A 57671-nucleotide genomic window follows, 5' to 3' on the forward strand; every position below is an offset into this window, starting at 1 on the left:
AACAACTACTACAGTGGATACTCTATCATCGAGACATCAGACGGCGGTTGCGTAATAACTGGTGACATACTCTACTCAGGAAGGCCAGACTGGGACTTGTGGGTTACTAAGCTGATGCCACCAGCCGGTTAACGATTTGCCCTGCCCACAATAGTCAATTTACTTTCGAATCATCTAATAATTAGCATTTCATACAAGCGCCACAATACAAAATTTTGCATTTTCTTCACAAGGCTGGGTAAAAGTCTAGGTTTGAAAGGTTAAGCTGGTTAGCTAGAAATAGTATATATGTATTTTGCCTAACCCCTTTAACCCGTCTAACCCAAAAATAATTCCAAAGCGCTAGTATACAAAATACGCGTATTCTCAGCACATTGGTGGATTTTGCTACTTTCATTGTGCGGAATTGCATTACAGCGTAAGTTTGCATGATTATAGAAAATTATATAGCATTCATAACACTGGCATAGTATTGTCTATGGAGGGGAATTATGGAGGTTTCTCTTAAAGCAAAAATGATTGAATTGATGAAACAAGACCGCAAAAGGGAATATCTTAACCTATGTATTCAAGACTATGCACAAGCTGTGTCCATCATCCAGGGACTATATCCAGAATTGTATCGGTCAAAGGATCCTTTTGATAGTCTGTACGATAAGGCTATGGAAAAGAAAAAGCAAGGGAATACAGATGATGAAATTCGAATACTAGAGACCGCGGTTGCTGATAATTCTAGAATGCCATATTGCTACGAACGATTGGCAATATTGTATTCCAAAGCTAAAGATTATAAGCAAGCATATGAAGTTTGTATAAAGTGGTTCAATTCTGATTTTTGGAAAATTCCTAATTCATCCACTACTAGTCTGCGTCTGCTCGATCGTCTGGAGAAACTGAAAGCTAAGATATAAATGCTAGACTTCCAGTTCTAGACTGGGCAAGTTAGCAGTAGTAACTAGCCAATATTACAGTATTTGGGGAAAGTAGTAGCGAATTTCCCAGCCATTTCTACCATCCATTTGTAAGCTTCTCTCCATTCCCCTCGTGATTTTAGCTTTATATTATTGTTTCGTATATGAGCACCTGAAGCTTTGGCTTTAGGATTTTCCTGCCATGCTAATTTAAGGTCTAGTTCTTCTTCAATTGCTGACCTATTTTGAAATACACTATGGTACAAGTCTTTGTTATTCGGTATGTAAAATTCGCATCGTATAAAGTTCTGCCCAAAGGATACGGTTAATGATAAATATGCTTGCGTACTAGGGATATCCTTCAATGTTATATCATACCAATGCTGAGGTTGTGGCTTTTTACTTCGTAAATTAACATGATTGTTCTGAAGATAGGCATTAAAATCGGTCCAGAATTCTAATTGAAGCTTATTGGTTTCAGTTAATTCATTAATGCCAAATTCCTTAACCGTTTTTGACCAGTTATTTGGGGAGCATATTATCTGAAACTTTGGGGCAGGTCGAGAGTCCCCAATTTTCCAAACCTCCATCTTCACAAGGAAGATATTTACACTATTGTCCGTTTTTTCATTAAGCCAATCAATTGCCTTGCGATGCTCCTCTCTTACATCACTACATATCCAAACTAATATGCCTGCATCATAACCAGAACCGTAAGTAAATAACTTGCCAAAATGGTCGTGGTCTGTTTGTCCTAACTGGTTTTCAATAATAACCATCCGTTCCGTCTTGTCTTCTTTTGCTAGGATATCTGCTGAGAACCTGCCCACATTCGCTTCAATACGCTCTAGCTGCATACTTATGCCGATTTCGGTAGCGAGTATAGATAAATTTTCTTCTTTGCTCAACCAGTGGGTAAAGTCAGTGGCTTCGCGTTTCCAGATCTCACGTAAATTGACCTTTTCTAATTTACCAAGCTGCATTTCCATGGCCATATAAACCTCCGTTGCATCCTATTTACCTTTTAAGTTAAATAAGTAATGCTAAACGTAACTATCAAACTTGGCGCGAATATGTTTCGCTTTAAGTAAATCTCGGAATTCATCGAAAGCGCAAATATTACCGCCGTAGATCTGTTTGAGGAGTTCTAAAACTGCGTCGCCTTTGTTGAGGGGTAAGGATGTTATACATATCCCAATTTGATCACAGTGTTCGCTAAGTGCTTTGAGAACTTCTTCTTGATATTTCGGCTTTACCACTAGCCAATATTCATAGTCATCATCGCCCCAGACTTTGCGAGGGAGTTCGCCGACATCTTGTCCGGAAATGATCAGGTTACCACTGTAATCGATTGTGGCTTCGATGTGGATAGTTGTCCCCTTTTCCCTTTTTGAATAGAGTTCCATAGGCTACATATTGGGTTTTGCTATTAGCCTTTAGCAGTTTTACATTCTAGTGCAAGTATGCAACATGATATTTCAATAAGAGTTCTTAAAATATATGCTAGTAATCATACCTTTCTTTAACGTATTTACTCCACTCTCTAATGTAGGTACTACGGCTGCGTGATATCCACGAAACAAAGTCCTGATGTGTGAATGAGTGAAATCTTACCTTAGAATTATCGTTGAACAGCTTGGGCCAATCGGTCGTGAAATCGCTCCTCCCCAAATCACTCAGACATTGAACCAGCTCAGTATTCCTTTCATCAAATGTAACTCCAGAGTATACATATTCAAACAATCCCGATTCAGCAATACCCTGAGCTAACGCCTGTTGGCGCAGTAGCTGATAGCCGTCTCTGAATGCGGGACAATATGGTAGACTTCGCCAAGCGTCTTTTTCAATGGAGTCAGCGAGTATTGACCAGTATTTTCGGCCCCAGGCTATCTGATGACAATAGCCACTGGGGTTGTCGACTAATCCTTTAACATTTCTGCAACGCGTAGAATCTGGGTTAGGCTTCAATCCCTGTTGTAGGTGCTCCTTACTGATGGTCTTCTTAGCTGCCGAACAACCATAGAAGTGGTGTTCAGTATACTTGTTCTCGATAAGATAGATTCCAGATGAGCCGTCTACGCAGCTGAAAAGTATAGCTATGTCGGGTGATGTCTGACCGCTACCACGCTTACCGCGCTCATTTAGAAGATGCTTGGGCGCTAGTCTACCCGGGGCTGCATATTCTAGTTCAACAGCGTCGATAGTTGATATATCAAGATTAAGTTCCCTTTTAAGGAAACTTCTTAACATATATCTCATGTGTGGGTCGTATCGGAAAGGGAAGAAGAGGTTAGCACATTGGACCCATGAGCTTTTGAGATTGTGCTTTCCTTCATTAGCCTGTACTTCGTCAGAGACTAAATAGTCGTCTAATGAGTCTCGTACAGGTTCCCAGATTCCAAGAAGCCACTGGTTGGCTGGTAGAATATAGTCTTTCTCCACGCCATTTTGTGTTCCGTTTTGCCCTATAAGTACCTCTTTATTTTCACGCCAGTTAGTCTGATGAATACCAGCCGTGTTGCTCCAGGATAGTCCTCTTGCCATAATACCTCCGATACTATAGATAGATTTAGATACATCTTGTTATACATTGGCGTTGTTTAATAGCAGTATGTTCTCCAGTATTCGGCAATCATTCATACATCAATATCATGAACCCCAATCCATCTTTCCCACCAATTTCCCTTTTCCGCATCTAGGACAAACGATTTCTTCATTTTCCAGCGGCTTAAGTATCAAATCTGTGTTACCGCAAATAGGACACTTAACTGCGTCCTCTTGATTGTACTTATCCGTCGACTCGCATCTGCCAAGCCACATATCTATTTTATTGAAAGTAGGTTTTTTATACTCATCCAGAACGAGGTCGAATACCTTGTCGCATTTAGGGCAGTATAGATTTCCGAAGAGACCTTGAATACCACTTTGCCTTGCCTCTTCAGAATTTGGGCTTGGGTGTCCGAAAAACTTGCGATTACCTTCGCTATCGCGGTAAAACTCCCAAGGGCCCGAGGTGGAGACGGAGTACCCGCATTTATTGCATTTGTGAGTGTATTTGGCTCCCATCTGTTATCCCCCTCCGTTGTTTAATAGCAGTATGTTCTCTAGGATTCTGCAATCGTTACATCCCGGGCATCCGTCTGGAGGACTGTCCATATCGTGGATTTCCCTCACTCTGGCTAATAGCGGGTAGATGGACGGCAGGTCAACAGGTATCTCAAGTATGTTTGCCTTGAAGCCCATCAGAAAGCCGTCATCCCTGTAGTGCAGATTGAAGTCTAGGATATCTCTGTCGGTAACCGGCTCCATGTAGATCAGTGCCAGGTTCGATACCGGCTTGAATCCATGCTGCTCGCCTATCAAGGCGTAGGAATTAAGCTGGACCTGATACATGGGAAGCAGCTTGTCTTGACCTCCCGTGTATTTGGACGTTTTGTAGTCGGCTATGACGTAGTTGCAGTCTGATTTTATGAATATGGCGTCGGGACCGCCGCGTAAGAGGATATTGCTCTCTTCGTCGACGATGCCATACTTGCTCCAATGAGGCGGGTTCACGTATCCGGTCAGCTCACCGATGCCATTCAACCATATGGGCGATTTCCGATGCTCATCAAACCAACTGTGGACTATGGTCTTCGTGTATGAATCTATCGAGCTGAATATGCCGGGGAAGATCTGAAAGGGGAGCTTGTTGTGGAGGCGCAGCTTTAACCAGAAGCACCTTGGGCAGAAGGAAGGCAGTGCTAACTCCCCGAGGTTCTTAGCCGATATTGTGACTTGTTGCGAATGCATACCTTTGGCACATACTTTAACTGTGAAATGTGATTCTGTCAATACTTGAGACAGCAGTTATATTGAAGCTGAACATTCCCGAACATTGTGCAATTTTGAGCATTTTCCGGAACAATTCCTACTCGAGAAGAAAAGTCTGATTCCAATCATGCATCAGCTTCGGCTAATCATAATCGCTAGCGTATCAAGTCCTTCAGCATTACGGCTCTCCCAGTCTGGATAGCACCAAAACCGTACCTGTTCCGGATGCGGTCTATCGCTTTATTCAACTCCTCTAGTTTTCGACCGGAAGGAGTAAAAAGTGCTGTCTGCCGGCTTGGTTCTGCCAGGTGGGATACACCAATTCCGATAAGCCGTACCCCTTGTTTTTCAACCGCCAGCGCTTTATGGAGCAGGATGATCCCTATATCGAATATCTCTTTATCAGCACACAGACTTTGAGGAAGCGTGTGGCTCCGGGTGATGGTCGTAAAGTCTCCATATCTCAGTTTCAGCGTCACGCACTTTGCATCCCGCCCTTGTTTCCGGAGGTCAGCTCCAACCTTTTCACTTTGTGTCCATAAAGTTGCTTCCAGAAATGCCCTGTCGCAAGTATCTTCTCCGAAGGTGGTCTCCCTACTGATTGACTTGGCTTCTCCGGGAGGCATTACCTGGCTATCATCAATACCATTGGCATGCCGGTGCATCGTTTCCCCTGCAACCCCGAAGCGAACCCTGAGAGCATGAGATGGCATTCGAGCCAGATCACCTATCGTTCGTACCCCAAGACCGTTCAGGACTTTCACCGTTTGCTTTCCTACTCCGGGTAACTTATCTACCGCCAGCGGCGCAAGGAAATCCCGCTCGCCTCCACTGGGAACCTCTACCAGCCCGTCCGGTTTGGAGAAGTCTGACGCGACCTTGGCCACTATCTTGCAACTGGCGATCCCTATTGAGGCAGGAAGTCCCAATTCGGCCCTGATTCGCTGTTTCATGGCAATTGCCATTTCCATTATTGACCCGTGTAACGATTCGAACCCGGTCACGTCCAGGTATGCCTCGTCGAGACCGCCTGGTTCGATGAATGGAGAGAAGTCATTCAGAATCGTCATGAACCTGCGTGAGAAGTCCCGATACCTGGCAAAGTTCCCTTCGATGAAAATAGCGTGTGGACAGAGCCGAGCAGCTGTCACCAGCGGCATGGCCGAGTGCAGACCGAACTTTCTCGCTTCGTAAGAGGCTGTGGCAACAACTCCTCTCCGGTCAGGACTGCCTCCCACGACGACAGGTTTCCCGTTGAGTTCGGGATTGAGTACCCGTTCCACCGATACAAAGAAGGCATCGAGGTCAATATGAATAATGGTTCTTTCTGACATGACTAGCGGTAATTACGCTACTCTTTCAATCGATACTTTCTCCCCGTCGGATACGCGGCCAGGGATATTGCAGTCGCTCGTAACTTTCCCGAAAACATTAACCTTGCTGGCCGCCCTGATCTCATTGCCGCGGCTGCCCGGCGTCGGTCCAAAAAATATGCAAAATGCTTTCCCAGGTGGCCAGTATGCAATATCGCCCGCATTTACCACTTCCTGGCCGTTCTCTAGTCCGATACTCACCGGAATGTTGAAGTAGATCTCCTGGCCCCAAGTATTCACCATGCTTTCAAGAGGTAATGCCTTCCATATTGCGTCTGATGTCGCACAATCAATGAGTTCAGCTTCGATTTCTATCGAACTGGTTCGAATGATAATTCTTCTGCTCGTACCTGAATTCACCTCCATCTTCTAAAGCTAGGTCCATCGTTCATGGACTTGCCTCAGCAGGTACTCTACCAGTTCGCCATCAAATGAAATATCATCGAGACAGTATTTCTGAGGCTTAGGGAGAGGGTCTACGAGTACCGGCAGCCTCGCAATACTTGTGTTATACACTATATCAGAAAGATATTGCAGATTGACCACATCCTCCAGGTTATAGCGAATAAGCGTGCTTAATGCTGCCCGGTTGCCTCTCTCGTGTTCTCGCCAGAGTAGCACCGCCATAAAACCATCTATCTGTCGCAGGACTCCTTCACGCCCGATTCCCAGCTGCTCCTCTACCGACTTGAGCCCTCCCCGATATCCGAGACGTCTTAAAGGATACATCAGATCAAGATGCGCCTGGTTTGCTGGTAAATCACCTAGTACACAACGTATGAATGGTACATCGAACCGCTTGCCATTGAAGGTGACAATAAGCTGATATTTCTTGATTTCATCATTGAACTGTTCGAGGTTGATGCCCTGGATAAAGACCTTGGTCTCAAGGCCATCGAAAAGACCAATCAATGTGATGGCGTTAGGTCCCGCGCACAACCCGGTGGTCTCGATATCGAGAAACGCTGTCTTCGCCCTGAGCTCACCGTAGAGCCTCCACATTTCCCCGGATGGCATAAGGGATTCAAAATAACGGTAATTCGTATCATCTACAGCCAGTATCGAGTGTTCGAGGTACAACGAAATCCTGTCCCGCGTGATTGGAGATAATGTGCACTCGTGGCACCTTTCGAGATAGTCTTCCCACTTTTGGAAGCCCGTTGTCCAGAGCCAGTTTTCTCTGGAAGGTCCAATGCCCGGAATATGGATGAAGGTATTCTTTAGCATGCTTGTTGTCCGCTTGGAGCCTGTTTACGAACCACCTCGTTCAAATTTTACCAATTCCAGGGTAGTGGAGAGAAGCTTACAAATGGATGGTCGAAATGGCCGGGAAATTCGCCACTACTTTTCCCAAATACTGTAACCTTGTCTAGTTATAACTGCTAAATTCCCCGCCCAGAATTATAAGCCTAGCATCCATATCTTAGCTTTCAGTTTCTCAAGACGATCAAGCAGACTCAGACTAGTAGTGGATGAATTAGGAATCTTCCATGACGCATCTGCTTCATTTACTTCTTAATTACTATTGCCGCTCCAAAATGGCCTGTATATCCTTTCGAGAGCGGACTATCACTTCCCTAATCTCCTCCAGCTTTTCACGGTTAAGCCCTCGGGCTCTCCTAATCTGCCTTAGACGCTCGATAAGACCAACGTCGCTAATTGCCTTACTGCGACGGCTTGCGAAGCAACTAACGCTGTGCCATCATAATATCAAACGCTTCGGTAAAAGGATAGACTTTGGAAACACAGTATGAACCGCAGCATTACTTGATACTCTCACCAGCGGTCCCGCTTATGCCTTACAACCTCGGCAATCGCCATATTCTCAGAGCGACCGTCCCGTCTGAATATATGTTCCAAGGTTTCGCGCCTTGCATACCACACGGATACCTGGCAATACTAGGACTCCCCTATGTCAATTTGAACTCGTATAGTATATATAGAGACCTAATAATGTTCCATTCTTTTGTATGCGACGACCCAGAGACTTACGAGTTTGGTGAGCGGGCGTGGACAAAGACAATTGTGAACACTAAACTGGAATTCATATGTAGCCCCGAGTACTTCCATAGAAATGCGATTCCGGCCGTAGACTTTGATAAGTTCCCGATAACTGTTTACCCGACAAGCAAGGAGACATCTGAAGAACCTCTGACCGTAGAACAGGAGCGGAGACTCAGAGAAACAGGAATGTGCTGGGGGCAAATAGCGCCTGAATTCTCGAGAGTAGTGAACTATAAGAAGGCGTTTCGCTTGTTCAGGGCACTTAGGTCCAAGAAGACAAGCCTTTTCAACCAAATATGCCTCTACGTCTTCAGTGCTAGCATTGCGGAATTCCGAGAGTTGTATAGGAACGACCATGGCACCATAGCTTTCCTGATGGCAATCCTTGAGGCGCTAGCCGGCGCCCCGCCTGTCTGCAAATCCGTGGCGAAATGTGACGAGTGCGGTAGGAAGATACCACATGGTACTTCGATAGAGAATCACCTACTAAACAAGTATGGAGCCTCTTTCATGCATCTACGCAAAATACGTCACAAGTTCTTCCATCAAGGTGACTACTTCAACATCGCCGACGTCCTATTCGATATTTATGACCGTAGGAGAATTGGCGGGAAGTCCCTTGAAGCCGGGCTCAGAACAGAGGAAAAGATAATCTCTGACCTTACTGATGAAATCGAATTACTTCAGAAGGTAGTGAGAAGAAGCCTGTTGGAAGCTTTCCTCGCCGAATATGACTTGACTCACTAGCCAATGACCGGACCTGCGCAACTGTTGGAGATAAAGTATAGTCTTAAGATAACTCTCTTGAAGGATTTGGGAGAAGAACTATGAAGCGCTTACGTGCGTCTACGGATTAAGGAGCTAATTCAGCTAAGCCCGACGCGATGTCCCCCATCCAGTGTCACCCCACCCCTGAATCGAGCGAACGCAGTCATCTGGAGCGAGGGAGGGATGAAGTTACAGTCAGTAATACGAACCGAGCGAACTCACTGACCAAATGTCAGTAATGAGTGCGGTATTCACTATATCGGTTAAGAAAGGGCTTCCTGTCTTTATCCTACTACCCATTCCGAGAATATTCAACTGATTATGGTAGCAACGGTTTTTTATTCACATTATTCGCTCAAGCGTTCAACGAGTTAACATTTCTGAGAATCGGCTTCACTGAACAAATTTACAGATTTTTGTAGCGATGGCGACTGTTCACCCAAAACGTTAATCTGAGTAATCCAATACGGTATAGAAAAGATTAACAAGAAGCTGTCAAGGTGATTCGTATACTCACTTCTTGACATTGGTATAATATTTGGGAGTAGGTCACAGTTACTTGACTACCAATTAAAGCATTATAGCAATGATGATCGAGGGGAAAAATTAGACTCACTGGGAGATTTTGGAATACAGGCTATGCTCATAGAACCAGTGCATTTTTGAGAGGATGTGAACTGCCGTTTCAGGGTCATCATACACCGGGAAACCTAGTTCCTCCAGTTTAATCACGGAGGGCATAACAAAGTCTCGGGCAGGAATACTGATTAACAAAGGTTTACCGCAAAGGCTCAGTTCCCCAATTTTCTCGATATAAAGATCGGTCAATTCAGCTTGTAGAATGATTACAAAAGCGCTGACATCATCGTCTTTTGCACAGGTATTAATTACTTCGGCTACCTGAGCTGGTGTCTGATCAAAGGTTAAGTCGACCGGGTTTTTTACTGTAACATAAGGCGGTATAATCTGGCTGAGACATTTTATTGAGGCCGATGATAACTCTGCCAGACGGAGACCTTTCTCGTAACAGGTATCAGTGCTGGTAACGCCCATAGCCCCGGTATAGCTAATGATCAATAAACCCGGGCCCTTAGGCAAGGGTTGTTTAGAAAAGGCCTTGGAAAGGTTGAACATATCCCGGTAGCTTTCCGCCTGAATAACCCGGCTCTGCCTAAACACAGCGTTATAGATGTCGTTGTTACCGGCGATAGAGGCAGTGTGGGAAGCCGCTGTTCTAAGACCAACAGTAGTTCGCCCCCCCTTAAGGGCAATGATTGGCTTATGGCAGGTCACCTCCTTGGCTACATCAATGAACCGTCGCCCAGCTTTGATATCTTCTAGGTACATGGAAATTACTCTAATGTTATCGTCTGTACCTAGATATTCCAGCATGTCCGTTTCGTTAATATCCAGCTTGTTGCCGATGGTAGCGATGACGCCGAATTCCATGGTTTGGCTAAAGCCCCACAGTAACCCCGCCGCGTAAACGCCGGCTTGGGCAACCACACCCAGATTTCCTTTTCTCAATAGCCCCACAATACCGAGCGACTGCACCATATTGTGATGAGTATTGATCAATCCCGAGCAGTTCGGGCCGACCATCCGGGTGCTGGAATTCCTTAAAGCCTGAACGATTTCCTGCTCAATGGCAAACCCTTCCTGCCCGATCTCCGAAAAACCGGCGGCTTCGTTGATAACAAACTTTACCCCTTTTCGACAGCATTTTTTGATAACCCCGGGGGTACTTTTAGCCGGAACGATGATGATGGCCGTATCAATCTCATCGTCAATATCACCGATGTCTTTATAGGCTTTGATGCCCTGTACGTATTCCACACCAGGATTAACAGCATATAGCCTACCCTGATAATTATGAATGATTAGATTCTTAAAGACATTGTAGCCCAGTTTACCTACCGTGTTCGAGGCACCTATAACAGCGATGTTTCTTGGATAAAAAAGTAGTTTCAGGGAATTGTCAGGTTGTACTGGTAACATCTCGCAACTCCTGTTTAAATATGGCATACTACCGAACCTGCCGATAGTTCGATACCAGCTGCTCTGTATCAGACTATTTAAGCGATCAAGGGCGTATCTTCAAGTAATACCCGTGCGTCTACTGCCACGGCACCATTGGGGTATACGAAAACCGGGTTAATGTCCAGTTCCTTTATGCTTGGGTTTAGCATAACCAGTTCTGACACTTTTAGCAGCCAATCTTCAATGATTTCGGTGTCCGCTGCAGGCTGTCCCCTATATCCCTGAAGTAACTTGAATCCTTTAAGCTCATGGATCATCTCAGAGGCGTCTTCCTCATAAAGGGGTGCAATCCTCAACGAAAAATCCTTGAGCAGCTCAACCCAGACGCCGCCCAGCCCGAACATGATTGCCGGACCAAACTGGATGTCTCTTATCATACCAATTATTACTTCTACCCCACGGGGAGCCTGTGACTGCACCGATATGCCATCTATTGCAACTTCGGGATAATTTTGCCGAAGATTGCTCATCATGTTGTTATAGGCATGTCTGACTCCCTCCGGATCAGTTAATCTGGTGATTACGCACCCGGCGTCGCTCTTGTGAATGATGTCGGGTGAGACTACCTTGAGTACTACGGGATAGCCAAGGCTACAGGCAATGGCTACGGCTTCTGAATCAGAATTGGCTAAGAATGGTTCCGTAACCGTTAACCCTGCCTGCTTGAGAAGTTGTTTAGATTCTATTTCATTAAGAAACTTGCCTGGTTTTTGACAAGATCCATTCGGCGTTCGTGTCATTTTACCCACCCACGCGTTACTTTATAAATGATAAGATTGTCGATTGCGTTTATTCTTCCGCTTGGTCCCCCTCTCTTTTCTTACCCTTGTTAATAACTTGCACGTTTACCGTCGTTGTTAAAATACTGGTTGTGACGGCCTGCCTAGCACGTTTCTTGGCCTTCTTTGGTTCTCTTCGGACGTAGTCGCGTCTGCCCATATTAACACCTATTTGTGCCGTGAAGTTTCTTTATTCAACCCTTATCTGTATTTATTGGTATGTCAGCCATCAGGAAAGCATGTTCATCATTAGTAAGATATCACTAGTAATTAGGTTGTTACTTCACCTTTCTTCCGGGCATTTTCCCCCGCTTTTTCCTCGCTTGTTTAAGAACTTTCTTGTGGTTCCTGCGTTCCTCCTCTCTTTCTGCAACTGATTTCCTCTTCATAATCGCTTATGCCTCCTTAATATGTTACATATTCTTTGCCGCTTTGTACGGAGGCTGCATCTTTGGTCGATAATGATGGCAATTCTGTTGCGCTTGCGCCACAGTCCCGTTTGGCTTAGTAATTCCCCATAGGGAAAACCAGCGTGGGTTCCTCCTATCAAAGCGCCCATATTGGCAACGATACTCTTCGGGCTCCGTTCTTTTCAGTAACCATTGGCAACGGGCGCATTCCGGTTGCTCCAATTCATTAATCACTCCTTAAGTTAGGCCATCCTGTTATCAATAAGGAATCATTTATGACAGGAATAGACATCCTTATAAGGTTAGTTACTCTTTGGTTACACTATCTTTTCTTCCCTCTCCTTGTTTTAAGGCTGGTATCTGCATGCTTGTCTTCCTTTGCCTTTCTGATGTGCCTCTTTACTCTTCCCGTTTCGGCCCCCTTAGCCTCGTTTATCAGCCGTTTAAAATTACGCTTCCTGCCGCAGTATTTACAGATCCCCTGACAGTCTGAATTAATGATCCAGTAATGCACGCACTGGTCAATAGTAAATACTATCGTGTTGTCGATGGTCTGATCATATGTAAAATTCCCTTGGTCGCTGAGATATTCTTTAATAACCCGATTCGTTCCTGGCTTATTGTAATTGCTCATAACTACCCTCGCATCATGAGATAGATGGCTTTCCCAGCATCTTAGTATTCTCTTTAGGTCCTTATAATCGCCAGGAGTATTAAGCCATAATAGGCCTATCTTATCCTTCCATCTCCTGGCGGAATCCTCATTCGATTCATGCCGTAACACCAGGATATTCTGTATATTATCCCAGTCCAAGTCGCTGGTGAACTCCGGACTTTCTCGCGATGTGAAGCTAAACACCCTATTTTGCTTGCCTTCTTGCGAACCTCTAACCAAACACTGGGTTACCATATCTCTTTTTATCCCCACCGCAACGATAACCTGGCCTTCGGGTGCATCTCTAGCCAGCTCGTAAAGCAGTCCACATACAGCATTGGGTATTTCACCTTCATTATTCGTCGTAGTGTGCCCATAAGTTTCGATGTCAACACCTGTTAAGCCAATCGCTTCGCCTTTATATTTGGCCTTTTCCTTAGATAGGACTCTAGTTTTTTGACGGACCTTCGTTCTATTTGCTTTTCTTTTCCTTCCTTTCCCAACTTTCTGCCTCCTATTCTATTCCTCGTCTTTCCTACCCTGACGGCGACGGATTTGAAGAAGCGTATCAACGAACCTCTGGATTTCCTTAAGTTGTGACCCATTCAAAGCGATGATTAGCTTCATTGTCTGGGACACTGTATCAGCACTCTGTTTTTCCGATTGTTCAACTGCTTGACCGTTGCTCATATTAAATAATCGTCTGTACACTGTTGACCCACGTTCTTTATTTGTTTCATCAAATACTCTGTTGGCAGTACAGGCACTTATTCAAACGTAAAATGCGATACGCATTCACTGCAAGCCCGTATTCACCGTAGCGAAACATATCTGTTTTAGCTTGGTATACCCGTCGTCGAAGGGACTAACCAGTTGTTAACCTTAAGGTGTCCTCTATTATCTTCCTTGTAGCCGGATCAGAATGCTTGCTCCCCATCTATCGCTAGTGACTCCCCCTGCTATAACTGATAGGTTTTCTGATGAAGCTACAGTCTATACGGCGAACGGCTTGCGGTAATATTCCGATCCACACCGGATCGATAGACTGCCCCCAATCTTGACAGATACCATAAGCCGCCATCGTCGATTATACGTGGACCTCGCTCCACATGTTGCTCTTTATCAGGGTTCTTGACGCCGATTTAGTCTAGTTCTTTGATCAATTTATTACGCTCCTGCTCCAGATTAGAGCGAATTGTACTTAGTTCAATTACCATTGTGCTCCTGCCTCCTAGCCTCATAGGCTCTCACGCTGTCGTATCTACTGAAACGGCTTATCACTCTGTTAGGTAATTTAACCTCGCTTTTTGAAAGCGGTAGCGCCTCAATAATCTTGATCACTTTGCCTTTGATTATTTTATTCGAAAGATTTCTAATCGCGGTCTTCGCCTCCGTGCCCGAAACCATTTCAACATAACCATACCTATTACTGTAATTACTGCCAATATAATTACTGCGCATAATGATGATTGATAGTACATCTCCAAAAGTCGTAAATTCTTGCCGCAATTCGTCTTCTGTAAGTTCATTTGGTAGGTTTCCTACGAAGATATTCATAGTGACTTTCTCCCTAATCATCTGTGCATAACTTACAAGCGAGGTATTCTAAGTCACTAGCCAACAAATACGTGAGTATACGGTAGTATTTCCTAGCATCCTGCTTGAATATACTTACCATTTCCGGTAACCTTATTCTGGATACCGGCGATCCCAAATAACTTCTGGTCTTAATGTGGTATAACCCGTCCGGTGTTTGCTATGCCACATCGTAGTAGATGAGTATGCACATGATACCAACAACGTAGATTCCTTTTACCTGCCGGTGTATTTATTAATTACTCACCGCCGGTAAGGCATTGCTTTCATAACAGCCTACCGACTGTCCTATACCAACACATAATACCCATCTCTCGATGCCAGGAATGCTGGCTATCTTTGAGGTGACGATATCGCCTATTTCGATCAACCCTTTAGCCTCAACCATGGCTATAATCTCGTAAGAGCCAGTAACGGCTTGGGCCAATAGTACCCCGTCTACCTTGCCAATCGCCTCTAGGATCCTGTTTCTGGCCATTGCCCCAGAAAGAGATTTGGATTTTCCTGAAATTGTCTTGATCAGCATAAAGGCCCTCTTCACCATTTCCAATCATCTCCGATATGTAATACAAGTACTCACCCTGCATGCTAGAGTGTGCGACAGCACGAAGCGTTATAGAGTTGGGTAGAATGTAACGGATATGCGAGATAACCGGGTATGGCTACGTAAAGTAGATAAGTCTATACTGCTAATGGTATAACAGTCATACGAAACTCTACGTAGCCAAAAGTCTGCTTCACTGTAACTTTGGCAATATAATTTAGTATACTCATGGGCACCTCCTGTTAATTGTCAAAGATACGCTACCACGAGAAAATGAAAGCTGAGTAGAGTTTGAACAAAATAAGGGAGTATAAAATTGCTACCAACGTTATTCTACCAAGCTGAGCAACCGTGAGCAAGCTCACAATAAGAGGTTTGCGCATGTTTGTAGCGGTTTGTGTGATACGCTAGTATGTGCCGGCTACTTTATCTCTGTTTTACTCGTGGATTCAAGGCATTTTGACCACACAAAGACTTGAATGTACTTCGGAGACACACTGGTATCGTTTTCGGTGGTATGTAATACCAATGTTAGAGTCAAATCAAAATGAAACGTCGCACCGCATTATTCAACGGGAAAATGACAGTTGAGCTTCTTAATCGGGAACTATTTGTGACTCTGTAAGAAGTCAGGGTGCTGATAGAACAGTGGCGAATAAAATACAATTAGGTGCGTCCTGATAGCGCCAGGAATAACCGACCACCGGATCTCGAAACTATCTTAACATTGGCTACGACTTAAGTGGTATCACTACTGGTGGCAGGTCATAGCCCCGTCTGAGGTCAGGGTCATCGTTCCTAACCCGTTCCTCTTGCTTAATCACTTAGCACTGAAGCTTGAACGCCTTCTACGAATGGGTGTTTGTATTTAAGCCTTTCCCCCACGTTGGATTCCTTTGCCAGATACAGTATGTCTTCGATGAAACTGTTGTAAGTAATCCCCATGGCTTCTATAAGAAACCGGGCTCCACCGCCGATAGAGATATCAGTGTTAGGATTTACATCGATAACCATGAGCCCTCCATCGCGGTTCTGTCTCATGTCAATGCTGGCATATCCTCGGCAACCCAGTGCTTTAAAAGAATCCTTTAGCAGTTCCTCTATCTCGTTCTTGAGAGAAGCATCAATATCTGCAGGGCACTGTTCTCTTGTCCCGGCGAAATATTCATCCGCCTGAACCCATTTTGCGGAATAAGTTAACAGCCTTGGCTTATCGGGAGGCAGATTGTAGATTATCTCTTCAATAGGAAAAACCATCAAAAGCGAGTTTCCAGTGACCAGTCCGCGGAACTCCCTGCCGGGTAAAAAATCCTCGATGAGCGATTGCTGCTGATATGACTGCCAGATGAATTCTACCTGATTCCGCAATGATTGAAAATCATTGACCACGCTCTTTGCCGAAAGACCATGACTGGCATGTTCGCCCAGAGGCTTGACGATGCAGGGAAATTCCAGACTAAACTCCTCGGCACAACCTGGATAGAGAACCTGCCAATCTGGGGTAGGAACGCCGTACGCCCTCAAGCATTTGTTCACCGTAGCTTTGTTTTCACATATCCTGAGGTTCTTGCTGGAACAACCGGTAAAAGATAAGCCCAACTTCTCGAGGTACAGGACAATCGCCGCCTCGCTTTCCGGCCAGCCGTCAAAACCCTCAAACAGGTTGAAAACAATGTCCACATCCAGATCATTTAACTCTTCTTCTACCAGAGAAAGCGGTGGAATCAGAGCTAAGGTAAAGGCATCGTACCCTAGTTCATGCAGTGCCCGATTCACCGCAATTACTGAATCGGTTACGCCTTCAACGGCACTGCCCTCTCCCAAGCTATGATATTTGCTGATATCAGGCTTGTTATATATAATCGCGACTCTTTCTGACACTGGTCTTACCCCCCTTTTTGATACGTTACCTGAGACCAACATCACTTTTAGTACTAACCAGTCCGCTTAAACTGATTTGCTGAGAGCTTAAGTTAATCCGTAACACGCTGTAGCCTTATTCAGTCCGGTTCATCCTGTTCTACAATTTGCATGATGTGAATCTGCCTCCGCCGAAATACCACGCGGTAAATTCCGAATCGAGTTGTCAGTAACTTTGTAACCGCTACTAATTTCAATCGTAGCCAGTACCAGGTAGGCATTCTTACCATTCTGATTCTGAGTTAGAGGTACTATCGAAACACCTAGTCTCAGCTATTGCCAATACGCTATGTTTAACCACTTGTGTATCCAGAGAGGTCATTACTCTGGCACTGAGTACCGTTTTCAAACCCAGCTACCTTGATAGTGATTCTATCTGTGCCATATCTTCTATGTCCTCTAACGAATCAGCCATCATTGCCTTCTTATCGGCAAGGAATGGACACACTGCTCTAAGTCCCGGTCTAGCTTCCACAGATTCCTTTACAGCTTTATCTTTGCCCTTGTCTTTCATATTCTCGAGCACCCAGAACCAGATATAGCCATCCACCAGGGCTACAGCGGTCTAGCCAACCAACGAAGCTATTCCAGTAGAGTAGTTGCCCTGGCCAAAACTGTAGCCGGTGAACATACTCCACGGTATGCTTACCGCCCCAAGGACAATGGTTGTTGCTTTCAGCGTAAGGTATTTATTTCGTATCTTCATCTCTGCAACCTCCACTTTAATTCGGTCAGTAGGGTGATCTACCTTATCATCACAAAGTATTCCCCTCATACTTACATCCCGTTTAGTTATGACCGCTGCCATTCAGTGAAAGCATATGGTTATATATACTTATTACTAACTAGTTACTATCTATTTACATTTTATATTACAGGGCAAGATAAGCCGTGTTTAATTTCGGGGATGATAGAATGTGTGGATCCGCTTGTCTTTCGTTGGCGGACTTCCTAATAAATTCATTGCCCTGGCACCCTTTTGTCATCTTACAAGCTCGTACCAGTAACACCGGCGTCCTCCCGGCATGCAAAACCTTGTTGGTGACGCTGCCGAAAGCCCATCTCATGACACCGCTCCAGCCATGGCTGGACATAGCGATGAGATCTATATCGTTTGCTTCAGCATAGCTGATAATCTGATCAGGCGGATAACCTGATATGATATCAATAGAACTTATCAAGCCCTTTTCTTTAAGCGACATACTCACGTTTCCCAGGTATTCAGTGGCATCAACTATTCTTTCCTCATTCCCCTTTGCTGCCTGGTCAACCAGCCCCGCTATTTCCTCAGTGATGAAGCCATGAAAACTATCGAACTGGAGCGAGGATGGTACCACTACATGAAGCAATACCAGCTCTGCATCCAATAACCGCCCCAGCATTTCAGCGGTTGGAATAGCTGCTTCTCCGGTCCTTGAACCATCTAGTGGTAACAGGATCCTTTTTATCAGCTTTTTCCTTTGTAAAGCCCTATCGTTGGCCGGAGACTTGACCAGCAACACCGATTGATGCGCGGCACGAAGGACTTTCTCTGCAATACCATTGATGATACAGGGCCCATCATCGTAGCAGCCCCGACCCGACATGATTATTAGCTCAACGTTGTTATCATCGGAATAGCGTAGGATTTCAAGAGACGGGTTTCCTGTTAAAACCTGTCCCTGAACCGCTGCTGTTTTTTCACCAAACCGGTAATTAATAATTTGTCTCACTTGTTCTGTTACTACAGCCAAGTAGTTGTGATGAAATTGCCCGGCGCATCTTGAAGTTGGTGGGGAAACTTTGACCAAAATCAATTGGCCTCCAAGTCTACCAACAACCTCTACCGCATATGGCAGGACAGTTTCCGCAGTTCTAGACCCATCCAGAGGAACCAGTATTTTTTTATACATCTAACTTCCTCCTATCATATTGAATCCACTTCTTTTTGAGATTGCTACGGGCTCTTTAACCAGTGAAGTCAGCCGGCAGGGTACTTCACATGATGCATCAGGTATTTTGCCCTGGTCTGTAAGATGCCCTGTGGTTTCAATCCCACAAGCTGTAAAGCGTGTCACCTTGACTTTCCTTTTGGTCCTTTTTTCAGATATGATGCTGTTTTTTTCAGTGCCTTCCGCTCTGCTTGCTTTTCTTTTCCTTCCTTTCCCATCTTCCTGCCTCCTATTCTATTCCTCGTCATTCCTGCCCTGACGGTGACGGATTTGAAGAAGCGTATCGACGAATCTCCGGATTTCCTTAAGTTGTGATCCGTTTAAAACGATGATTAGCTTCATTGTCTGAGACACTGCTTCAGCACTCTGTTTTTCCGATGGTTCAACCGCTTGACCGTTGCTCATATATGCGTAACCTCTTCCACTAGTGAAACATGTTCCCGGTTAACCGCTACATAAGGACTGCCGTGCTTAACCCCAGATATCTGAGAACTGATCTCAACATCTGTGACCGGGGAAAAGCGGGGGACCAAACCCAGTGAATTCCTCCGGTACCTGATCATGTGGTATTGCTCCAATCCCGTTAACGTGTAGGACGGTAAATACAACCTTATTCTTCTGAGTTGTTTTTCGATGAGAGGGATACCCGTATGATCAATTGGCCGTATGAACGAGATATCGTCTTTGTTAATACTAGCTACCTCGGCTGTCTCACGCCTTTTGAGACAATAAATATTAACTTCCTTGATACGCAGGTATTCCTCGTTGCTATCTTGTGTCGTCATGGGTAATGTATTATTGATCACATCCAGTAACCGGTAATACGGACAATTTATATATCCACTGCAAACACCGCCACCTTTCAGGTAGATCATGATCCGTAGCCAGGTTCTTTTACTCTTCTCCAGTGACGACATTCCTATCACTCTTCATTCCTCGTTTTTTCCATCAAAAACCTTTTTGCCAGTACAGGCAGTTAGTCAAGCACAAATTCTCGGATACTTTTTACAGCACCCCTTCTTTTAGCCAGCTCGTAACGCGACGCGCATTCGCTGCAGAGCCTTTATTTCCCATAGCGAACCGCCTCTGCTATCGGCCGGGCATACCCACAGTTATGGCATATCACTCTGCTAGCAGCAGGTTTACCCAATATCAGGCCGAATTTTACCGGCTGCCGAAGTTCCCGTGACATCTTCACTTTTATTGAATCAAAAGTATTGCTCATCTTGGAGACTTTTCTCCTTTCACCGAACAAACCTTTGCCCCACACTACAATCTGTACACTCTATTCAGTTTTGCAGTGCTACAGTCTATACAGTGAACAGCGTGCGGTACTACTTCCATCCGTACTGGGTTGATAGGCTTCCCGCAATCTTCACAGATGCCGTATGTCCCCACACTGATTTTGCTCAGAGCGTGCTCTACAGCAGCCAGGCTATCTTTTATATGAACCTCCAGAACAAATCGTCTCTCCATATTTATTACTGCGTCCGCCGCTTCTCCTGTTTTGTTAAAAGAACTGGCTCTTTGCTGATCTTGATCATCGCTGTCATTAGATCTTAACTGGTCTAACTCCTCCATTAATCTTTTACACTCCTGCTCAAGGTCGGATTGAATTACGCTTAATTCTGCTGCCATTTTTCTCCCCCCTGATGATTTCTTGGTTTCTCATCCTGCCATTACCGCTAGAATGGGCTACCTCTTTAGCAAATAGATTTACTTAATTATCATTTATGCTTTGTATACAGGGCTTTTTTAACTCGCACCGCCTACACGTAGGAGTATACGGTAGTATTTCCAGGCGGCCTGTCTCGATATGCTTTCCGCACCTATCGCAGATACCATATGTTCCGTCATCTACTTTCTTTAGAGTATGCTCTATATCAGATAGAATGCCTCTTTTTTCATTCTTGATGGACTCCAGTTTTTCTGAGACAGAGCTAGAGTAACCTTTTAGCATTTCCAGTTCATCGATTAAGTGTTGTCGCGCTCGTTCTAGATTCAGGCGTAGGAATGCTAATTCGATTGTCATTTTCACCCCTCCCTTGATTCATAATTATTGGCTCTGCCTCATCGACTGATCGTTTTTCTCTTGTCCGATATCGAGGTGAAGAATACTCGGCTTCATCGTAATATCTATCCTTCCCCACATGTTAAAGTCCGGATCTAACAATAACCGACTGAGATACCCAGATTCGTTGATTACAGTCAGATATCTGCAGTGAGTTAGCATCCGCATAATCCAAGTAATTCTCATAAGAGAGATTACTTGATATAAGCTGTTAACCAGTTACTTTCAAAGGTGATAGGTCGCCTTCACGATGGGCTACCACCTGTCCAGTTCCAAAACATACCGTACATCGATCAATGCAGGAAATACTGGCTATCTTTAAGATAATGGTATCTACTATCTCAGTAAATCTCTCAGCTTCAATCACGGCTATTATTTCGTAAGGTCCGGTTACGGCCTGAGCAAATATCACCCCTTCTATCTTGCCAATTACGGCAAGGAGACTATTTCTGTCCATTGCCACAAAGAAGCCCTTGGTCTTTCTTGAAGCCACATTAATCAGTACAAAAACTCTCTTCGTCATTCCCAATCGCCTTAACTGTTGTCGTAGAAATACTTCTCAGAGATAATAGGGTGCGTGGCAGCACGAAGCATAAATGAGTAGATGGGATTTAACGGCTACGCTAAACGGTGAAAGTCTCTAAATGAATGAGAAAAGAAAACTCACCAAGCGTAGCCTAAGACATGCTTTAGCGTAACTTTGGCAACATAATTCAGTACACTCATGGGCACCTCCTACTAATTGTCAAAGACACGCCAACACACAAAAGGAGTTGGGTGGATAATGAATAAAAACGTTTGGAAGGGTAGTATCACTACTGGTAATAGCATACCAGAATGAGTGGCTCTGAGCAACTTCAGAACAAGAGGTTTGCGCGTGTTTGCAGCGGTTTGTGTAGTGCGATAGTATGTGCCGATTGCTTTATCTCTGTTTTGCTCATGAATTCAGGGTGTTTAGGTCACACGAAGACTCGGGCATCTTTCAGGGGCACGCTGGTATTCTACTATGGTGGCGACCTGCCCTCCGAAAACGATACCAGTTATAATCTCATAAAAAGGGAGCATCTCTATTAACATTGGCTGTGACTTAAGAATGTGAAATCAGGAAATGCTGTAAAGCTGGAAGCAATTGTTTCTTCTCAAACAGGAGTTCGAGAACTGTCCCGAAAGGATATCCTTCATAAACATCAACATAATGAAGTCCCACCACCTAATTTAACAACCTCAACATCATTACCGCAGACTTTATATTAGTAAATTTAGCATAATTACTTAGTAGCCATGGCACATATACTGACTTGCTCTTGGCGATACATAAAATAGTCTTTTTTGTATCGGAGGGGTAAATCATTACACTTTAGTCAGGAAAGTGCAGTGGTATCTGGCATATGCCGTTGGGGAATCGGGCCAGGCCAAGGTGGATTTACTATGACTACACGAATACAAACTTTACTTAGAAACAACCTTAGTAATGAAGCTCTCTAGCGGCACATCAATCATCTTTTTCTTCAGAAACTGCTGGATTTTATCTTCTGGCATACGTGTCAGCTCGTGGGTAAACCCAGTTCTATTGTTCAATTCTAAAGCTACCTGCTTCGGCCAATACGCCATACTCATTTGAATAATTGTGCCCTGGATTGCTTTAGCAAGCTCTACTATTCTACTTCTCTTGCCTATCGTGTCTACCAATATGATTGTGCCCATGAACCATTTGGTACTTCCAAGTTCAATTTCCCTCTCAAATCTCGAAACCTTGTCTAAAGATATTTCTGGATTACCTCTACCGATGAATCCGATATCAAAACGGATTCCTTTGCCTGCTTGGTATAGAAGAGTGGCATCGCTTTCACGCTTATCGCCTATAGAAGAAAGCCAGAATACGCCTTTTGGAGTGGTTATGTTGTTCTTTGGCACAAGTTTGAAGCCAAATATGCTGAGTAATGAACCTAGAATGAGGCGCTCGAATAATTTGCCATAAGTTGATTTCTCAGAGCCACGTATTGCTAGGGTCTGAGCGCCGATGGTCTGTAGGAGCTCAATCATGAAGTTCCAGTCTACGCCCGTTTTTCCATGAGAGCCAAGTTGGAGTTCGCCTCGGAGTTTACCATAATCAGTTTCACATGTCGAGATCACATCTTCGCAAGTCTTTAAGTATTCGTCCCTGTATTTGCTTAACGAGTCAGTGCTGTCTCGCAGGACGTTCTGGGTGGCCTTATTCGTTAGTCCTAAGAACCATTGGAGGATCTGCCGTTCCTCTCCATTGAGTTTACGCTGCAATTCTTCTGAGGCAATCACAGGTAAGTGCTGAGCAAACCCTTTTGATTGCGCCTCGCCACGTATGAACATTACCAGGGTTGCAGCGTTTATTGTGGCCAGTTTCTTTCGAGTGAGGACCTCCGTTGAATCTCGGAGGTTTTTGCCGCATAAGACGTCGCATACTATGTCGCGTATGACATCCAAGCCGACCTGACGAACTACTTCTTTGCCTTTGCCAGAAACAAGTGCCCTAGCTTTCGGGGGCATCAGATTTATTACTTTACCGTTGGCATCCTTCACTGCTCACTTCTCCATAAGATATCAAGTCACTACAGTAATATATTCGACTTTGGCTCTTCGCAATTTACAAACATTACCTCCTTGACTGCCTTACCTAGCCATGAAGAAATGTTATCTGTGATAACGCTGACATATTTAGGGTCGTTTTCGATCAATACAAACCTACGTTTCAGCGAAGCTGCTACTCTACCCACAGTACCAATCCCGGCAAAAGGGTCAAGAACAACATCGTTCTTGAAAGAATAGTACTTAACAACCCTTTTGACTAGGTCATCCGGGAAAATGGCGGGGTGATTAGGATCAGAAGCCGGTTTAATATACCAGACGTTAGTTTTCTCATAGTCGTCGTCTATTTTGGATTGTCTCACTAATTCCTGATTGGGATGACATCGGATATTCCAATCGATGAGTTTGTCTGTATGTTTACGATATACTAAAACATATTCCGTGACGGGGACAGTTTTGTATTGCAGAGGATTTCTATCTGCTGCGAAGCGACGTCCCCTTCCTGTCGCCCAACCTGCACCATCCGGCTTAACCCAGATAATGTCATCAATGAAATCGAAAGACTCTTCAACGAACAGTCTATGTATGTCAAATGGGACTGCCAGTCTTTTTGATGACTCGCTTCTGGTGCTCCGGCGTATTAAAATTGGAGCAATATTGATGACAAAAAACCTACCTTCGTTTAATACTCTGTGTATACTCTGAATGACTTTCCGTAGTTTTAGAAGGTATTCCTCGTAGCTTATATAGTCGGAGTATTCTGGTCTGGCGTTGAAATATGGGGGTGAAGTAAAAACTAGGTCAACAGATTCCGCAGGTAGATCCTGTAAGACCTCTTCGCTATCACCCGAAGCAACCATGTTTCTGAGAGATGACACTTTACAATAACCATTCGTGATCCTTTTCTTGGTGGTTGTGGGTTCTATCTTTCGCAGAAGCCTAGCCTCGAGGGTATTTTGCTTTGTTGACTTATCTTCCCTGATTAACGAGGTCTTTGCATCTATAACTACCTCTCCAATCTTATCAGTAGCATTACTTGAGATTAGAGGTACTCGCCAAATGTGATAGCGGTCGTCGACTTCAGGTAGACCAAATGAAATAGCTTTTTCCAGCCCCATGTTTTGAGTCCATAACAATGCTATCTTACGGGCTTCTTCGACATTACGAACCGCGTATCTTCTTAATTCGCTGGTAGTAGAGATTCTCATAGAAATAGCCTCCTCCCTCACCATTGCAACAATTATAACACCCATCTTGATGACTGTCAGCAACTACTGTGAAGTCGGTGCCCGTCACACGAAACGTCACAATGTTTGGGCAATATCGTGGCACAGCAAGCTACCAGTACAATCAGGTCAAGAACTTGATGCCGAAGATATCGTCCAGATCTCTAGTTAGATTGCTGACTTTTTCCTGCAAGAGCAGGTTTTTCTTAAAGAATTGGTTGAATTGACCTACCAGGAAGAACAATACGTTAGCGCAGACCTGGTTAGCTAGATTTAAGGAGGAATGAATACCCTCCTCACGTAATTCATCACCTAGCAATGTAGAGGACCCTGGCTTCGCGAGAGCAGAGTAAGACCGTGCGGTGGCTAGTGGATGTGCCCCTCCTTTACTCAGACGGTCAAGCAATCTTATAAGCTCTTGAACCGGTGGAGCCAAAGTGAAATTATGAGGTTTCCTGTAATTGCCATTTCGAAGCCATTCCCGAGCAACCTCAGCGCTATAAGCAGCGGTGTTTGCCCAACGCAGAGCTTCAGCTACATTACGTAAACATGAATTTACAACGGACAGGTATCCATGGAGCAGGTTTAATCGCATTGCTTGCAGGTTATCTAGGGCTTGAAACATCAAGAAAGCTGGTACCATAAAACGTATAAGTTCTTCGTTCTGGCTATTCTTTAGTTCCTTAATCGTCAGGCCGGTTCCCTTTCTAGCTTTACCCAAATCATTTACATAAACCGATATAACGTTTATTTGTCGCTCGAGTAGGCTAATCTCATTTTTGAAATTGCTGCGTATGCCCCAACTGCATCCTTCTTCTAACTGGTCTAACCAACGTAAAGGTAGATCTTCTGGCATTTCTACTAGCTCCTGGGTTACACCCAACTAAATTGCTTCCGGTTGGTCAGAATTATATATCATAATCAAATTTTTATCTAAAACAGCCAGCCATTTTATTTTATTGCGTAATCTATTCTATCCACCCTTGCTTTTCGTTCATGTTGAAGACTAATATCGTGAGAAGATATGACATGTTACTGGAGGCATGTGATATGATCAAAGTGGTTTTATTCGACTGGATGAATACTTTCACTTGAAAGAGGAAATCATGCCGTGGATAGCCAAATTCAATGAGACGGGAACACACGCAAAGGGTATCTTCAAGAGAAGGCCAACCGAGGAAGAATGGAAAGACCCTATAAAGCTAATATCTGTTCCTAGAGACCACTATATAAAAGTACGGGTTGATCTATATCCAGCCGAAGGAACTAAAACATATACCCAGCAGTACATAGATGAGACCGTTTGGGATGAAGATAGGCAAGAGGTCATCCTGACTGGCAAAAAGAAACTCAACCCTTGCCTTTGCCATTTCATCAAGATAGACCCGGAGACCACTAGGGCGGAACTCGAAGCTTATGTGCGTAGTATCTTCGATAGTAGCACAAGAGCTAGTCTTGACATCGCCCTAGCGTCAGGTAATTCTAACGCAGTCTCAAGTATCATGAAGTCTAGAGCCGGCTTTGGGAGGCTGCAGACCGAGTACAGAGATTACTTAATCGGCGAGTTCCTGACTCCCGACGATGCAATTGTTTTAGATGAAGCTAGGCATGGTAGAGCCGCTCCTCAAGATGCACAGGTGGTAATTCAGCGAGCTGAACAACGACTTAAGACTACTCGCCAGCCCGTAGTCTACAAAGCCCTTAACGATCGCTTTCTAGGTTTGGAAATTGAGCTATCGGATATAGAGACTGCTATAGCGCAAAAAGATAACAAACCGATTACATATATATGGCGTGTTGCTGTCGTTATAAATTTTCCTAGACATCTTCCGGCAACATCACCACCGTATCCTGGACAGGTGATCAAAGCTGTAAGTAGAATTCCACAAGGATCCTATCTAAACGCTGGCGGCGTTTTTGTAACAATAACTCCTTGGCCGAATGTAAAAATATCTTCACTTCCCTACGGACCTTCCGGGCTACAAGATGAACCAGCAGCTTTGGTATTCTACGTTACTGGTGAGTACGTTGAGGCGATGAACAGAACGAGGGGTCTCATTGAACCATTGTTGGATAGTCTATCTTTTCAATTACAGACTGCCATACATGCCTATGAAATGCAAGTGCTTGACATGACACCACCTGTATCAATTGGGATGGAACGAGATTTGTTTGTTAGCAAGTATGCCTCAGGTAAATTCATACCAGCGTTTCCTCCTACTAACGTTAACACATTAATACAGCCACAGCTTGACCTAAGTTTAGAAAAAGCGAGTGCCAGGACACGGTCAGCGTTACGTTGGTATATAAAGGGATTAGCAGCAATTTATGAAGTGGACAAGTTCGTGTTCTTTTGGGCATCGTTAGAGATCCTACGTGCACAAAGTGGCGTATCTGTTATTGCGCCTTATCAAGCTCCGTGCAGACACGAGATACCTAATTGCCCTACCTGTGGGATAGCTACATTCAAGGAAGTACTTGGGCAGAGTATGAAGAAATTCCTTGTAGAAAAAGCGAATATTTCGCCGGAGACAGCTAATAAGCTATGGCAATTCAGACAGATAGTCCATGGCACCAAAGATCTCACTTATGAAGACATGCGTGATTTACCAATGATGGCTAATTCATTGAGGAGGGCACTTTTAATTCTGCTCAAATCGGCACTTGGCTGGCCTCTTGATCAACCACCGGTAATGTCGACTGGCGGTTCTGGTATTATCACAAGTCACGTCATCAACAGCAGGCATACATTAGACACCTACGATATTGAATTGGCTATCCATGCAGGCGATTTATTCCGTAATAAGCCTTCAGGTTAATTCCGACTGAGGAGATACAGCTACCCTTGCCACAACCATAGTTAGCCTTGGGCACTTATCTAGCCGCTTAATCCATTTTTCAGGCGAAATCCGACTCTGTTATTTTATTCGTCACAATGTCGAATTGGCCTGACTTGAGCAGGTGTTCTGTGCGTCCGTAAATAATGTCTGGTAGTCTTCATCGTCAAGCAACTAGAGGTTTATGATGCTTGTCTTTTATGTAGATGTGGGTCCTGCGGCTCTCTTTCGAGACGGCTAACAGTATGCCTTTGTAGCCTTCGAAAGGGACGAATTTATCTCTCTGCACAATTGACACTTCATTCGAAAGGTCATAAGGACCCCTGACAAAACTACGCATTGCGGTGTAGGCCAAAAAGTCGGCAAGTTGGACGCCGTAGGAAGCGGAGGAATCGATTTCATTAACTGTATTTCCTAAATGCCAATCAGGTTGGTTTCTCGCTGGCCACCCCGGGAAAAAGAACCGCGATTTCGCGATAGGCCAAGCGGCCGCCAGTATCCGAAATAAGACTTGCCAAGCCTTGGTTCCCTTTACAAACTGCTTATCCACCACTAGTTGATTGTCATCTTTCAAACCTACCCAATGCATCAATCCAGTCGTCAATCCAAAGAGGACACCTGTTAGGCTAGCGAGTTGTCCGGGGCCCTTCCTTTTGATCAAGCTACTTGCAAGAGCTATGAAGGCATTTTTCTCTTTCTCCGAAAGTAATGTCAGAACTTCGTCTTTATATTTTACGATGTCTTTGGAGAACCGCTGGACACTCTCCAAACCACCATTGTTTTTGTCTATCAGCACAAGAGCAAAGTGGACGTGCGGTATAATTCGTGTTCGACCACCCCTCTTACAAGTTACGATTCGGCTAATCCTGTGCAATAGGTCTCTTTTCTGCGATTCGCTGATCCCTCGCCACTCCCGATCAGTATTGAAAACTCTCCCTGTGTGGAATTCGAAGTCATTACGATTGACATCAATGCCCCAATCTGCAACATAATTCCTTATGCGGTTATAGCGTGGTACCACTCGCAGTGCCAGTTCTTCCTCAGAGACTATTAGAGCTGCCAAGACAACCACAGGTTGAGAGTTGTCCTTTATGTCTCCTGCATAGTCAGCAAAGATAATATTCATACTTCCATTATACCTTTACATCTTGAGCTAAGCGGTAGAGTGCTGCGTTTAACTACCTAGCTTAAGAATTGGCTCGAGGGTTTAGAGCTCACCAACTTTTAGTAGGTCACACATTCCTTCATAGTGAGAGTGCTGAAAAAGTCTAAAAAATCAAGAATTCTGACATTTTGTAGGCACGATTTTTAAGACAAAACCAGATAAAAGTGGGATTTTTCAGCACTCTCATAGTGTTACTAGGACAACTCATACCCTTGTTTGATCGTTACTTTGTTGGCTGCGTTCTCAATAGTATCTCTGTCCTCGATAAGCGCTTCGAACTCTTGGGGAGTTAACACCCGCGGGATGTCTTTTGATAGCCAATAGCGCCGATCCATGCTCGGTATGAACTCAACAAAAGGGCTCACGGCTACAGGCACGATGTACTTGTATTTGCTTATGTCGTAGTTCGTGCCCACAGGGTTATTTGCCAACCATTCTGCCTTTTCGTCGATTTGGGTCAAGGCCAATTCCACCATATTTTCGACATGATGCTTGATAGCTTGTGGCTCGCCACGCTCAAAGGCAATTGACCGGGCAACAGCTTTGCACTCGGCAATTATCAAGTAGTCACCCATAGCTGCTGCATAATCGATTTGATGCTTGTCGCCATGGTCTGCCTTGCAGGGTCCTGTGGGAAGCATAGATGCCTTGCTGCGAAGGGCGTTTTCCAAAGCGACACCCTTGAAATTCTGGTCGGGTATAGACACACCGATGAATAGATCATGCAGCCTTCGGAGGATCCAAGCATAATCTACGAAGAGCGCATTATTTTTGATGGGTAGGAACAAATAGTGAGGTCCCGGATAAGCCAAGCTAATATCCCGTCGGTTCGATGCGTTCAGAGTCCAAAAATTGATGGCCAGGTCGATTTCTTTGGAATCGATGGTCGTCTTCTCAATGGCCAGCACCTCATGAGCATCAGATAGAAAAGTCATTATTTCGTTGCGAAGGAATTCTTTCCGACACGGGCCTTCGTATGCCCTTTGCCAGTACCTAAATACCGACATACCCCGAGTCTCATTCCAAGAGTGGAATACTCTAGAACACAGAGCAGCAACCACGACGATTACTGCGTCAAAAGATGAGCCATATCGCTCGCGAAACGCGCTTGAGAAAGGAAGATGGGCCTGCCGATACTCCCTCAGGTTGAATGGTACCCAGACGAAGTTCGGAACGAAATCAGGGCTCAGTCTTATCCGGTAGAGCTTGCTGAATAGCTTTTGGAGGTCCTTGCCAGTCACGTCACCGAGGTTGTATACCGGTAAAAAAACGCAACCTGATGCCGAATTCTCCGTCACGTCAGGAAAAACAACGCCTGTCGCTGAGTGTGAAGCTCCGAATTTGCTAGCGCGTTTGTCGAAGTTGCTGACTAGGAAGTCGAGTTCCTCGGAGCGATCATCGATGAAACACTCTGGTGGTTCACACACAATTAGGTTGGCTCCTTTTCCAGTTGTTCTAAGTGCGGCGCCAACGCGCCAAATCTCATAGGCTAACTTTTCAAGGTTATAGCACGCTTCGAGGTCAAACCCTGAGAAATCGGTGAGGACAAGCTGATTACCCTGGGCAAGGATTTCTCTCTCTACCTCAAACTCTGGAGCCATCAGAAGGCCACCAAGAACTCTCTCGATAGGTATTGTTTGACTTTCCGCGATCTTGGTGCACAATGCAAAGCCCGCGTATTTCTGAAAGGCAGCTTCGAGGATAGCCCTTGTTAAGCCGATAGTTGCCCCTTGTTTATCTTGTCCAATTGCCCCAGGCGATAAACGCCGGTAGAGGTGCAGACAGTAGGCAAGTGACAAGTCACTTATTGACTTTCGTAACTCGGCCTCCACGCTTTGAAGGTAGCTGTTCAGTAATACCTTCGCTTGATTCCACTGGTATTCACCAGATTGAATGAGTTGCCAGAACCGATTTCGAATAGGGTGGGGTGTTGTAATATCTGACGAGGCGCGGGCTTTCTCTGCGTGTAGCAGTAAGAACGGCCTCTGATAGTAGTCGGTAATAAGTATAGACTCGCTTTCGCCTCCACTACTTGACTGCATTGGTAGTGAGTCTTCCCTGTCAGCGTACTTCATATCGACATCCGTATCCTTCAAACACGTACATCATACGCCACGACGGGGACTTAGACAACGCAACAGACTAGAGAGGTCAGCCCCATGCCTCTTGCCACGTCAACACTAGGTCTGGTATGATGCCAGGATCTCCTGCAAATCTGGAATCAGAGTTTTCTTTTCAAACAGAAGTTCGGGAATTGTTCCGAAAGGCCCACCAAGGGGTACGATAGGCAGAACTTCGGTTACCTCTCGACCACTGCCATGTCCCGCAGTTTCCTTGAAGCATTAACTCACCTTCCGGACCGCGGTGGCGCTGCCATTGGCATGGACCGGCTGGTAATGATCCTGTGCGATCTTGACTCGATAGACGAAGCCATCGCTTTTACAGCAGACACGGCATGAAAGAAATAATACTAGCCTCAGCATCACCAAGAAGAAAGGAATTACTGGGGAAAATAGGCCTCAGATTTGAGGTCGAACCAAGCAACTACACAGAAGATATAACTTCGGGGTTACAGCCGCACGCTCTTGCCCGGAAAATATCCCTTGAAAAAGCCAGGGCGGTTGCGGATAGACATAGAAATGCCATAGTCATTGCCGCTGATACTTTTATTGTTTTCGGTAGCCAAATATTGGGTAAGCCACACACAGAAATAGAGGCACGGAAAATGCTGGAGGCGATAAGCGGCAAGTCCCATTCTGTAATCACGGGTTTTAGTATAATAGACACCGGTAAAAACAAAACACTCTCCAGATCAGTAGAAACAAAAGTTTATTTCAGAAGATTGACATTGTCCGAGATTGATAACTATATCAAATCGAAGGAGCCATTAGATAAAGCAGGTGCCTACGCCATCCATGGGTTGGGTGCTGTTTTCGTTGATAAGATTGAGGGTGATTATTTCAATGTAGTTGGGCTCCCATTGAGTGCTCTAACGGAAGCCTTAAAAGAATTCGGCATCAACATACTGTAGAGATTGGCGCTGTATGACATGGGACAGTGATAGGATTGATAAAAGTCTAATGGTGTGCAGCACCGAGAGCAAAGTTAGTCGCATTCTCACCAGCGACATAGCCGGTAGAAAAAGCAGCCTGCAGATTATAACCACCAGTCTCAGCATCAATGTCCATCACCTCACCACAAAAATAAAGCCCTGCGACTAGGCGTGAGGCCATAGTGCGAGGGTCAATCTCTTTCAAGGAGACACCACCAGCAGTCACCATAGCCGAAGTTAATGGCAATGGAACCCTAATGTTAAAACGGAGCGACTTAATCAGTATCAACAGCTGCTCTCGTTCTTCAGCATTAATCTGGTAGCCACATTTTTTAGACGGTATACCAGTCATCTCAACAAATGGCTCAACCAGTTTTTGTGGTAAGAGTCCCTTGAGGATGTTGCGATAGTTTCGTTTCCCATAGTTGTCAAAATCTCGTTGTAGTCGCTTGCGTAGCTCCTTATCGCTGAGTGCTGGTTTGAGGTCAATGGATACGCTGACCGGCCCGCGTCTAAGGGCATCGACTATGGCTAGGCTCATTTGTAGTGTGATTGGCCCGCCTATGCCAAAATGGGTCATCATCATCTCACCCATACGACTTTCTATAACAGGCAGCCGCGGGTGTGTGCCAATTATACCCCGTCCTGAGTCTCTGGCTGGTATCATTGAAGTATTGATCTCGTCAGCCGTGCACTGATATGCCGTCAAGCGTACATTACGTAAACTGACGCCCTGCATACTTCTGGCGCGCTCTACCTCAAATACAACCAGAGGCACCAGAGCAGGACGTAACTCGGTAATGGTATGGCCAATATCAGCAGCCATACGATACCCGTCACCAGTAGAACCAGTACCTGGAAAAGAAGCGCCACCAGTGCCCAGGATAACTGCCGCGGCAGGATATGTCTGTGAGCCAGTTTGTACACCTACTACCCGCCCTTTATCCACCATTATGTTAGTTACGCGGGCACCAGTCTGTATCTGGACCCGATGATCGGCCAAGTAGTGTTTAAAGGCTTCGACGATGTCCCGAGCATCATCAGACGCAGGAAAGACTCGCCCACCACGTTCAGTCTTGGTTTCCACAGCGTAATACCTTAAAAAATCCAATAAGTCATTTCGAAAGTAACGCTTGAAGGCACTATAAAGAAAGCGACCATTAGCACCATACATGGCAATAAAGTCATCCCACTCTTTCGCATTGGTCAGGTTACAGCGTTTCTTGCCGCTGATACTAACTTTTCTACCGAGACGTTCGGTCTTTTCCAGGAGAAGCACATGGGCACCCGATTCGGCAGCTCGCCCGGCAGCCATCATGCCACTGGCTCCACCACCGACAACAACGACCCGTTTAGTAGTCATATCTACCATTCCTAATTCACTTCCGTCCAATGCTAGCTCCTATCGACAAATTGTGCTTTAGCAGCCTGAGCTTGTCAAGAGGAAGGGGATAAATCCTTGATTGATCGGGTTATCACACAAAACTCGGTAACGTGCAGCCCTGTATAAAACCTGCCTGGCTATGATATTATTCTCGTTGGAACCATTTTCTTTGGACATAAGACGGGTGTGATTGAAGAAAAAGCAAATGCGGAAGCTTACTATTTGCCTCGTAGTCTTCTTAGTTATAGTCTCGGCTGTATCCAGCTGTAGCGGGCTTGGCGGATCCCAGGTAAACCTGAATGAGGAGTTTGCCTTATCTCCGGGCCAGCTTGCCTTCGTTGAGGGAGAGAACCTGTCAGTCAAGTTTTTGGAGGTAGTGGAAGATAGCCGTTGTCCGAGAGGTGTGACCTGTATCTGGACAGGTAGGATTGCTGTCATAGTCGAACTTACACACGCAGGCTCGTCCGACCGGCTAACATTGACCGAGCCCGGCCTGACCGACGAATATTCCAAAGAAAGTCACCAGGGGTATGAACTTGCCTTTCAGGTGACTCCATATCCTCAGGCTGCCGAGGAAATACCCACCAGTGCCTACCGTTTACACTTGATTATCAGAAAGCTACCCGAGCTGACAAGTATATCCAGTGATGTATCGCTATATACTGAGAGTAAAGGTTATGCCGTACATTAATCGATAACCTCATTCAGTCCTTCCACAATCTTTATTAATTCTTCCTGCGATACATTGCCAATGAGATTACCTATTCTTTCCGTAGAAAGTGTTCTTATCTGGCTGATTTTGGCCCAGGAGCGCTTGGGCAAATTACCGGTTTTTAATTCCAGCGTCAAGGGAAAACCTGCCTTTTGCGGTTGGCTGGTTATTGCTACTGCAACCACAGTCCCGGAATTCTCATTGAAGACATCGTGACTGAGAATTATCACCGGACGTAGTCCGGTTTGTTCTCGTCCCCGGCCTGGATTTAAATCCGCCCAACGAATCTCACCCCTTAATATTCCGGCCATTCTTTCACGTCCCCGGCAATTCCTTCCTCGGATAACTTTCTCTCAAATACCGCATCGAGTTTAGAACTTTCAGCAATTAATCTGGTCTTTTTCAGGCGCAGCAGTTTTTCACTTATTGCTTCTTGAATAGCCTGACTGCGATTCCGGAAAACATCTTCTTGAATCAGCCTATCAAGTTCACCAATTGACTGCTTGTCTAACGTGATTGCTATCTTTTCCTTACCCATACCGACCTCCTTGGTATTACATATTATCATACCATATACGGGATATCAAAATGGAAATTCCAAAAATTAAATACATTAACCAAGGCAAGGCCCGGGCGAATGAATCTATTCACCCGGGCCTTTTGATTTGCCCGAATCTACGATACTATTTCTTTACCCCGGTAATAATCTACACCGGAGAGCTAGAAGCCGCTGCCATCGGGAATGCCGTCGCCGGAGTTGGGGGCAGGACCGACCGGCCCGGAACCGGAACCGACCTCGCCATTAGCTCCGTTAGGGCCGTCAAATCCGCTGCCATCGGAAATACCATCTCCGGCATTAGGAGCGGGCCCCATCGGTCCGGAACTGGCGGAGGCAATACCCGCAAAAGCAATTGTCATGATTGCGGCTAATGCCATTGTCAACCCCACTATTTTCAGCGTTCTCCTCATCAACTAGACTCCTTTCTTTCTATTTATTATATTCGGTATTTTCATTTTAGCGATGCTTATCAACGAGCTAACCGGTTAAGATTGTTGCCCCTTCTGAGCGCCGCCCTGCCCACCGGGTGTTGTGTTTGGCCCGTTGGCATCGTCGGATTGACCCGACTGGCCGGACTGCTGATGCGACTGCTGTGCACCCGCACCTTGATGCTGCGCGTTCCGGATAGTCTGGCGAATCTGTTCCATTTTCTGATCGCAATGGCCGATCGCCGCCTGGATAGCAGCTTGGGCTACCTCCGGAGCCTTGGCCATAACCTGCTCCAGCACGCCCCTTTTTCTCAACATCAAGCCTTCCAGCTTCTCGCCCAATCGAGCCATCTTTTGCTCTCTCGCCTGCACCTCAGCCTGGGTGGCGACCTGCTCATCGGCCAGTGCATTCAACCGGGTCTGGAGCCGGGCTTGAACCTCGGCTGCGGTCTGAGTACCGCTGGCTACGAAATTTCCCTTCCCGCCGGATTGGCGCACCGCTACTGAAATAAAATCCCCCACCACGCCGCCTTTTACTCCCTCGGGGAGCTCGATTGTCATCGTCTCGCCGGCGGCGTTGATGATAGTCATCACCCCGTCTTCCACGGAGACAACCACTCCGCTGAGGTGCTGTCGCGTGGCTACGGCGGGGACAATCATAACCCGGGTTGCCGTATAGCTCCCGTCCCCGGCTATCGCCGCCAGTACTGCCAGGCGGTCTCCTACCTCAATATCATCCTTTACGGCTGCTTCCTGGCCCGGTACCCGGTAAATCGTATCTTCGGTCAGAAGAACCGATACTGCGCCGAGGTTGTTGGTCTCGAGTACGATAATACCGTTAGCAATATCGCTGTCAGCGCTAACGACGCCGACAACCCCCTGATAAGGCTGGGTAGCCTGAGCCACTGCGACATTATGGGCCGTTGCAGCTTCGCCGGCAGCCAGAACAATACCTCCGCTGCCGACCAGCGTCGCGGCGGCGACCATTACACCTACGATAACCCCTGTCTTTTTCATCTCTATTTCCTCCCTATTCTTTTTGGTAGTAAAAATTCAATATGATTACCGGTTTTAAGGATTGTATATTACCGTGATAAGTACCGATGCTGAATTGCCGTAGAAATCACTGGCCAGTACCTCGATGAGATTGGGCCCCGGATCCAGAGCAACGGGCCCACTGAAATCGCCGGTTTCATCGACGGAAACGATGTTACCGTTGACACTGACCACGGCATCCGTATTCGTGATACCCTTCACTGTCACCGTCGGCGAGGTTACAACGGAGTCATTTACCGGCTCGACAACAGTAACCGGTAGTGCGGCAGCATATATCACGGTGAGAACCGCTGATTTTTCGTTGCCGTAGAAGTCGCTGGCAACAACTTCTATCACATTGGGCCCGGCTTCCAGATTGATTTCGCCGTTAAAGATTCCCTCGGCATCAACGTCAGCAACTATGCCATTAATGCTGACCACCGCATCCGCCGCGGTCTTTCCGGAGACCGTAATGCGGGATACGCTAACGACGGCCTCGTCGGCCGGTTCGTTTATCTCCAGGGATAGCTCTTCCGTTGCCGCCGGTGCTACCAGCGGGCTACCGGCACAGCCTGTCGCAAGTAGAATAGATAGCGTCAGGATAGCGATCACCACCGGACTTTTCTGCATCACTCCCCCCGTCTTTCTTTGCCCAACAAACCACGCCGTGCTGTTTTACTATATCTAACGGAAGCAAGGCGCTATTCGTTACAGGTGCAGGCCATTTGGGGGAGAATAATTCGGGAAAGCAGGAGGCTGCTAAACGTCAGGAGAACCGCTGACTATGCGAATGCAAAGACGGGTCCAGTCATAACTGCCGTATATCGTCGCCGCTTCCGCCGCGGGTATCGCCCGGCTGCCGGGTGGCAGCAGCGGCTCCGCCGGCGGCTGCGCCCGGTTTCGGAGCCTCACTGGATTGGCTACCCGGTCCACCTTGCTGCTGATTTCCGGCATCCTGTCCATCACCCGATGGTTTGGTACTCTCGCCGGAGTTTGGGGGGGTTTTTCCATTATTAGAATTCGATCCGGAAGACCCCTCCTGCTCTGATGGAGAAGAAGCTCCGGATCCCTGATCGGCTTCTTGACCGCTCTCTTCTCCACCACTCCGGTCCGGCACGGCGTTGCCAAAACGGCGCATCTTCTCCGAATCCTGTAAAGCGTCCTGGGCGCCCTTCCCGTTGCCTCTGGCAGCCTGGGCTTCGGCTCTCTCCAGTCTACCCTGTACTGCCTGCTGATTTATCTGGTTGGCCCGGGACGGGTTTAACGCCGCCAGGTTCCGCACCGCATGCATATGGCCGTTGATCGCGATTTCCCGGGAACCGACCACCGCCGTATGATTAACCCCGGGAGTTTTATCTTCAATGCCATCAATTCTATCCAGGTGGCCTAATATGGCCAGGGCGACTGTTTCCAGCAGCGCTTCGTTATCTTTCAACTGCTCCGATTTTGAAATCGCCAGGTTCAGGTTTTTCTGATAGCCGGCTACGGCCTGAGAGATCCGTTCTGCCTGCGTAGCGGAGACCGCGGCCCATCGGTCGGATAAAGAGCCGGCTACCGACAGAGCGTAAATCTTGCCTGTGCCGTCGTTAATGGCAGCCTGGTCTACCGGCATAGTTACCAGTTCTTCCAACTCATCAAGGCGAATACCGGCAAAGCTAAGCTCCAACTCCACCTCGGCGGCGGCATCGAGGGTGAACACCCTTTGAACCTGCTCTTTACCCAGTTTGACAGAGTATAAGGTCTCACCGGGCAAACTGGATTGTGAAGCGTAGGCGGCGCCGGTAAACACCGCGGCAACCGTCACTACCACCGCAGCGGTAACCGCTGCCGCCCTCACCCTCCCGGTAAACCAACCGCAGCCGATGCCGGGTCGTGGTGAAGCAGCGCTAGCGCTCTTAGCGGACTGGCTGATGCGGATCTGCTCCATCAGGCTGGCCCTGGCCTGTAATTTGAACGATTCGGCAGGCTTGATATCCGGGTCCGCCTTTATGCTGAGCGCCACTCTGAGCAAAGGCTCCAGCTCGGTGCGGGCGTCAGGATAGCGCTTGAGGCACTCGGGAAGGGTGGCTCTACCCGCCCTGATATCCTCGATACACCGGACCAGTATTTCCGCTCTATTTTTCACTGCCGCGCCTTCTCCAGAATCGTTCTTAGTTTCGCCAACCCGCGGTGTTGAATCACCCTGATCGCCCCCTCGCTCTTCCCCAGGGCAGCGGCGATTTCCGGATAAGAGAAATCCTCGATAAACCGCAGCAGGATAACCTGCTGCTGGTCGCCTTTAAGCTGGCGGATAGCCTTCCTCAGGTATTCCCGGTTAAATTCAGCCTCCGCGATATTGGCGGGGTCTTTTTCCGGTTCGGCGGCAATGGCATCAAAATCAATGCGCGACTCCGATTTCTTGGACCGGTAAAAATCGATGACCAGATTATGGCCGATCTTTATCAACCAGGCCAGAAACGGACTGGCGGTCTTCTTATACCGGCCGATTGCCTGCCATGCCTTGATAAAGACCTGCTGGGTGAGGTCTTCGGCATCGGCATTACTGCTGACGCGGTAAAAGATATGCCGGTAAACCCGATCGACATGCATATCATAGAGTATCCCGAAGGCGCCGCTATCTCCAGCCATAGCCCTCTCTACCAGCTTTTCAAGGTCGGTTGATACGTCAGGAGTCTTATCTTCCGGCAAATTACTTTCCCTCTGTTAAACGAAATCGGAGGAGTTATTGTTACAGAATTCAGAAGTTGCAGGAGCGGTAGTAAAACTATATTGTAGGCTAACGACCCGCCTGATGTCCATGAAAAAACCCTCATCGCCAAGGGACCCGCTGTCTAAAACACCGGTAATCTGCTATAATCCAGCTACTTAAGGTCGTCCCGGCCGGTTATTGAGGACTCCGAAAGAAATCGTCAGCCGTAGCACTGTGCGGCTACGGCTCTGGCGTCACGCCGGCATCAATAATGAGCCGGGGAAAACAACCGCTCAACCGGCATAAGCTGTAGGAATAGCTTACCCTGGCAACATATGATATCGATAGTAATCCTCATCGTCGTCTTCGTCCTGATTGCGGTCAGGCAGATCGGCCGGGTCAGATTCCAAATCTGGCAGATAATGCTGTTCGGGGCCATCGGCGTGCTGGTCTCAGGGCAGATCTCTCTCGCCCAGGCAGCAAGGTCGATCAATCTCGACGTGATACTGTTCCTCTTCGGGGTTTTCGTGGTCGGCGAGGCCCTGGAGCAGAGCGGCTACCTCTCCGAGCTGTCGAACCGGCTGTTCCGTAGAGCGAGGTCCTTCGACAGCCTGCTCCTGGCCATCCTCTTCGGGGCCGGGATCATGTCGACCTTCCTGATGAACGACACGCTGGCCATTATCGGCACTCCGGTGGTTCTGCTCATGGCAAGGAGGAACAACCTGCCGGTCAAGCCGTTGCTGCTGACGCTGGCCTTTGCCGTGACCATCGGCAGCGTGATGAGCCCCATCGGCAATCCCCAGAATCTGCTGATCGCCCTCGAGGGCGAAATGGCCAACCCCTTTGTTACCTTTGCCGGCTATCTCTTTTTGCCCACAATGGTCAACCTGCTGGCGGCCTATCTTCTCTTACGGCTGTTTTTCCGCAAGCACCTTCACCTCCGGGTCTGTCCCGACGGCGGGGAGCTGATCACCGACCCCAAGCTGGCCCGGCTGACTAAGGGATCTCTCATCATACTGCTTGCCCTGATCGCGGCCCGGGTGGCAATGGTCTTTCTGGGGGTAAGTTTCGATTTCCGGCTGACCTACATCGCCCTGGCCGCCGCGGCGCCGGTAATACTGGGCAGCCCGAAGCGGGCGGCAGTCTTAAAGAGCATCGACTGGCACACGCTGGTATTCTTCGCCGCCATGTTTGTCCTGACCGCCAGTGCCTGGAATTCGGGTTTCTTCCAGTCGATACTGGATAACGGCTACTACAGCCTGACCTCGGTAGTCCCGATACTGGGGATCAGCACGGCACTGAGCCAGCTCATCTCGAACGTTCCCATGGTGGCGCTGTACCTGCCCACGCTGATGCAGCTGGGCGGGGGGACCGGGGAGATGATGGCGCTGGCGGCGGGCAGCACCATCGCCGGCAACCTTTCCATCCTGGGAGCGGCCAGCAACGTGATCATCATACAGAACGCGGAGAAGAGGGCCAAAGTGATGCTCACCTTCCCGGAATTCATCCGGGTGGGGCTGCCGCTAACGGCGGTAAATATTCTGATATACTGGGCCTTTCTGCATTGACAGGACTATTGAAGTGAAATCAGCGATAAAAGACGGGTTATACCTAAACTAATATCTATAGGTTACTTTAATTAAGCAAAACTATTCCAACTATTGACAGGGTGTGATATAATACGGACGGTCAAATATGGAACCAAAGCATATCGCTCTAAAGTATGGAGCGAGAAGGGGGTGGTGCCAGTAGAGAGAGCCCGGAGGGACACCCGGCTATCACCGTCCCGAAGGGAAGCGCCCCGGTTAAGGCGGCATTTCGGACTGTTGGATAACACAGCCTTATCTCCGTAAGGAAAAGAGAGATGTGGCTACATATTCTTTTTATGGAGAAGGCAATAAAAAATAAAGGAGAAAATAAAGGTCGATGAAGACCAAACTAATATCCAAGATTTTAGGCGTAGGCCTTGCCCTTGGTCTGACTCTTTCGCTCGGTGCCGCCTTCATTGCCGCTCCCGCGGCCCAGGCCGACGAGATGGAGTGGGGCCAGGTCAACACGCCGAGCTGGGCGGATATGGTTATCCTGCCCGATTCAGATATAATCGACTATGCCGTCGGCGGCGACGAGGGCGAGATCATCTACGCTGTCCTCGAGCTCAATGGCTATTGTACCGAGGTCGGCTATGATAGTGCTTACCCTCCTAATGACCCTGGTAATGCCTATTATGCCCTAGTCAAGTCCGATGACGGCGGCGTCACCTGGAGCGACATCACCGAGGCGGTCGTCGAGGCCAGCAGCGCTCCCTGGGATGATACTGACGTCGATGACAATGACGTTATCAGCCTGAACCTGGTGGCGCTGGCGCCCGATGACGAGGACTGGGTGGCCGTGGCCGGATACTGGGATGGTGCGAGTAATCCCACTGCTCTGGGCACACCCTTCGTACTCGCCTCCGAGGACGGCGGCTCTAACTTCACCTACGCCCACCCCGTTGAGGATACCTCAGCTAATACTGAGCTAGCCGTTATGATGGACATGGCCGTCTCGCCGGCGGTGGGCAGCATCCACAACATCGCCCTGGCCGGTAAATCTGATGATCAACTATGTAATAGCTTCTGTAGCGGCTACGGAGTGGTCTACCGCCTCGAGGCGGGGACATGGCTCACCGGTGGCTGGGTGGATACCCGCACCTACCCCGGCTGGAACGACAGCACCGATGCCATGGACGACTGGGCCTTCGCAACCGAGGCTGTGGTTGCCGTGGACTTCTCGCCCAACTTCGACATGGACGACACCATCGTCTGCATGAGTGTCGGCGATTATCTTGATAGTGCTACGGATGTCGACAATATGCCCTTTATCCAGGAAGGCACCCTGGACGGCGACGGCGCCTGGAACGCCGAGGCCGGCTTTGGTGACGCCATCCTGATCACCGATGAAGGCGCTGACATACGCACTATCGCCGCCCGCTACATGATGGGCTTCGCCCTGCCCGCCGACTTCGACGGTGCCGAACCGGCCGACAACAACATCTACTTCTACGTCAATGCCATAGATTTTACTGCGATGGACCCGGTGGCTAAAGGCTACGTGATGATATCCGAGGACGGCGCCCTGACCGGCCGCTGCGGCCCCTCGGGAGACCCGGTGCTGGCCAGCATCGACGTCTACGGTGATGCCGACACCTGCAAGGCGATGGTCGGTACCCTGGGCGTGGATTTTGATATTTCATTGGATGAGGAGGCAATATCAGAGATTGAACCCTGTGCCGGCGTGGCGGTCTACCACACCGTCGAGCTGGATGACTGCTGCCCGGAGTGGGAATCCGCCTGCAAGGACCCCTCGGGACCCACCCTGGCAGTTGTTATGTACACCCCCGACGGTGAGAAGGCATTTGCCACCACCAGCGGCAGCCGCAGCTTCCTCTTGGAAACCGAAGGTGCAGGCTACATGGGAATGTGGTTCGGATGGTGCGGTAACGCACTGGACGAGTCCGCCTTCTCGGTGAGCCTGGATGACGCCGTCTCCTTCAACCAGATCGGCTTAATCGACACCGATATCGACTACCTCTCCGATGTGGTGGTCTGCCCGGACTGCAGCGTGATCTACCTGGCCACCATCAATGCAGCGGTCGGCACGCGCGATAGTGGTGTTGCCTACGGTGCCTACCCCTGCGGAACTGCCTGCAATTTACCGGATAATAGACAAGGCTGGTTTGCCTGCGACTCCGTCTGGAGGAGCTACGACGACGGCGACACCTGGGAGCGCGTCTACCACGGCGACTGGACCGATTCCAGATGGACCGGCGATCCATGGCCATACAGCGATGAAATTCCCGACCGCATTCTGCTCAAGCTGCCCTGCGACGACCTGGAGGAGTGCTGCACCGTCTACATGGGCATTCAGGATACCCAGGACCTCTTCTACAGCCGCGACTGCGGCCAGTGCTGGAACAAGGCGGTCAACCAGAAGCTGGTCATCCAGGACATCGCCGTCGAGACTGAGAACGTGGTCTACATCCTGGACCGCTCCGGACAGGTATCCAGCTCGACCCAGTACGGCCGGCGCCCTTCTGACGGCGTCGATACCGGTCTTGACACTGGCCACATGATAATCTCCTGCTGTGACGAGGGCTGGGTGGTCGTCGGCGGCGCTGCTGACGAACCGGTAGCCTGGTCTGAGGACGGCGGCGAGACCTGGGATGTTACCGATGATCTTCCTGGCGGTTCTGGAATGACCCCCGGACCAGACTCTGTTCATATCGCCTGCGACCCGGTCTGTGAGAATATCGTCTACGCCGCCATCGACGGCGAGGGCATCTACCGCACCGACCTCAATGAAGGCACCTGGGATGACTTGAACGCCATGCCCTACGACTACACCGGCATCGTGGTCGCCCGCGAGGGCACCCTCTACGCCTCCAGCGATGACATCTGGGCCAATACCGACTGCTTCTGCGGCCCTGCCGCTGATCCTTTAGACGAGTGTGAACGGTACGGCGATCCCGGTTTTGATAGCGTTTACGAGAATTACAGCGGCGTGGCCCGCAACCTGACCCCCTGCGAGACCGACTGCTGCGGCACCGAGGACTGGGACTACCTTATCGCCGGACTCAGTGTGGCAACTGAAGGTGGCGAGGACTTCGACGCCCAGCCCAACGGGCTGGACATCTGCGGCTGTCTCTCCGCGGACACCAACTCGGTACTCTGGGCCATCGATAGGAACGGTAGCAGCGGCTACTGCGTATACGACGGTTCCGACGGCAGCCTGTGGAGCTACGAGGACTGTGCCGCCAAGCACGGCCCGGAACTGACATCTCCCGAGGACGGGGCAGTTCTTGCCTGTGACGTCTGTGACAGCTGCGTAAGCGCTGCCATGACCCTCGAGTGGGAGAGAATGTGCCTGGCCTGTAGCTACGACATCGAGATTATGGACGAGGACGGCAACGTCATTGCCGATTGGATTGATGAGGAGATTACCGGCGACCCACCTACCTTCTACGTTGATGCAGGTCTGGAGTGCGGCCGCACCTACACCTGGCACGTTCGAGAGGCCAACACCGAGACCGATGAGTGCGTCCACAGCCCCTGGTCGGAGACATGGAGCTTCACCATCGAGGCCTCTTCGGCTAACGCAGTTCACCTGATCGCCCCCGAACAGGGTGCGGTAGTTGCTCAGCGCACCGGAGTCGGCTTCTCCTGGAGCAGCGTCTATGACGCCACCACCTACAGCTTCGTCCTCTCGGCCAGCCCCGACCTCTCCGGCGCCCTGGCCAGTGCTGATGTCAGCGGTACCGCCTACGCCTACTCGGGTACCCTGGACTACGAGACCACCTACTACTGGCAGGTAACCGCCTGGAAGGACGGCACCATGCTCTCCCAGAGCGATGTCGGCACCTTTGCCGTCGCTGCTGAGGAGTACATACCGCCCGAACCAGAACCGGCCGAGCCGGTGGTGATCGATATCCCGGCCACCCAGCAGATCACCCCGATGTGGATCTACGCCATGATCGGCATCGGAGCGGCACTGGTGGTAGTGGTAATCGTCCTGATTGTCCGGAGCCGAAGGTAAAACTGACGCCACAAGGACAATAGCTAGATAATGCAAAGAGCCCCCCGAAGTTCGGGGGGCTCTTCTTTGTTAGACCGCTATAGTAAGGTCTGTGCCGGGTTAGTCCAGGATAACCTGAGACCTGTATTTGGGGGGAGAGACCCGCCAGCCCAGCTTATTCCTGATATGACTGGCAAAATCCTTAGTCACTTTGGCATCGCCATGGGTGACAAAAGCCTGCCTCGGGGTATGCTCAAAGGCAGACAGCCACTTGATCAGCTCGTCCCGGTCGGCATGCGCGGAAAGGCCGTCCAACTGCTCTATCCGGGCCCGGACCCGCCTCTTCTGACCCAGTATTCTCACCTCCGGGCTGCCCTCGACGATGTGCCGCCCCAGGGTGCCATGAGCCTGATAGCCGATAAAAAGTATCGTGCTCTCGGGACGGGAGATGTTATTGACCAGGTGGTGCTTGATCCGCCCGCCGGTACACATGCCGGAGCCCGCGATGATGATGGCCGGGTGATTAAGTGTGTTGATGGCCTTGGAATCATCGGTGCTGGTGGTCATCTTAAGTCCGGGGAAGCGGAAGGGAGACCGGTTCAACTCCAGCAGCCGGGTCATATCCCGGTCGTAGACGGCGGGATAGTCCTTGAATATCTCGGTTATCTTGATCGCCATCGGGCTGTCGAGATAGACGGGCAGATGCGGAATCTTGCCGCCGACGAGCAGTTCGTTAAGGTGATAGAGTATCTCCTGAGCGCGTTCCAGGGCGAAACTGGGGATGACGATGTGCCCGCCGGCGTGATAGGTCGAGTTGATGATTTCAGCCAGGTCCCCGGCTACGCCGGCCTGCTCGCCGTGCAGCCTGCTGCCGTAGGTGGACTCAACCAGTACGTAGTCCGCCTCGGGAAACAGGGTCGGGTCGCGCAGTATGGGAACGTGCCAGCGGCCGATGTCGCCGGAGAATACGATCGTCCTTTTCCCGCCACCCGCGCTAACGGTGAGCTTGATCATCGCCGAGCCCAGAACGTGCCCGGCATCGTAAAAACCGGCTTCTATGCCGTCGCCAACGCCGACCGTCTCGGCGTATTTTACCCGGGAAGAAAAACAGGTCAGGGACTCCTCGGCATCGTCGACCGTATAGAGGGGAACCTCCGGGTAGCGGCCTCTTCTGCCTTCACGCTGATGTCGCTTTTTCTTGAACTCGGCATCCTCTTCCTGCAGCTTTGCCGAATCAAGCAGCATCACCTCGGCAATATCGGCGGTGGCATGGGTGGATATCACCCGGCCGCGGAATCCCTCGCGGTATATGCGGGGAATAAAGCCGCAGTGGTCGAGGTGAGCGTGAGTGAGCAGTACGGCATCGATGCTGCCGGCCGCAACGGGAAACAGCTCCCAGTTCCGGGAGAGAAACTCCCGCTCCTGAAAAAGGCCGCAGTCGATCAGGATTCGGGTGCCGTTGGCTTCCAGCAGGTAGCGGGAGCCGGTTACGCTTTGGGCTGCGCCCAGAAAAGTCAGCTTTATCTTCATTATCCCTTACTTCAGCGTCGCCCGGGCATCGACCACCCAGTAGCCCTTGCCCTGCGCCATCACCTTGACCGGATTAAGGTCCATCTCGGCAAGCTCGGGGACATCCTCGACCAGCGCCGAGATTCTGAGCAGCAGGTCCTCGAGGGCGGCAACGTCGCTGGGGGGGTCGCCCCTGAAGCCGGCAAACAGCTTGGCCATCTTGACCGAGCTGATCAGCTCTTTGGCATCCAGATCGGTAAGCGGGTGCAGCCGGACCACGATATCCTTAAGCAACTCGGCGTATACCCCGCCCAGACCGAACATGATCAGCGGCCCGAACAGGGGGTCCTGGGTGACACCGACAATGGCTTCGGTACCGCCCTTGACCATCTTCTGTACGATAACCCCGTCCATCTCGTCCTGGCGGCCGATTCCAGCCAGTTTGCTCCGAATATCCCGGAAGGCTTCCTCAACCTCTTTGTCCGACTTAAGACCCAGCACCACCCCGCCGACATCGGTCTTGTGGGTAATGGTAGCCGAGGCCAGCTTGACCGCCACCGGGAAGCCGATGCGCGAGGCCGCTTTACCCGCCTCGGACTCCGTTTTCGCCATCACCGTCTCGGCAACCCGTATTCCGTAGCAGGAAAGCAGCTCCTTAATCTCATCGGCAGAAAGCCAGAGCGGTCGCTTGGTGGTACCGGTCAATGCCGATTCCACTATTCTGCGCGCCCGGCTCCGTTTGATGCCGGTAAACTTGACCTCCTTGCCCTTGGGACGCCGTACCCAGTCACCGTATTCGGTAGCCCGGGCCAGGGCCAGAACAGCATCCTCCGGGAAGGGGTAGCAGGGCACAAACTGATCTTGAGAACCCAGCTTGCCCTTAAAGCCCTGTTGTCCCATAGCACAGACCAGCAAGGGCTTGCCTTTCTTGAGGAAGAGAGGCGCTACCTTGCGAAGCGCATCCTCCATTTCCACGGGGTCGATAAACAGCGGCGGCAGGAAGATCACAATGACGGCATCGTTATCCTTATCCTGCGCCAGCACCTTGAGGATTTCCTCGAACTCCTCTCCGACCGCCCCCGCCGTGGTATCGAGGGGGTTATTGAGGGGAATCCTCCGCCGCAGCACTGACTTCAGCTTGCCCTTGGTCTCCTCGCTGAGCTCGGGCAACTGCAAGCCGTGCTGCTCGCAGGCATCGGCAGCCAGAATGCCCGGACCGCCTCCGTTGGTGACCACAACCACCCGGCGGCCCTTTGCCACCGGCTGACCGGAAAGCAGCGTGGCCACATCGAAGAGCTCTCCCATGGTATCGACCCGGATGATACCCGCCTGGCGGAACAGGGCCCCGGAGGCTACTTCGGAGGTAGCCAGGGCCCCGGTGTGCGACGATGCCGCCCGCGACCCGGCCGCAGTCCGGCCGCTCTTAACGGCAACTATCGGCTTGGCGGCAGAGACCCTGCGGGCGATACGGCCGAAGCTGCGCGGATTGCCGAACGACTCCAGATAGAGCAGCAGCACTCGGGTCGACGGGTCCTCCTCCCAGTACTGCAAAAAGTCATTGGCCGAGATATCGGCACTGTTGCCGACACTGGCAAAACCGGAGATGCCCATATCGACGCTCCGGGCATAGTCGAGAACAGCCAGGCCCATAGCACCGCTCTGGGATAGAAAGGCAACGTTACCGTGCGGGGGATAGATCGGCGAGAAGCTGGCATTCATGCTGATGGTCGGAGCCGTGTTGATCACGCCCATACAGTTCGGCCCGACCAGCCGCATCCCGTATCCCAGGGCGACCGAACGGAGCTCACGCTCACGGGCGGCTCCTTCGGCGCCGCTTTCGCTGAATCCGTCCGAGATAACGATGAGCGCCCGTACTCCTTTACTGCCGCACTCATCAACTACCTTAACCACCTGTGGCGCCGGCACGACTACGATGGCCAGATCGACATCGCCCGGTACGTCAAGTATCGAGGGATAAGTCCGGACCGACATCACCGATTCGGCTTTGGGGTTAACCGGATAGACCACTCCGGAAAAACGGTTCTGCATAATACACTGGAAGAGGAGCTGCCCGATGGTACCGGGCCTCCTGGAGGCTCCGATTACCGCCATCGAGCGTGGCGATAAGACATAGCGCAGTGAAGCGAGCGTCGAAAAACGCTCCCTTTCCTCCTCCTTCTTCACCACTATCTTTGTGCGTGCTATGGGAAAGACGACATGGTAGACGCCCTCTTCAAGGGCACTGGTAATGTGGAAACCGTAGTCGCGGAAAACGCTCATCATTTCGTCGTTTTCCAGCAGCACGTCCGCTTCAAAGACGTTGATACCGTTATCCCGGGCCACGTTAGCCAGCCACTCGATGAGCTTGGTGCCGATGCCCCGACCGTGATAGGCGTCTTCGATTACGAAAGCTACCTCAGCAGAGGTCTTATTAGGTAGACGGTAGTAACGTCCGATCGCTATTATTTCCCGGCGACTGCCCTTCATCTTCTCGGCAACAAAGGCAAAGGTGTTATGATAGTCCACCGTACAGAAACGGACGGCATCTTCGCGCCCCAGCTTGGGGACATGATGAAATCGCAAATAGAGAGTACGCTCGCTGAGCCGTGATATGAAAGAGAGCCATTGATCTATGTCATCACGCCATATTGGCCTTAGCATAAGGCGCATGCCATCCTTGAGCAAAACCTCGGTTTCATACTGGGCCGGATATAACCCTGCTGCTTCCTCAGCCATGTTCATCTACCTCTTAATAATTTGTTTCTGCGAATACACAAATCCCTGTTTTAAGACGCGAAGCTATCTCTTCAATCTCAAATCAGGGATATTAGGACCTCACCGGTAATGCCGGGGTGGAGAAACGATACAAAACCCTGTCCGTAACACTACTGAAAACCCCCTTACCGGGTCTTGAGCGAACACGGAACCTTCTCCAGATAGCAAGTTGCCAACCAGCGGCCCCACTACCAGAATACGGTCTTTGCTAGTCCTGTTTTATGATAAGTCAAGAAGCAGTCCATGTCAAATCAGCCCGGTACTGCCCGGATTACTTTCCTCTTTTCACCAAGAAACGCCGAAAGGGCCGGGGAATCGGTCATAATCCATAATATCCGGAGTATAACGGCTAGGCCAGCTTCCTCGCCACCGATTGCATTTTATCTTCCGCTGATGATTCTCGGTCACGGCGCTCATCAATCCGAACCGTGGTGACCACTCTCTGCACCCGGTCGCCAAAGACGGAGTCGTGCATTTTTCGAACCGCCTCCAGCACGTCGGCAAGATTACCCTCCAGTATGGTCCCCATACCGGTCAGCGTGTATTTGATGTTTTTCTGCTGACCGAGTGCTGCGATTGCTCTGGCCACATACTGACTGACCGACGGCGTACCGGTTCCAATGGGTACTACTGATATCTCGGCAATAGTCATCTTCCCCTCCCTTCTTTTTAGCAGGATACTGCCAGGAGCCGGATATATCCGGCTGCATTCGCCTTATGCCAGCGACTTGATCAACTTCCAGACTACGGTCTCACAGAGCACGGTGATGTCCTCGGTAGACAGGTAATCGGTAATACCGGAGTCGAAGATTATGCTCGCTGAAGGAGCAAACTCGGCGTCGCCTCTCCACAGGACCGGCGTTATCGTTACGAAAGGGAAGGCCTGGATAGCTACCGCCGTATCACCGTAGTCCGCCCTACGACCGCCCAGCTTTTCAGCAGCGTCGAGCATCCGGTCGGGCTCTTTGCCGAAGCGGGCCAGCAGCGGATCCAACGTTCTCTTGGCAAAGGTCGGGAAATAAACCGGCCCTTCGGGCAGCTCCTTGAAGGTGATGGCCCTGCCGGCGGCCGGAGTTCTCCGGGCCAGAGTCAGGTAGTGCAGCATCAGGACCTTCTCTCTGATCGACACCGGCTCCTGACTGCCGGCCGGAGTGATATCGACATCGGGCAGGGTAATCCAGTACGACCGGTTGAGGTAGGTAAGGGCGATAGCCATCGGGGCGCCGCCCTCGAGATAGCGGGCACCGCTCATAGCGCACAGCTTGCTGATATCACGGCGGTTAAGCTCTTCAGCAGCGAGCCGATAGGCCAGGCCATAGGCCTGTTCATAGTGACGCTGGTGGGGAAGTGGAAGACGGCTGTTTTCCATTCTAAAAATACCGCGGCAACTTATCCTTGAGCGGAGAACTCCTGCCAACCTTAATATTCCCCTCTTATCGAGGGTTATAGCCCAGAGGCTTTCAGGATAGCCGGTACGTACCTGTCCCAGCCCAGGGTCATCAGGTGAGCACCCTGGCACATATCCTTCATCTCTTTGAGCAATCCGGCGGTAATCTCTATCGAGGTCTTCACCTTATCGTCGGCACCGGCCATCCGGTCAATAATATCCTGGGGCACGAAAATACCCGAGACATTCTTGTTCATATACCGGGCCATACCGGCATTCTTGAGGGGTATCAACCCCACCAGAACAGGGACCTTAAAACCTTCCTGCTCCACCCTCTTCATGAACTTCTCGAAGAGCCGAACATCAAAGACGGCCTGGGTCTGAAAGAACCTGGCCCCGGCTTCAATCTTTTTCGCCATCTTGATAATCTGCAGCTCGAAGGAGGCTTCGGAATCAGCTCCCGGGTTGACCACCGCTCCGGCGAAGAAATCGGGCGTGCCCTGAAGCTCATTCCCCACCATATCGTGGCCCCCGTTCAGTGTTTTGATCATCTCGAGGAGCTGTACCGAGTCCACATCATAGACCAGCTTGGCCTGGGGGTGATCACCGAACGAGGGCAAGTCTCCGGTGATTGCCAGGACGTTCTCCAGGCCCAGGACGGCTGCGCTCAGCAGGTCCGATTCCAGAGCTATCCGGTTACGGTCCCGGGTGACAACCTCAAACACGATCTCGAGTCCGGCGTCCAAGGCCAGGTGACAGGCAGCCAGCGCTCCCAGCTTCATCACCGCACTCTGCTGATCGGTAACGTTGGCGGCAGCCACCCTGCCCTTAAGAATCCTGGCCGCCTCCCGGATCCCGCTGGTATCGGTCCCCTTCAGCGGGACTATCTCGGCGGTAACGGTAAATTCTCCCGCCTCAAGTTGAGATCGCATCAAGCTCAATTTATTATTCCTCCTACACCTCAAGCCAGGAAACGGAATAGAGCGACTCGCCGGTAAGTACTCTGACCGTTTTTGCGTACCTGGTCTCCTCTTGATCCAAAGAGGCAAGGTCCGGCCCCTCGCCGTCCATCAAACGTTGTACCAGATCAACCAGGTCCGGCCGCCTGCCCCGGGCAATTTCAATCAACTCGGAGTCAAAGGCATCCACTATTGCCGAGTGCAGCCCGTATTTCATCAACATCATCAAATAGGTCCGGTTGAGATACGGCCGGAGATCCTTAGGAGTTCCGTTGGAGACATTGGACAGCCCCACGGTAGACTTGCAACCCGGAGCAATATCCTGAAGCATACTCATAAACTCCAGACAGGGCTGTACCTGGTTAGTATCGGCACTGCTGGCCGGGGTCACAATCGGGTCGAGCCAGATATCCTCATTGGGTATCCCCGCTTTGTTCGCTTCATAGACAAGCTCCGCCGCTATCATGCCTCTTTCCGCAGCATCCCGGGGCATTCCCTCTCTGCCCCACAAGAGGCCAATCATCTCGGCACCATAACGCTTGACTAGGGGAAATCCTGCTTCCATCCGGACCAGGGATATCGAGTTAACCAGCGCCCGGTCATCTCCACAGATCCTCAGCCCGGCTTCTATCGCCGCCGGGTTAGTCGTATCAAGGGACAGGGGCTTATCGGTAACATCGCGCACGGTCTTGACTACCCATTCCATCAAATCCTCTCCCGCCCGGCGGGCGGGGCCGATATTGAGGTCAAGGTAGTCCATCCCGGCCTCGACCTGGGCCCGAACCATCTCCTGAACCGGCCCGGGGGTTCTTTTCTTAAAGGCAGGCCCGAGAGTGGTCGATACGATATTAATATTTTCTCCGATCAGAATCACCGCTCTCCTCACTATCCCTGCCAGGCTTTAAGATAAGCTGTGATGTGAGCCCCTTCCCGGGGCCCGACCTGGATTTCCCAACCGGGTAATTCCTCCTCCAATCCCCCGCTCTCAACGGCAAGATAGCCGGGGATAGTCAGCTTCCTGTGTTTGATCCGGTCACCGATAGCACACTTCTTAACGAAGGTGCCGATGACATCGGCGCTGAATTTCCCGGCTGCCCAGGCAGTCAGGACGGAAAGACCTTCGGTATCCATAACGATAAGATAGCTGGAGACCCGGCTGCTTTCAATCTCACCGGAGACAATAAAGTAGGTCAGGGAGAAGTTGCAGGTAAGCAACACCGGGGAATTCTCGTCTGGCCCGCCGATCTCGTAAATACCCGCGGTGGTCGCCAGAGGACGCTGGGGGTCGGTATAGATATTCATCCTCTCCACAAGCAGGGGGAACAGGCTCTCCCCTTGAAAATCGGAGAGGACGACAATCCCTCCGTATTTGGCAATGAACATGGAGGCAATCAGGGCTTCCTTCATCGGATCACCAGTCATCTCGGCAGGGAAGACGATGGTAGGAAAGCCTAGGGGCCGGAACTTCTTATTCAGGGCAAGGCTCCTGATGTTTACCTGGTCCTCCAACGCCCGGCGGACCGACCTTGCTCCGGAATCGATCACGATATCCTTAACGCCGGCTCCGGTAAGCCGGGCGGTCAGCTGGCTGAGCTCTTCCAGACCGGAGCCCTTCACTACTACCGGACAGGAATGTGCTTTGGCCAGTTCCGCTACCGACTCCAGATTATCTTTACCGGCGGCATATATCAGGGGCCTCCGGTCGGCACAGGCCTTCAGGCCGGAGGCTAGAACAGCCGGATCATCGCTCATCAGGATAATACCAACATCACTCTTTTCCTTTACCCTGCCGGACAGGGCAGCAAACCGGGCCGCATCTCCGGAATCGCACTTCAGTGCGACCAGCTCGGGACGGAGGATGACCCCTACCCTCTCATAACTAATGTCGGATCTAGCCAACCTGTTATCGACCTCAGCATCACTCATTGTATCGCTGATGAGGATGGCAAACCCCGGGGGGTTCTCAAACCTCTTTTCATGGCGGAACATAACCGTCTCACCGCCAACCTTGAGAGCCCGGGGGCCGGTACCAATGGTCACTGTGGCCACCGGCGGTGCTGAGGCCTCCGACAGCTTCTCCCTGGCCTGATCGGAAACATAGGGACAGGAGGAGAGCTCCGCCTTGCCCGCCGCCAGACCCATGGCAAAGGCAAGGCAGGTGGGCACTCCACACTCGCCGCAGTTCGTCTTGGGAAGCAGCTTGAATATCTCTATTCCGGTAAGTGGCATTAGATAGACTCCTCTCTTAGTCCAGTATCGACTCCATGTTCAGGGCAGGGTGTTCCTTCTCCTGAAGGAAGGGGAGAATCTCTTCTTCCGTACAGCCCACCGTTTCGTCGGCGATCCTGTCAAACAGGTCGGGAACACCGAGCTCATCGGCCCTGGCCCGGATACGTTCGCGAAGCTCTTCCTTGAGCATCTTAGGCATCCAGACCATCCTCAACAGGCCGCCATCGGCACTTATGAACTTTCTCTGGCAGATATTATACTTGCCATGACCGATAAAACCGGGGGTGCTGATGCCACCGCCGATAGTCCCGGCCAGGGTAGTAAACTTCATCCCGCAGGGGGTCATCCCGGTGAACTCCCGGTTTACCGTCATTACGCCATTGCACAGGGGCAGGACGGCAGCGACACACTCACAGCACCCACAGGTAGTCCACGGATCATTGACGATACTGTACATGCAGTAGTGGTCCAGGTTACCGCGGGAAGCCTTGTAGATGAAATCGTTAACCCCCTGCCACATCCCTAACTTGGTGTCAAGAGCCTCACCCTTCTCTATCGGCTGGTTGGGCCCGGTAGGGTTAATCTCAAAAGCGGCTTTACAGTCCATCCAGTTGTAAGAACCGCAGAGGCCAGTCTTCTCCGGGGTAATGACACAGACATGACTGGGAGCGAACGACTGACAGAGCAAGCAGGAGTAATAGGTATCCGTAGTCTCATCGGTCATCCCCTCAATCCGGGCATCCCTGGCGGCATATATTGCCTTTGACTGCTCCAATACCTGCCTTACTCCGTCCTCATCGGTGTAGAGCTTGACCTGCAGCTTATCGAATATACGTCCGAAGCTCTGGTGCAGCTTGGCATGGAGCAAAGAACCGATATGACCTATCTTGAAGCCCTTTTCCTTGGCCGTGTTGCTAATGCGCATCCAGGCAATGTCCCGCTGCCCGCTGTGCCATACTCCCTGCGCATAATTAACCAGGTGATGGATCTGGCGTTCCAGGATTGGTTCGTAGTCCTCCTGGAGCTCCCTGCCGGCAACCTCAACGACAATCGCCAGCGGTAGAGTACCACCCGGCTCGACATCGTCTATATCGGGACCGATCACCTCAACCTTACCATCTTCTACTTCGTCCATCCGCCGTGAGGTTACCAGTTCAACCATCGGAGACCGGTTGCCACCCATCTCCAGATAGAACTCACCCTTGCGTATACGCTCACCCTCGAAGGCAGGCCCGAAGGCTACCGGGATGGGTACCTCGGCAACACTGGTCTTCAGTCCCCTTACCTCCACTGCCTTAGCTACGATATTATCATGCGGGATATTAGAGACAACGTGCTCATAGGTACAGATACCGGTGGGCAAAATCTCGGGTATCGGGGTGTCGGCAATGGTGGGGAACCCCCAGTTGACCGCTCCCACCGCATTAGCATACCACTCATCGGTAACGTAACCCATCGGCATGACGAAGGAAAAGACCCGGTCTTTATTATAGATAAGTATCTTCCTGAAATCACCGGGCTCAACACCGCCGAAGGAAAGAGCAACCCTGGTAGCAAAGCCCATGGCAAACACGGCCGAGGTGATATCGGGTCCGAAGGAAACCAGTCGGGTCGGCCACCCGATCTGTACGCCGGCCTGCAACAGCTGCTCGGCAAACCCCTGACCGTTGTACCGGCCGACCATAAAAACATAGAGGTTCTTCTCCTGAAGCTCCTGGGCCACCTTCTTGGCTATCTCCGCATTAGGTGCCGCGCCGACGATAGCGGCAAAGCCGGGGGCAGTACCATCAACAAACTCGACTCCCCGCTTCCTCAGAATAATGTCATCGGCAGTCCCCAGCCAGATGGTACTCCCGGTGACATCTTCCTGCCTGGTGTAAAAATCGGGCTGCTCCAGATACCTGATTGCCTCGATGATTTCCTCAGCGAAGAAGGTGGCCATGCCGGCATCAAGCGCCGGCGCCAGATAGGGTAGAGCATGCTCTTCTCTTACCGGCGGCGGCAGCAGAGAGCGACATCTTTCCAGTACCGGCCCGGCGTCACCCAGCTTCTCCACCTTAAGTCCCAGTATTCCGTAGATTACCGGCAGATAGTAGGCGGTATCGGGAAAGCCTATCGGCTCATTAGCTCCCCACTTATCCATTGCCTCCCGCCACTTCTGATTAGCCTGTCCTACAATCTTGTGGGCTCCGCGGATAGCAGCTGATGCGATTATCTTCGACACTTTGCTCCCCTTCCCCTCTTGGAATTTTGTCTCTCAGGCTGCGTCCAGTTCACGTCTCATATCCATATCATAGAGGATTCTCTCTCTGGCCTTATCGATACCTAATGCCCTGCGCTTTCGGTCAATATGCTCAATCATCAGTCGAGATGCCCCAATCGGGTCCGGCTCAAACGCCCACATACCACCATAAAGCTTCTCGAAATCATTAGATAGGAAATCGGTCATCCCCCGGCTACCCAGAGCCGAGCCGTCTATGCCCAGCACGGTAAATACTCCCGAGCCGACAAAGTACTGACCGATTGAGGCTGCCGGCTCACTGACCCACTCCAGGTCAGCTCCGGCTACCGGCAGTTCGCTGATATCATCACCCAAACCGCCATCCTTAACCATCATCGTCGCTGCAACCAAGATACGGGTATTATCGACATCGGAGCCGAGGTGCAATACCGGTGGAATACCAACAGCTTCGCAGACCGAGGCCAGTCCTTTACCGGCATACTCGGCAGCCGCTTCAGGCACCATCAGGCCGGCTTCGGCACAGGCTATAGCGCTGAAACCGGTCTGCAAAACCAGGACATCATTTTTGATAAGCTCCTTAACCAGAACAACGTGAGCGCCATCGGGAGTAACCCGGACACCATCTCCGCCGACAACGCCGGCCACCCCTCTTATCCTGCCGTTAATAATGTTCTCATTCAAAGGGCGATAAGATGCCCGGAACAGCCCACCCAGAAGGTAATTGATAGTCTCGTGGCTGAAGCCGGCAATAAGGTCAACTTCTCGTCGCGGCACCGGTATACCGGCATCCCGATTGGTGAAGTTATCAATGGCTATCCGGACAATTTCCCGCGCCGATTCTGCAGCATTATGTCCACTGAATTCAATATGCGGAGCACCTGCAACACGAGCACGGGGATCGGTAGTAATCACCCTGGTGTGGTAGCACCGGGCTACATCGGCCAGACCATGCATAATACACCGGGCATCAACTACTACGGCATCCAACAATCCGCTCAGAACAGCCAGTTCTTGCTGCAGAACGCTACCGGCAGGAGGTATGCCGTGACGCATTAATACCTCGTCGGCGATGCCGCCCATACCGGCCAGGTTTATTCCTTTGGCCCCCCTGGACCTGGCGTATTCGATAATATCAGGCTCTTTAATCACCGCTGTCAGCATAACGGCAAGCTCGGGATCGTGCCCATTAATAAGCAGATTGACGGCATCCTTCTTAAGAGTGCCGGGGCATATCCTGCCCAGAAAAGGAGCCGGAGTACCGAAGATGACATCCTTTAGCTCAGTGGCAATCATACTGCCCCCCCAGCCATCAGAAAGCGCGGTCCGAACCGTCTGTTTCAGCAAACTCTTGAAATCCTGGTCGGCCCCCATATCAGTAGAGTGCATCGTCGCCGCTACTTCCCTGTCTATGCCGCGCGGGGCAACCCACTGTTTGCGCCAGAGTTCCTGCCGCCTGAGTGGCGCTCGCCTGAGAAACAGGGCTTCTCCCGCCTGTCCGTCAAACGCCTTCATGACAGCTTCGCCAACATCAATGGCGATTGCCTCACTGCTACGCTCACCGATCTCCACACCGAGTTCCAGAGCCAGCTGCAGCAGCTTCTGCTCATCCTTTATCCCATAGCCCGGTACCTCATCTCTTGCCACGGCGAGGAACAGCTCAGTAACACTGCGGGCATGATTACCATGGGCAGTCGCACCACCGGCAACCATACGAGCAAAATTACCAGCGGCAACAGACTCGGCATTAGCTTTGTTTTCTTTTTCCAATATTTTCCGCCTCACAATTATGATATCGTAAGCTCAGCCATCATCTCCCGAACCAACCTGATTGCTTCGGGGTGTCTCATAATTATCACATCGCCACCGGCCAGGAGCAATACCATCGCCGATATCGCCTCCATCAGGATCCCCCTCTTTTTAGCATTACCCAGTGCCGAAGCTTCTTCATCGGGGGCGTGAGCCTCCCTGGTCTTCCACACCTCTTTGGCCAGGTTACAGATGATGGGGAACTGCAGTTTTTCATCCTGCTGGGCCAATCCGGCCACCCGCATTCTCTCCATTACCGAATAGCTGTACTCGATGCCATAGCCCACACCGCTGGCGGTAGGGTCCATAATAATCTGCTCGTTGGGAACACCGAGATTCCCCAAGAGGATATTAAGCTGCTTGGCCAGGTTGATGTCGATGGGCGAAGATGCGATCAGGGTATGCTTATAAGCAATAGCCTGAGCACCGATCTTCTTATAATTCCCTTCCTCGACCGGTCCGATGATCAGGTTCTTCCCCTGACAGACCTCAGCCACTCTTCTCAACACCCCGGTATCCTTCTCCAGATTGGCGGTACCCCATACGATTAAGGGAACATCAACGGCATCAGCTACCTTTTTCACCACCTCCGCCGCTTCATCAGCGCCGCGATCCAGGCCGTTGGGATCGGTGCTTTCTAGCTGCAGAGCAACCAGATCCGCTCCATAATCATCGACACATTTTTTCGCCCAGGCCACCGGGTCGCCAGTCACTCCCTCAAAGGGTTCCAGAGCAGCTTCGGCCCAATCC

Annotated in this window: 53 protein-coding genes (1 of these 53 running past the window's edge); 7 read left to right on the forward strand and 46 right to left on the reverse strand. The window is 49.8% G+C overall.

The window, feature by feature from the left end; translation table 11 throughout:
* The first annotated feature begins 491 nt into the window (after positions 1–491).
* Complete coding sequence (locus PHI12_06075; protein MDD5510354.1) at positions 492–911, forward strand: hypothetical protein; 420 nt, start codon at positions 492–494, stop codon at positions 909–911.
* A 44-nt stretch (positions 912–955) separates the two neighbouring features.
* On the opposite strand, the gene PHI12_06080 is transcribed toward PHI12_06075, so the two are convergent.
* The 8 genes from PHI12_06080 to PHI12_06115 all read right to left on the reverse strand — a co-directional run bounded on the left by PHI12_06080 (position 956) and on the right by PHI12_06115 (position 7324).
* Positions 956–1906, reverse strand: coding sequence for a DUF4268 domain-containing protein (locus tag PHI12_06080; GenBank protein ID MDD5510355.1), 951 nt, complete (start codon positions 1904–1906; stop codon positions 956–958).
* 48 nt (positions 1907–1954) lie between these two features.
* Positions 1955–2317 carry a hypothetical protein gene (locus PHI12_06085; protein ID MDD5510356.1) on the reverse strand — a complete coding sequence of 121 codons (363 nt, stop codon included), beginning with the start codon at positions 2315–2317 and terminating at the stop codon, positions 1955–1957.
* A 97-nt stretch (positions 2318–2414) separates the two neighbouring features.
* Complete coding sequence (locus PHI12_06090; GenBank protein ID MDD5510357.1) at positions 2415–3455, reverse strand: hypothetical protein; 1041 nt, start codon at positions 3453–3455, stop codon at positions 2415–2417.
* Between the two features lie 105 nt (positions 3456–3560).
* The gene (locus PHI12_06095; GenBank protein ID MDD5510358.1) at positions 3561–3977 is read right to left on the reverse strand and encodes a hypothetical protein; all 417 of its coding nucleotides are present in this window, start codon (positions 3975–3977) and stop codon (positions 3561–3563) included.
* Positions 3978–3980: 3 nt separating this feature from the next.
* Complete coding sequence (locus PHI12_06100; protein MDD5510359.1) at positions 3981–4703, reverse strand: hypothetical protein; 723 nt, start codon at positions 4701–4703, stop codon at positions 3981–3983.
* Between the two features lie 176 nt (positions 4704–4879).
* The gene (dinB, locus tag PHI12_06105) at positions 4880–6058 is read right to left on the reverse strand and encodes a DNA polymerase IV (GenBank protein ID MDD5510360.1); all 1179 of its coding nucleotides are present in this window, start codon (positions 6056–6058) and stop codon (positions 4880–4882) included.
* Positions 6059–6070: 12 nt separating this feature from the next.
* A complete protein-coding gene (locus PHI12_06110) occupies positions 6071–6457 on the reverse strand; it encodes a cyclophilin-like fold protein (GenBank protein ID MDD5510361.1) in 387 nt (128 codons plus the stop codon).
* A gap of 15 nt (positions 6458–6472) precedes the next feature.
* Positions 6473–7324: a ribonuclease H-like domain-containing protein gene (locus tag PHI12_06115; GenBank protein MDD5510362.1), complete on the reverse strand. Its 852-nt coding sequence runs from the start codon at positions 7322–7324 to the stop codon at positions 6473–6475.
* Between the two features lie 726 nt (positions 7325–8050).
* Between PHI12_06115 and PHI12_06120 the strand changes: the two genes are divergently transcribed.
* Positions 8051–8848 (forward strand): hypothetical protein, encoded by a 798-nt coding sequence (locus tag PHI12_06120; protein MDD5510363.1) that lies wholly within the window; start codon positions 8051–8053, stop codon positions 8846–8848.
* 633 nt (positions 8849–9481) lie between these two features.
* Here PHI12_06120 and PHI12_06125 read toward each other — a convergent pair.
* From PHI12_06125 to PHI12_06210, 18 genes are all read right to left on the reverse strand, one after another.
* Positions 9482–10867 (reverse strand): CoA-binding protein, encoded by a 1386-nt coding sequence (locus PHI12_06125; protein ID MDD5510364.1) that lies wholly within the window; start codon positions 10865–10867, stop codon positions 9482–9484.
* A 77-nt stretch (positions 10868–10944) separates the two neighbouring features.
* Positions 10945–11649, reverse strand: coding sequence for an acetate--CoA ligase family protein (locus tag PHI12_06130; GenBank protein MDD5510365.1), 705 nt, complete (start codon positions 11647–11649; stop codon positions 10945–10947).
* Positions 11650–12420: 771 nt separating this feature from the next.
* Positions 12421–13008 carry a hypothetical protein gene (locus PHI12_06135; GenBank protein MDD5510366.1) on the reverse strand — a complete coding sequence of 196 codons (588 nt, stop codon included), beginning with the start codon at positions 13006–13008 and terminating at the stop codon, positions 12421–12423.
* 264 nt (positions 13009–13272) lie between these two features.
* Positions 13273–13443, reverse strand: a complete 171-nt coding sequence (locus PHI12_06140; GenBank protein ID MDD5510367.1) for a hypothetical protein — start codon at positions 13441–13443, stop codon at positions 13273–13275.
* A 516-nt stretch (positions 13444–13959) separates the two neighbouring features.
* On the reverse strand, positions 13960–14310 hold the full coding sequence (locus tag PHI12_06145) for an RNA-binding protein (GenBank protein ID MDD5510368.1): 351 nt from the start codon (positions 14308–14310) through the stop codon (positions 13960–13962).
* 274 nt (positions 14311–14584) lie between these two features.
* Positions 14585–14875: an Lrp/AsnC ligand binding domain-containing protein gene (locus PHI12_06150; GenBank protein MDD5510369.1), complete on the reverse strand. Its 291-nt coding sequence runs from the start codon at positions 14873–14875 to the stop codon at positions 14585–14587.
* A gap of 834 nt (positions 14876–15709) precedes the next feature.
* On the reverse strand, positions 15710–16774 hold the full coding sequence (locus tag PHI12_06155) for an ATP-grasp domain-containing protein (GenBank protein ID MDD5510370.1): 1065 nt from the start codon (positions 16772–16774) through the stop codon (positions 15710–15712).
* 394 nt (positions 16775–17168) lie between these two features.
* Positions 17169–17327 (reverse strand): hypothetical protein, encoded by a 159-nt coding sequence (locus PHI12_06160; protein ID MDD5510371.1) that lies wholly within the window; start codon positions 17325–17327, stop codon positions 17169–17171.
* A gap of 51 nt (positions 17328–17378) precedes the next feature.
* Positions 17379–17588, reverse strand: a complete 210-nt coding sequence (locus PHI12_06165) for a hypothetical protein (protein MDD5510372.1) — start codon at positions 17586–17588, stop codon at positions 17379–17381.
* Between the two features lie 97 nt (positions 17589–17685).
* On the reverse strand, positions 17686–18705 hold the full coding sequence (locus PHI12_06170) for a universal stress protein (GenBank protein MDD5510373.1): 1020 nt from the start codon (positions 18703–18705) through the stop codon (positions 17686–17688).
* 273 nt (positions 18706–18978) lie between these two features.
* Complete coding sequence (locus PHI12_06175; protein ID MDD5510374.1) at positions 18979–19149, reverse strand: hypothetical protein; 171 nt, start codon at positions 19147–19149, stop codon at positions 18979–18981.
* On the reverse strand, positions 19146–19661 hold the full coding sequence (locus tag PHI12_06180) for a hypothetical protein (GenBank protein MDD5510375.1): 516 nt from the start codon (positions 19659–19661) through the stop codon (positions 19146–19148). Before PHI12_06180 ends, PHI12_06175 begins: the two co-directional genes overlap by 4 nt.
* 146 nt (positions 19662–19807) lie before the next feature.
* Complete coding sequence (locus PHI12_06185) at positions 19808–19969, reverse strand: hypothetical protein (GenBank protein ID MDD5510376.1); 162 nt, start codon at positions 19967–19969, stop codon at positions 19808–19810.
* Between the two features lie 44 nt (positions 19970–20013).
* Entirely contained in the window at positions 20014–20382 is a 369-nt protein-coding gene (locus tag PHI12_06190; protein ID MDD5510377.1) for a TraR/DksA C4-type zinc finger protein, read from the reverse strand.
* Positions 20383–21026: 644 nt separating this feature from the next.
* Positions 21027–21338 (reverse strand): hypothetical protein, encoded by a 312-nt coding sequence (locus PHI12_06195; GenBank protein MDD5510378.1) that lies wholly within the window; start codon positions 21336–21338, stop codon positions 21027–21029.
* Between the two features lie 926 nt (positions 21339–22264).
* Positions 22265–23371 carry a CfrBI family restriction endonuclease gene (locus PHI12_06200; protein ID MDD5510379.1) on the reverse strand — a complete coding sequence of 369 codons (1107 nt, stop codon included), beginning with the start codon at positions 23369–23371 and terminating at the stop codon, positions 22265–22267.
* A 29-nt stretch (positions 23372–23400) separates the two neighbouring features.
* Positions 23401–24630: a site-specific DNA-methyltransferase gene (locus tag PHI12_06205; GenBank protein MDD5510380.1), complete on the reverse strand. Its 1230-nt coding sequence runs from the start codon at positions 24628–24630 to the stop codon at positions 23401–23403.
* A gap of 97 nt (positions 24631–24727) precedes the next feature.
* Positions 24728–25459 carry a hypothetical protein gene (locus PHI12_06210; GenBank protein ID MDD5510381.1) on the reverse strand — a complete coding sequence of 244 codons (732 nt, stop codon included), beginning with the start codon at positions 25457–25459 and terminating at the stop codon, positions 24728–24730.
* A 235-nt stretch (positions 25460–25694) separates the two neighbouring features.
* Here PHI12_06210 and PHI12_06215 point away from each other — a divergent pair, with 235 nt between their 5' ends.
* Entirely contained in the window at positions 25695–27422 is a 1728-nt protein-coding gene (locus PHI12_06215) for a hypothetical protein (protein MDD5510382.1), read from the forward strand.
* Between the two features lie 184 nt (positions 27423–27606).
* Here PHI12_06215 and PHI12_06220 read toward each other — a convergent pair whose 3' ends face one another.
* Positions 27607–28566 carry a DUF3800 domain-containing protein gene (locus PHI12_06220; GenBank protein ID MDD5510383.1) on the reverse strand — a complete coding sequence of 320 codons (960 nt, stop codon included), beginning with the start codon at positions 28564–28566 and terminating at the stop codon, positions 27607–27609.
* Positions 28567–28799: 233 nt separating this feature from the next.
* On the reverse strand, positions 28800–30701 hold the full coding sequence (locus PHI12_06225) for a hypothetical protein (GenBank protein MDD5510384.1): 1902 nt from the start codon (positions 30699–30701) through the stop codon (positions 28800–28802).
* A 359-nt stretch (positions 30702–31060) separates the two neighbouring features.
* On the opposite strand from PHI12_06225, the gene PHI12_06230 reads away from it, so the two are divergent.
* A complete protein-coding gene (locus PHI12_06230; protein MDD5510385.1) occupies positions 31061–31636 on the forward strand; it encodes a Maf family protein in 576 nt (191 codons plus the stop codon).
* Between the two features lie 46 nt (positions 31637–31682).
* Here PHI12_06230 and PHI12_06235 read toward each other — a convergent pair whose 3' ends face one another.
* A complete protein-coding gene (locus PHI12_06235) occupies positions 31683–33020 on the reverse strand; it encodes an NAD(P)/FAD-dependent oxidoreductase (GenBank protein ID MDD5510386.1) in 1338 nt (445 codons plus the stop codon).
* Between the two features lie 211 nt (positions 33021–33231).
* Between PHI12_06235 and PHI12_06240 the strand changes: the two genes are divergently transcribed.
* Entirely contained in the window at positions 33232–33732 is a 501-nt protein-coding gene (locus tag PHI12_06240; protein MDD5510387.1) for a hypothetical protein, read from the forward strand.
* Here the strand turns inward: PHI12_06240 and PHI12_06245 are convergent.
* The 7 genes from PHI12_06245 to PHI12_06275 form a co-directional block, all read right to left on the reverse strand.
* Positions 33729–34064 (reverse strand): type II toxin-antitoxin system PemK/MazF family toxin, encoded by a 336-nt coding sequence (locus PHI12_06245; protein MDD5510388.1) that lies wholly within the window; start codon positions 34062–34064, stop codon positions 33729–33731. The genes PHI12_06240 and PHI12_06245 overlap by 4 nt on opposite strands.
* Positions 34049–34291: a ribbon-helix-helix domain-containing protein gene (locus PHI12_06250; protein MDD5510389.1), complete on the reverse strand. Its 243-nt coding sequence runs from the start codon at positions 34289–34291 to the stop codon at positions 34049–34051. Before PHI12_06250 ends, PHI12_06245 begins: the two co-directional genes overlap by 16 nt.
* A gap of 182 nt (positions 34292–34473) precedes the next feature.
* Entirely contained in the window at positions 34474–34722 is a 249-nt protein-coding gene (locus tag PHI12_06255; protein MDD5510390.1) for a hypothetical protein, read from the reverse strand.
* Between the two features lie 75 nt (positions 34723–34797).
* Positions 34798–35757, reverse strand: coding sequence for a hypothetical protein (locus tag PHI12_06260; protein ID MDD5510391.1), 960 nt, complete (start codon positions 35755–35757; stop codon positions 34798–34800).
* A gap of 54 nt (positions 35758–35811) precedes the next feature.
* Positions 35812–36405 carry a hypothetical protein gene (locus PHI12_06265; GenBank protein ID MDD5510392.1) on the reverse strand — a complete coding sequence of 198 codons (594 nt, stop codon included), beginning with the start codon at positions 36403–36405 and terminating at the stop codon, positions 35812–35814.
* A 178-nt stretch (positions 36406–36583) separates the two neighbouring features.
* Positions 36584–37900, reverse strand: a complete 1317-nt coding sequence (locus PHI12_06270) for a DUF5667 domain-containing protein (protein MDD5510393.1) — start codon at positions 37898–37900, stop codon at positions 36584–36586.
* On the reverse strand, positions 37897–38463 hold the full coding sequence (locus PHI12_06275) for a sigma-70 family RNA polymerase sigma factor (GenBank protein ID MDD5510394.1): 567 nt from the start codon (positions 38461–38463) through the stop codon (positions 37897–37899). Before PHI12_06275 ends, PHI12_06270 begins: the two co-directional genes overlap by 4 nt.
* Before the next feature lie 336 nt (positions 38464–38799).
* Here PHI12_06275 and PHI12_06280 point away from each other — a divergent pair, with 336 nt between their 5' ends.
* Both PHI12_06280 and PHI12_06285 read left to right on the forward strand, forming a co-directional pair.
* Positions 38800–40032, forward strand: coding sequence for an anion transporter (locus PHI12_06280; GenBank protein MDD5510395.1), 1233 nt, complete (start codon positions 38800–38802; stop codon positions 40030–40032).
* 358 nt (positions 40033–40390) lie between these two features.
* A complete protein-coding gene (locus PHI12_06285) occupies positions 40391–44035 on the forward strand; it encodes a hypothetical protein (protein MDD5510396.1) in 3645 nt (1214 codons plus the stop codon).
* A 99-nt stretch (positions 44036–44134) separates the two neighbouring features.
* On the opposite strand, the gene PHI12_06290 is transcribed toward PHI12_06285, so the two are convergent.
* The 10 genes from PHI12_06290 to PHI12_06335 all read right to left on the reverse strand — a co-directional run.
* Positions 44135–45544: an MBL fold metallo-hydrolase gene (locus PHI12_06290; protein MDD5510397.1), complete on the reverse strand. Its 1410-nt coding sequence runs from the start codon at positions 45542–45544 to the stop codon at positions 44135–44137.
* 6 nt (positions 45545–45550) lie between these two features.
* Positions 45551–48259, reverse strand: coding sequence for a bifunctional GNAT family N-acetyltransferase/acetate--CoA ligase family protein (locus PHI12_06295; protein MDD5510398.1), 2709 nt, complete (start codon positions 48257–48259; stop codon positions 45551–45553).
* Positions 48260–48647: 388 nt separating this feature from the next.
* Positions 48648–48950 (reverse strand): MTH1187 family thiamine-binding protein, encoded by a 303-nt coding sequence (locus tag PHI12_06300; protein MDD5510399.1) that lies wholly within the window; start codon positions 48948–48950, stop codon positions 48648–48650.
* Positions 48951–49013: 63 nt separating this feature from the next.
* Positions 49014–49667, reverse strand: coding sequence for a DUF3786 domain-containing protein (locus PHI12_06305; GenBank protein ID MDD5510400.1), 654 nt, complete (start codon positions 49665–49667; stop codon positions 49014–49016).
* A gap of 74 nt (positions 49668–49741) precedes the next feature.
* Entirely contained in the window at positions 49742–50617 is an 876-nt protein-coding gene (locus PHI12_06310) for a methylenetetrahydrofolate reductase (GenBank protein MDD5510401.1), read from the reverse strand.
* A gap of 22 nt (positions 50618–50639) precedes the next feature.
* Positions 50640–51530, reverse strand: a complete 891-nt coding sequence (locus PHI12_06315; protein MDD5510402.1) for a dihydropteroate synthase — start codon at positions 51528–51530, stop codon at positions 50640–50642.
* Positions 51530–52873, reverse strand: a complete 1344-nt coding sequence (acsC, locus tag PHI12_06320; GenBank protein MDD5510403.1) for an acetyl-CoA decarbonylase/synthase complex subunit gamma — start codon at positions 52871–52873, stop codon at positions 51530–51532. Before acsC ends, PHI12_06315 begins: the two co-directional genes overlap by 1 nt.
* A 16-nt stretch (positions 52874–52889) precedes the next feature.
* A complete protein-coding gene (gene acsB, locus PHI12_06325) occupies positions 52890–55097 on the reverse strand; it encodes an acetyl-CoA decarbonylase/synthase complex subunit alpha/beta (protein ID MDD5510404.1) in 2208 nt (735 codons plus the stop codon).
* Positions 55098–55130: 33 nt separating this feature from the next.
* Positions 55131–56882, reverse strand: a complete 1752-nt coding sequence (locus tag PHI12_06330) for a hypothetical protein (GenBank protein ID MDD5510405.1) — start codon at positions 56880–56882, stop codon at positions 55131–55133.
* A 17-nt stretch (positions 56883–56899) separates the two neighbouring features.
* On the reverse strand, positions 56900–57671 hold the 3' portion of the coding sequence (locus tag PHI12_06335; protein MDD5510406.1) for an acetyl-CoA decarbonylase/synthase complex subunit delta. The gene runs 176 nt beyond the window's last position; 772 of the gene's 948 nt are visible here — the last part of the coding sequence; its start codon lies off the right edge, out of view; its stop codon occupies positions 56900–56902.

Source organism: Dehalococcoidales bacterium, assembly GCA_028716225.1.
GTDB lineage: Bacteria > Chloroflexota > Dehalococcoidia > Dehalococcoidales > UBA5760 > UBA5760.

Coding starts and splice junctions, on each gene's coding strand:
- PHI12_06075 (MDD5510354.1), top strand. CDS start 492: ATGGAGGTTTCTCTTAAAGCAAAAATGATTGAATTGATGAAACAAGAC.
- PHI12_06080 (MDD5510355.1), bottom strand. CDS start 1,906: ATGGCCATGGAAATGCAGCTTGGTAAATTAGAAAAGGTCAATTTACGT.
- PHI12_06085 (MDD5510356.1), bottom strand. CDS start 2,317: ATGGAACTCTATTCAAAAAGGGAAAAGGGGACAACTATCCACATCGAA.
- PHI12_06090 (MDD5510357.1), bottom strand. CDS start 3,455: ATGGCAAGAGGACTATCCTGGAGCAACACGGCTGGTATTCATCAGACT.
- PHI12_06095 (MDD5510358.1), bottom strand. CDS start 3,977: ATGGGAGCCAAATACACTCACAAATGCAATAAATGCGGGTACTCCGTC.
- PHI12_06100 (MDD5510359.1), bottom strand. CDS start 4,703: ATGCATTCGCAACAAGTCACAATATCGGCTAAGAACCTCGGGGAGTTA.
- dinB (MDD5510360.1), bottom strand. CDS start 6,058: ATGTCAGAAAGAACCATTATTCATATTGACCTCGATGCCTTCTTTGTA.
- PHI12_06115 (MDD5510362.1), bottom strand. CDS start 7,324: ATGCTAAAGAATACCTTCATCCATATTCCGGGCATTGGACCTTCCAGA.
- PHI12_06120 (MDD5510363.1), top strand. CDS start 8,051: ATGTTCCATTCTTTTGTATGCGACGACCCAGAGACTTACGAGTTTGGT.
- PHI12_06125 (MDD5510364.1), bottom strand. CDS start 10,867: ATGTTACCAGTACAACCTGACAATTCCCTGAAACTACTTTTTTATCCA.
- PHI12_06130 (MDD5510365.1), bottom strand. CDS start 11,649: ATGACACGAACGCCGAATGGATCTTGTCAAAAACCAGGCAAGTTTCTT.
- PHI12_06135 (MDD5510366.1), bottom strand. CDS start 13,008: ATGGTAACCCAGTGTTTGGTTAGAGGTTCGCAAGAAGGCAAGCAAAAT.
- PHI12_06140 (MDD5510367.1), bottom strand. CDS start 13,443: ATGAGCAACGGTCAAGCAGTTGAACAATCGGAAAAACAGAGTGCTGAT.
- PHI12_06145 (MDD5510368.1), bottom strand. CDS start 14,310: ATGAATATCTTCGTAGGAAACCTACCAAATGAACTTACAGAAGACGAA.
- PHI12_06150 (MDD5510369.1), bottom strand. CDS start 14,875: ATGCTGATCAAGACAATTTCAGGAAAATCCAAATCTCTTTCTGGGGCA.
- PHI12_06160 (MDD5510371.1), bottom strand. CDS start 17,327: ATGAAAGACAAGGGCAAAGATAAAGCTGTAAAGGAATCTGTGGAAGCT.
- PHI12_06165 (MDD5510372.1), bottom strand. CDS start 17,588: ATGAGGGGAATACTTTGTGATGATAAGGTAGATCACCCTACTGACCGA.
- PHI12_06170 (MDD5510373.1), bottom strand. CDS start 18,705: ATGTATAAAAAAATACTGGTTCCTCTGGATGGGTCTAGAACTGCGGAA.
- PHI12_06175 (MDD5510374.1), bottom strand. CDS start 19,149: ATGAGCAACGGTCAAGCGGTTGAACCATCGGAAAAACAGAGTGCTGAA.
- PHI12_06180 (MDD5510375.1), bottom strand. CDS start 19,661: ATGTCGTCACTGGAGAAGAGTAAAAGAACCTGGCTACGGATCATGATC.
- PHI12_06185 (MDD5510376.1), bottom strand. CDS start 19,969: ATGAGCAATACTTTTGATTCAATAAAAGTGAAGATGTCACGGGAACTT.
- PHI12_06190 (MDD5510377.1), bottom strand. CDS start 20,382: ATGGCAGCAGAATTAAGCGTAATTCAATCCGACCTTGAGCAGGAGTGT.
- PHI12_06195 (MDD5510378.1), bottom strand. CDS start 21,338: ATGACGAAGAGAGTTTTTGTACTGATTAATGTGGCTTCAAGAAAGACC.
- PHI12_06205 (MDD5510380.1), bottom strand. CDS start 24,630: ATGGGTGTTATAATTGTTGCAATGGTGAGGGAGGAGGCTATTTCTATG.
- PHI12_06210 (MDD5510381.1), bottom strand. CDS start 25,459: ATGCCAGAAGATCTACCTTTACGTTGGTTAGACCAGTTAGAAGAAGGA.
- PHI12_06220 (MDD5510383.1), bottom strand. CDS start 28,566: ATGAATATTATCTTTGCTGACTATGCAGGAGACATAAAGGACAACTCT.
- PHI12_06230 (MDD5510385.1), top strand. CDS start 31,061: ATGAAAGAAATAATACTAGCCTCAGCATCACCAAGAAGAAAGGAATTA.
- PHI12_06235 (MDD5510386.1), bottom strand. CDS start 33,020: ATGACTACTAAACGGGTCGTTGTTGTCGGTGGTGGAGCCAGTGGCATG.
- PHI12_06245 (MDD5510388.1), bottom strand. CDS start 34,064: ATGGCCGGAATATTAAGGGGTGAGATTCGTTGGGCGGATTTAAATCCA.
- PHI12_06250 (MDD5510389.1), bottom strand. CDS start 34,291: ATGGGTAAGGAAAAGATAGCAATCACGTTAGACAAGCAGTCAATTGGT.
- PHI12_06255 (MDD5510390.1), bottom strand. CDS start 34,722: ATGAGGAGAACGCTGAAAATAGTGGGGTTGACAATGGCATTAGCCGCA.
- PHI12_06260 (MDD5510391.1), bottom strand. CDS start 35,757: ATGAAAAAGACAGGGGTTATCGTAGGTGTAATGGTCGCCGCCGCGACG.
- PHI12_06265 (MDD5510392.1), bottom strand. CDS start 36,405: ATGCAGAAAAGTCCGGTGGTGATCGCTATCCTGACGCTATCTATTCTA.
- PHI12_06280 (MDD5510395.1), top strand. CDS start 38,800: ATGATATCGATAGTAATCCTCATCGTCGTCTTCGTCCTGATTGCGGTC.
- PHI12_06285 (MDD5510396.1), top strand. CDS start 40,391: ATGAAGACCAAACTAATATCCAAGATTTTAGGCGTAGGCCTTGCCCTT.
- PHI12_06290 (MDD5510397.1), bottom strand. CDS start 45,544: ATGAAGATAAAGCTGACTTTTCTGGGCGCAGCCCAAAGCGTAACCGGC.
- PHI12_06295 (MDD5510398.1), bottom strand. CDS start 48,259: ATGGCTGAGGAAGCAGCAGGGTTATATCCGGCCCAGTATGAAACCGAG.
- PHI12_06300 (MDD5510399.1), bottom strand. CDS start 48,950: ATGACTATTGCCGAGATATCAGTAGTACCCATTGGAACCGGTACGCCG.
- PHI12_06305 (MDD5510400.1), bottom strand. CDS start 49,667: ATGGAAAACAGCCGTCTTCCACTTCCCCACCAGCGTCACTATGAACAG.
- PHI12_06310 (MDD5510401.1), bottom strand. CDS start 50,617: ATGCGATCTCAACTTGAGGCGGGAGAATTTACCGTTACCGCCGAGATA.
- acsC (MDD5510403.1), bottom strand. CDS start 52,873: ATGCCACTTACCGGAATAGAGATATTCAAGCTGCTTCCCAAGACGAAC.